Genomic DNA, 57,554 nt, shown 5'->3' on the forward strand with positions numbered 1-57,554 from the left:
CAGGGTTCGAGCGCGGGACTGTTCTTCTCAAGGAAGTAGAGCAGGTTTTCCTCAGGAAGATTGAGCGCGCTCTTCCGCTCGGCCGCGCTGTCGTCCACCCTGCCACCCTTGGCGTCCACCGACGGCGGCAGGGTACGCCACAGGTCGTTGTAGGAGCGTTCCTGATATTCGAAGCGCTCGCGCGCGCCCTGGTCCTGCCTTTCAGAGGACAGCTTCGGCGGGCGCCGATAGCGGAACACCCCTTGTTCCATCAGGGCATGGGCTGCATCGAGAATGGCTTCCACCTGGGCAAGGCCATGGCGTTCCTCACAACTGGCGATAAAGTTCTTGGCGAAATCCAGATAGCCCAGTATCGAGGCCGCGTCGGTCCATTGCCGGAACAGGTAGTTGTTCTTGAAGAAATGGTTATGGCCAAGCGCGGCATGAGCGGTCACCAGGGCCTGCAGGGCCATGGTGTTTTCCTCCATCAGGTAAACGATGCAGGGATTGGAGTTGATGACCAGTTCATAGGCGAGCCCGCGCCCGGCCTTGCGATAGAGCAATTCCTGATAGAGGAAGTGCTTGCCGAACGACCAGTGGCGATACATCAGCGGCATGCCGACGGAGGAATAGGCGTCGAGCATCTGCTCCGACGAGATGATCTCCATCTGGACAGGGTAGACGTCCAGGTGAAGGTCTTCGATCGCGACTGCCTCGATTGCGTCGTAGCACTGCGACAATGTCCGAAAATCCCAGTCGGAGCCTGAAAACAGCAAGCCGGATCTGGCGCCAGCCTTGGCCATCAGCGTTTTCCCGCCGGCCGTTCCGGGGTGCCCGGCTGCCTGGTGAAAAGCTGGCGAAACACCGGATAGATGTCCGCCGCGGTGGCGATGCGGGTCATCTGGAAATTCGGCCATCGGTCACTGACCGTATCATAGGCGTGCCAAAGGGAGGTTCCGTTTTCGGTCGAGCCGAAGATGTGGCTTTCGCGTTCGTCAATGATCTCGACATAGGCGAAATACTGACAAAGGCGCATGATCTCGCCGTCCAGCAGGGATATGCAGCGCTCGGAATCGGTGGCGAAATTGTCGCCGTCCGATGCCTGGGCCGCGTAGATGTTCCATTCGCGGCTGGGGTAGCGCTCCTCGATGATGCGGCGCATTTCCTCGAGCGCCGTGGAGACGACCGTGCCACCGCTTTGCGTGCTGTAGAAGAAGGTTTCCTCGTCCACTTCCTGTGCTTCGTGGGTATGGCGGATGAAGACGATCTCGGTGGCGTCGTAGCGCCGCTTCAGGAACAGGTGCAACAGCACGAAGAAACGTTTGGCCAAATCCTTCTCACGCTCGCCCATCGAGCCTGACACGTCCATGAGGCAGAACATGACGGCGTTGGCGTTCGGCACCGGCTGGGCGTCGAAGCGGTTGAAGCGGATGTCGACGGGGTCGACATAGGCGATGAGCTTGCGCCGGCGTTCCAGCCTCTCGAGTTCCTCGCGCAGCAGCGCAATCTGCTGGCGCGCCGCGGCGTCCGGCCTGCCTATTTCAAGCGCCGCGATCTCCTGGGCGATGGCATCGAGTTCCTCCTGCTTTGGGCGCTTGAGGGCGATACGGCGGCCCTGGCTGTTGCGCATGGTGCGGCCGACGCTGATGTTGGTCGGCGCGCCGGCCGCCGTGAAGCCGGCCCGGCGCGGCTTGAAGGCAAGGATCTCCTTGAGGTTGACCTTGACCAGATCGGGCAGTTCCAGATCCTCGAAGAAGAGATCCAGCACTTCCTTGCGCGAGAGCACGAAGCGAAAGTCGTCTTCCGACTCCTTCAATCCCGGACTGGAAGCGCCGGCACCCTGGCCGGGCTTGGGCAACCGGTCGCCGGGCACGAACTGCTTGTTGCCCGGCAGGACATGGCGGCGCTGGCCGCTGTCCCCGGCATGGCTGAAGCTTGGCTCGCTCGTGCCTGTGGCCGGCATGGAAACGACATGGTCGGCATCGACATCGGCAATCCTGCCGGCACGTATCTGGTCCCGGATGCTTCGCTTGAGTTCGTTGCGCACACGACGGAGAAAGCGCTGGCGGTTGCCGAGGCTCTTGTCCTTCGGGTTCAGGCGGCGGTCGATGAAGATTGGCATGACGAGCCCCCCGCTGGCCTCAGCCGGCCTTGTTGACCCGCATGTACCAATCCACAAGCCGGCGGACCTGCCGCTCGGTGTAGCCGCGCTCGACCATGCGCTGGACGAATTCCGTATGCCGCTTCTCGGTCACGCTGTCTTGCTTGGAGCCGAAGCTGATCACCGGAAGCAGGTCCTCGACCTGGCCGAACATCCGTTTCTCGATCACCTCGCGCAGCTTTTCGTAGCTGGTCCATGCCGGGTTGCGGCCGTTGTTCCTGGCGCGCGCGCGCAGCGTGAATTTCACCACCTCGTTGCGGAAGTCCTTCGGGTTGGCGATCCCGGCCGGCTTCTCGACCTGCGACAACTCGTTGTCGAGAACGTCCCTGTTGAGGATCTGGCCGGTATCGGGGTCCTTGTAGTCCTGATCCTCGATCCAGGCGTCGGCATAGGCGATGTAGCGGTCGAACAGGTTCTGGCCGTATTCGCTGTAGGATTCCAGATAGGCTTTCTGGATTTCGTGGCCGATGAACTCGGCATAGCGCGTCGCGAGTTCCGACTTGATGAAGTCGAGATAGGCGGCTTCCGCTTCCTTCGGAAACTGTTCGCGCTTGATCGCCTGTTCGAGGATATACATCAGATGGACCGGATCGGCCGCCACCTCCTTGGTGTCGTAGTTGAACGTCTGCGACAGGATCTTGAAGGCGAAGCGTGTGCTGACGCCGGTCATGCCCTCATCGACGCCGGCGGCATCGCGGTATTCCTGGACCGATTTTGCCTTGGGATCGATTTCCTTAAGGTTTTCACCGTCGTAGACGCGCATCTTCGTGTAGAGCGGCGAGTTGTCGTGCTCTGCCAGCCGGGTCGAAACCGTGAACCTGCTGAGAATGTCGAGCACCTCCGGCGCGCAGGGGCTGCCGGCCAGTTCGCTCTCGCGCAACAGCTTTTCATAGATCTGACGCTCTTCGGTGATGCGCAGGCAATAAGGCACCTTGACCACCAAGATGCGATCGAGGAATGCCTCGTTGTTCCTGTTGTTCTTGAACTGCAGCCATTCCGATTCATTTGAGTGGGCCACCACGATGCCCTGATACGGAAACGCGCCGAAATTCTCGGTGCCGTTGTAGCTGCCTTCCTGCGTCGCGGTCAGCAGGGGATGCAGAACCTTGATCGGGGCCTTGAACATCTCGACGAATTCGAGCAGCCCCTGCGTGGTGCGGTTCAGGCCGCCGCTGTAGGAATAGGCGTCCGGATCGGACTGGCTGAAATTCTCGAGCTGCCTTATGTCGACCTTGCCGACCAGCGCCGAAACGTCCTGGTTGTTTTCGTCGCCGGGCTCGGTCTTGGCGATGGCGATCTGGCGAAGCCGCGACGGCATCAGCTTGACCACGCTGAACTTGGAGATATCGCCGGACAGTTCGTCCAGGCGCTTGGCCGCCCATGGCGAAATCAGGCCGTTCAGCCGCCGCCGCGCGATCCCGTATTTGTCCTCCAGGAGATCGGCCATGCGCTCGGGATGGAACAGACCGAGCGGCGATTCGAAGATGGGGCTGACCGCATTGCCGACCTTCAAGGTGTAGATCGGCCGCTCCTCCATGAGCTTCTTCAGCCGCTCCGCCAGCGATGACTTGCCGCCGCCGACCGGGCCGAGCAGGTAGAGGATCTGCTTGCGTTCCTCCAGCCCCTGCGAGGCGTAGCGGAAATAGCCGGCGATGCGTTCGATGGTGTCTTCCATGCCGTAGAAATCGGCGAAGGAGGGATAGAGCTTGATCGTCCTGTTCGAGAAAATCCGGCCCAGCCGCTCATCCTTGCTGGTGTCGACCAATGTCGGTTCGCCGATCGCCTCGACCATTCGCTCCGGTGCGGAGGCATACAGGGATTTGTCTTCACGGCAGGCCAGAAGGTATTGCTGGAGGCTCATCTCCTCTTGGGCCGCATTGGCATAGATCTCCGAGAAAAGTTCGAAGACGTCGGTATTTTTCTGGGTCATGGCTGCCTCACATCAAGCCGGTCCGGAAGCCGGCCTCCCATCCTATCAACTACAGGATACCCCCAGTGGTTCCCTTCACAAAACGGAGATCGCGTCAGGTGACGGTGGAATGACGTTCAGTTGATCATGGATCGGCCAATTGTCGTAGCCGTAGTCGGATGACTGATCCGCGGACCAGAAAATTAACCGATGGGAAAGGCAGTCTTCAGATCTTCGACTTCGGTGGGGGTCAGGTAGCGAACACGCTCGTTGCGCAGGATGACGGCAAGCTTTGCGGATTCTTCCAGTTCCTCGGCCGCAAAAACCGCTGACGGCAGGTCCCGGCCAGATACAACCGGGCCATGATTGGCTAGAAGAACCGCAGCATGCTTGCCGCCGAGTCCTCTCACCAGATCGCCCGCGCATTCGTCGCCCGGCCGAAAATAGGAGAGGAGCTTCACCTGTCCGACACGCATGACCACATAGGGCGTCATTGCTGGAATGCAGTTCTCTGGATCGACATCGGCCATGCACGACAGGGCGGTGGCGAAGGTGGAATGGAGATGGACGACAGCACCCGTCTGCGGCCGTGTCTCGAAAAATGCCCTATGCAGGAAGGCTTCCTTGGAAGGCCTGTCACCCGACACATGACGCCAGCCGGCGTCGAGCTTGCTGATCCTGGCCGGGTCCAGGAAACCCAGGCAGGAATTTGTCGGCGTCATCAGGAAGCCGTCATCGAGGGCGGCGCTGATATTGCCGGCGGAGCCGACCGAAAAGCCCCTGTCGAACAGGGATTTGGCGAACCGCGCCAGGTTCTCGCGCAATCTGCTTTCAGCATTCATCGTCCGGCCAGCCTTTCGAGAGCCTTTACAAAGAAATCCGGTGCGCCGAAATTGCCGGACTTCAAGGCCAGTGCAACAGGATCTTTGCCTGTCGAAACCAGAACCGGTACGCCCGGGTCGATTTCCGGCCCGATTGCGACCGCCTTCAGATCGAGCGCCGACACCACGGCGCCGGAAGTTTCGCCGCCCGCCACGACGAGACGCCTGATGCCCGAGTCCACCAGCCGGCGCGCCGTTTCCGCAAACAGTTCGTCAAGCATGCCGGCGACGCGATCCCGGCCATATTTCTGCTGAATGGAGGTCACTTTCTCAGGTGTCGATGAGGAATAGACGAGGGGTGCCCGGCCTGTATTTTCGATCAGGAAAGCGGCCAGGTCGCCCGCCGTCACCTTGCCGGTGATGACGTCGTTCACCTCGATGGCACGGGAGGGATGCCGTGTCTTGTGTAGGGCGATCTGTTCGCGGGTCGCGGCCGAGCAACTGCCCGCAAGGATCGCCTCAGGTCCGCTGATGCCTTCGACACCTCTGTCATGCGCGCCGGCAAGTCCCTGCGCGATGAAATTTCCGGGCAGGCCGATGGCAACGCCGGAGCCGCCCGTGATCAAGGGGCTACCAGCGGCAGCTTTTCCGATGGCCACGAGATCGTCGTTGGCGATGGCGTCGACGATCACGAGGGTCTCGCCCCGCGAGGCCGCGGCCGCCAGGCGTTCGGCAATTCGCGAAGCGCCGGCACGTACCGTGTCGAGGCCGATATGCCCGACGGGTTCCTTGGTCTGGAGCGCCAGCCAGCGCCGGATGTCGGCGTCAGTCATCGGGTTGAGGGGGTGGTTCTCAAGGCCGGATTCATTGAGCAGCCGGTCGCCGACGAAGAGATGGCCCTGATAGACCCGCCGGCCCGTATCGGGAAAGGCCGGGCAGGCGACAACACCCTTTGATCCCAGCCTTTGTGCCAAGGCCTTGGCCACCGGCCCGATATTGCCCTGCGGCGTGGAATCGAAGGTCGAGCAATATTTGAACAGGATCTGCCGGCATCCCTGCCGTAGCAGCCACTCCAGCGCCTCCAGCGACTGCCGGATCGCTTCCGGAGGGGCGATGGACCGGCTCTTGAGCGCGATGACACCCGCCTCGACATCGGTGGGTGCACCGAAGGATGGCGTGTCGAGGTATTGAACGGTGCGAAGCCCTCCTTGCCCCGGAAGGCCCTTGGAAATGGTGTTGGCGACATCGCTTGCGCCGGTGAAGTCGTCCGCTATCACGCCAAGAAGCATCGGTTCGGTTCCCCTTTCCGCCCTCCGTAAGCCTGAAGCCGGAAGGGCACCTGCATCCATCCCGTCCGTTTACCTCTGGCAGGCCGGATAATTTTCGTAGAAGGACGGGCCGGCATGGCTCAGCCTGACCTCGCCCTTGACCCCCATTTTTTCGGTCCATGGCCGGCCATATTGCTGCAGGGTGTGCTGGATCTTCTCGGCGTAGGGGACGCCTTGTGCGCGTATCTGGGCCCGGAACGCATCGAGGTCGGGGAATTGCTCGGCGGCGCCCCACCATATGGCCCGGCCCGCGAGATAGCCGCTGGCGCCGGCGCGGAAGGCGTAGGTGAGCACGCGGCGGAATGGTTCCATGCCGGCTCCGGCCGAAAGCATAACCCACGGGCGGTCCAGCAGCAGATCGATCTGGTTGAACCACTCCTGGGCGGACCGGCTTTCGGGGCTGTCAGCGTCCGGATCGGCAATGGTGTTGGCCGGCAAGGGGGTTTCCAGCTTGAAGATATCGACCCCGTAACGCTCCTTGCGGAACTCCTTGACGGTGTCGATGACCATTTCCGGCCGCTTGTTGGGATCCTCGCGATACTCCGGAGAACCCGCCTCCGACAGGAAGGGATGGACCAGCGGCTCGAGAAGGAATGCAATGTCGTGGCGGCGGCATTCCGCACCCACGGCTTCCACCAGCGCCTGCTGATGCTTCAAGGTGTCGGGCGACGCATCGGGCCGATACCACAGCATGAGTTTCACCCCATCCGCGCCCATGCGCTTGATCTTCTCGACTGACCAGTTCGGATAAAGCAGCGTGCGCCGGCCCCCGGCATCTTCCTCGCAGTCCCACTGTTCTGCCGTGACCAGCAGGCCCTTAGATGGGTCGAGGCTGCGATAGCCATAGGGAAAGGCATAGCCGGGGTCGACCAGCATGGCCGAGGAATAGGGCGACAATTCCTGGATCAGCAATTCCTTGATCGCGCCGACGTCCTCATAGGCGCTTTTGCCATCCGGCCGCCGCGACGCGACCAGCGCCTCCACCCCCGGCCGCTGGTCGACCGCCGTCATCTTGAAGTACCCGTTGGCGTCGGCTAGGCGGCGCAACGACCAATACTTTCCTGCTGATAATTCCATGTGCTTCCCCGAATTTTGCGGCTGTCGATGCGTTTGTGATTTTTCTCCTATAGACAAGATTTTTCCAAAAGTGTAGTCATGACAAGAATTTTTCATTGGCCTCATTCGACCGGGAGGAAAGATGGCCGATCGCCTTTGCTTCATTCACACGGTGGCAACGCTGGTGCCGCGCTTTGCCGAACTGGCAAGCCAGCACCTGCCGGGTGTCGACGTGTTTCACACCCTCGATGAATCGCTGCTTCAGGACCTGCTTCGTCACGGTCCCGGTACCTCGATCACGTCGCGCGTCGTGGGTCATGCGGAGCTGGCGGCGGATGCCGGTGCAACCGCTATCGTCTTCACCTGTTCCTCCACCTCTCCGGCGGTCGACGTCGCCCGGCAGGTGGTCAATGTGCCGATCATCAAGATCGACGATCCGATGGCGCGCACGGCCGTGTTGAACGGAAAAATAATCGGCGTTCTGTGCACCACGTCGAGCACGGTGGAGCCGAGCCGGCAGCTTCTGGCCACGCACGCGGCAGTCGCCGGGCGCGAGGTCGAGATCGTGCCGCATCTGGTCGCCGATGCATTCGATGCGCTCCGTAGCGGCGACCGTGCAACGCATGATCGTCTGGTTTCAGACAGCGCTGCGACGCTTTCCGGGCGCTGTGACCTCCTTGTCCTTGCGCAGGCATCGCTTGCCCATCTGCGCGACGACCTCGAAGCCGCGCTCAGCCGTGCCGTCCTTTCCAGCCCCGGTCCGTTGATGGCGGAGCTTGTCAGCCGTTTCGGCAAGGGCGATGGCAAATGAGCGCCCGTGTCACCTGCGTCGGTATCGTGACGCTCGATCAGGTCTATGAGGTGCCCGCCATAGGTGCCGGAGGCGGCAAGGTGGTCGCCTCCTCCCGCTCCCTTTGCGCGGGCGGTATGGCTGCGACGGCAGCCGCCGCTGCGGCAAGGCTCGGCGCGAAGGTCGAGTTCTGGGGCAGGCTGGGCCGGGACAGCGTCGGCGATTTCCTGTCCGACGCCCTGGTCGAGGCGGGGATCGGTATAGGCGGCCTGCTTCGCTGCAAGGAAGGGTCGTCCCCCAGTTCGGCGGTGCTCAAGGACTTGGCGGGCGAACGCCTGATCGCCGCATTCCCCGGAAGCGGCTTTGCTGTCAGCGCCGAGGATTTGCCCTTGGATAGCATCGGTGCGGAAACCGTCGCGCTGGCCGATCTGAGGTGGGCGCAAGGGGGCGCAACGGCCTTTCAGCGAGCGCGCAGTCTGGCCGCACCTACGGTTCTGGATGCCGATATCGGAGATGCCGAAACCGTTGATGTCCTGGGCAGGATGGCCGACCACATCATCTTCTCCCAGCCCGGGTTGTGCGCCTTCACCGGCAAGGACAGCGTCGGATCGGCGCTGGCGGAAGCAGGGCGGCATTTCGACGGGTTGGTTTCGGTCACCCTCGGTGCCGATGGCGTGCTGTGGCTGGACGATGGCCAGGAGCACCGTCTTCCCGCGCCGCGCATCAACCCACGCGATACCACCGGCGCGGGTGACGTCTTTCACGGAGCCTTTGCGCTCGCTGTGGCCGAGCGTAGGGCTATCGAAGCTTGCTTCAAATTTGCCTCCGCGGCCGCGGCCGCGAAATGCCTCAACGGTACCGGCTGGCAGTCGCTGCCGGATCGGCGGCAGGCCGATGCCATCGAAACCACCACCTACAGGTCCATGAGCCATGCATAATCCGTTGGGAATTCACGCCTTCACCTGGTCGAGCCCCTGGAACATGGACGACGGGTACCATGCCGTCGAACGGGCCGCCGCGCTCGGCTACAACATCATCGCCGTTCCCTTGCGCGACATGTCGGCGATCGATCCGGCCGCGCTGGTCAAGATGCTTGAGGTCAACGGCATGCGCACGCGCGCCGCAATGGGCATGTCGCTCGACGCCGATATTTCGAGCGCCGACTGTGAAATCGCGCAAAAGGGCGAGGCCCGGCTTATGCAGGCGATCGCCATGGCGCGGGATATCGGCGCCACGCAAATGGGCGGCATCATCTATTCGGCCCTGACGAAATACACCGTCGCGCCGACACCGGAGGGCCGCAGGCACTGCATCGAAATCCTGGCCAGATGCGCCGAAGCTGCCAAGGCGGCGGGCATCACCATCACCCTGGAGCCAGCCAACCGCTACGAAACCAATCTGGTCAACACGGCCGCCCAGGGATTGGCTCTTATCGAGGCAATCGGCGCCGACAATGTGCTGCTGCATCTCGACACCTATCACATGAACATCGAAGAGAATGATATCGCCCAGGCTATCCGCGCCTGTGGCCACAAGCTCGGCTATTTCGAGGTCAGCGAGAGCCATCGCGGCTATCTCGGATCGGGTCAGGTCGATTTCGTCTCGACCTTCCGTGCCCTTGCAGAGATCGGCTATTCGGGGCCTATCGGCTTTGAGGCATTTACCAGCAACCGCACCAAACCGGCCCTTGCAGGGATCATGTCGCTGTGGCGGCCGCTGTGGGAGGACGCCGACGACATTGCCGCGCATGCCCGCGATTTCATCCGCACCCAGCTTGCCTCGGCCCGGCGGGCCATCGCGACGCGGCCTTGAGGCATCTCGGGAGGCGGCGTGGCTGAAAGGGCACAGGCGAAATGACCTACAATTTCGATTTCGGTCCGGTCTGGCAGAGTATGGATCAACTGCTTTGGGGGGCATGCCTCACCGTCAAGCTCACCTCCATTTCCTGTCTGTTCGGCTTTCTGATCGCGATCCTGTGCGTTTTCGTGCGTATGCGCAGCGGCCGGATCGGAACGACGCTGGTTTCCTTCTATGTCGAGATCATCCGCAACACCCCGCTGCTGGTCCAACTCTTCTTTATCTTCTTCGGACTCCCGAGCCTCGGCATCCGGCTTGATCCGACCTATGCCGCTCTGGTGGCGATGACGGCCAATGTCGGTGCGTATGCCGCCGAAATCCTGCGCGCCGGCGTGGAATCGATCCCGCGTGGCCAGAGCGAGGCCGGTTTCGCTCTCGGCCTGAGCGAGGTGCAGATCTTCCGCAAGATCGTCCTGCCACCGGCGGTCCGGGCCGTTTATCCGGCTCTTTCCAGCCAGTTCATCATGCTTCTCCTGGGGTCGAGCGTGGTGTCCGCGATCTCCGCCAATGATCTGACGGCCGTCGCCAACACAATCCAGTCGCAGAACCTGCGCAGCTTCGAAGTCTACTTCACCGTGATCGGGCTCTATCTCGCAATGTCGATCCTCTTCCGGTTGGCATTCGGGGCCATCTACTCGTCCATCTACGAGCGGAAAGGGCATTGGTGATGCGCGCATTCGGATGGTCTGAATTCCTGTTTATCCTGAGCGCGCTGCAATGGACCTTGCTGCTGACCGCAGTCGCGCTGGTTGTCGGCGGGGTGTGCGGATTGCTGGTCGCGCTGCTGCGCATTCAATCCGCCCGCTGGATGCGCCTGCTTTCGGCCGGCTATATCGAGCTGTTCCAGGGAACGCCGCTGCTTTTGCAACTCTTCGTGGTCTATTTCGGCATCGGGCTTTTCGGCGTGAACGTCGATGCCTGGACAGCCGCGGCCGTCGCGCTTTCGGCGCATACAGCGGCGTTTCTGGGGGAAATCTGGCGGGGCTCGATCCAGGCGGTGCCGCGCGGGCAATGGGAAGGCGCCCATGCGCTGGCCCTGTCCTATGGTGCCCAGCTTCGCCTCGTCATCCTGCCACAGGCGGTCAGGATCGCCATCGCGCCGACGGTCGGCTTCGTGGTGCAGCTCATCAAGGGCACCTCGGTCACGGCGCTGATCGGCTTCACCGAAATCACCAGGGCGGGGCAACTGGTCAACAATGTCACTTTGAGCCCCTTCATCGTCTATGGCGTGGTTGCCGGCCTCTACATGCTGCTGTGCTGGCCGATTTCGATACTCAGCCGGCGGCTCGAGAAGGGTCTCGACCGCACCCGGCGATCACGCCCAGGCAAAACCCGGAAGCAAACTGTTTGAGGAGGAGAAACGCATGCGCAGATTGATGTCTTTGATAATGGGCGCGACCATGGCCATCGCCGGCTGTGTAATGGCCCAGGCCCAGACGACCGACGAGATCGTCAAGAAGGGAACCTTGTCGGTCGCCATCGACATTACCAACCCGCCCTATGGCGGGCTGGACAATTCGATGGAGCCGGCTGGCATCGACGTCGACATCGCAAAGCTGATGGCCGAGCGGCTTGGCGTAAAGCTGAACATCGTGCAGGTGACGGGGCCGAACCGCATTCCCACGCTGCTGAACAATCGCGCCGATGTGGTCATCGCATCCTTTGCGCCGACGGCGGAACGCGCCCTGCAGGTTGCGTTCTCCGAACCCTATACCAACGCCCAGCAGGTGATCGTGGCCCGCAAGGACCGCACCGTCTCGAAGGCCGAGGATACTTCCGGCATGAAAGTGGCGGTCGTTCGCGGCAATGCGCAGGACGTGGCCTTCACGGCGGTAGCACCGTCGGATGCGGAGATCATGCGCTTCGACGATGATGCCGGCACGATCCAGGCCCTTTATTCGGGGCAGGCCGACGCGCTCGTCATCGGCAATGTGGCCGCAGAAGCCGCCATCCGCCAGGGGCCGCCCGACCAGTTCGAGGTGAAGCTCTCCATCCGCGACAACCCGATGGCCGTGGGCATGCGCCGGGACCAGTGGAACCTGCTCCAGTGGATCAACACCTTCATCTTCAATATGAAGTTCACCGGCGAGCTGCGGGCGATCCACGAGGCGCACGGCGTGCCGTACCCCTACTGATTTTTCGAGCAGGCCGGACGCCAGGCAGTGGCGTCCGGCCATCCCCGATGGCCGCAAGGGGCGGTCTGCAAGGAGTGGCGATGCGTATCGAGACACATGATGCAATGATCCTGATGGAAGACGTCGGCAAATGGTATGGCGACTTTCATGTCCTTCAGGACATCAATCTCAAGATCAGTGCCGGTGAGCGCATCGTCGTATGCGGGCCATCCGGCTCGGGCAAATCGACCCTTATCCGCTGCCTCAATCGCCTGGAGCATCACCAGACAGGCAGAATCGTCGTCAATGGCGTGGAACTGACCGACCGCATCAGGCAGCTCAGCGGTCCGTTGAGCGAAATCGGCATGGTCTTTCAGGGCTTCAACCTTTTCCCTCATCTTACCATCCTGGAGAACTGCACGCTGGCGCCGCTGACCGTTCGCAAGATGAAGCGCAAGGATGCGGAGGCAAAGGCCATGGCATTTCTGGAGCGCGTGAAGATTCCCGACCAGGCGTCGAAATATCCGGGCCAGCTTTCCGGCGGCCAGCAGCAGCGCGCGGCCATTGCCCGGGCGCTGTGCATGAGCCCCAAGGTCATGCTTTTCGACGAACCGACCTCGGCTCTCGATCCCGAAATGGTGAAAGAGGTTCTGGATACCATGGTCGGGCTTGCGCAAGACGGAATGACGATGATCGTGGTCACTCATGAGATGGGCTTCGCCCGCCAAGTCGCCGATCGCGTGATCTTCATGGACAAGGGCAGGATTGTCGAAGAAAACAACCCGCAGGATTTCTTCGAGAATCCGGCGAACGAACGAAGCAAGCTTTTCCTGTCGCAACTTCTGCATTGAGGGGTGCCGGTTGGGCGATCGGTCTGTACAGAAACGAAATGTAACGATAGGAACAGCGGCGAGGTGCGATGAAGGCCGGACAAGCGCGCAGAGTTGACGATGTCCTGCAATCCATTCAGCAGGAGCTTGATGGTTTGAGTGCCCGCCTTCAGCAGGCCGGCACCTATGTGCTCGAACATCCCAACGACGTCGCTCTCCAATCCATTACCGCCTTGGCGAAAAATGCGGACGTGCAACCTTCCGTCTTCATGCGTCTGGCGAAGCATTTCGGTTTCTCCGGCTTTTCCGATTTTCAGAAGGTGTTTCGAGCCGCCATTGCCGACCAGTCGCCGACTTATGGCGAGCGCATCAAGCATCTCCAGCGTGACTTTCCGGATTCGAGCGTGGCGTCGAAGCCGGTCGATTTCGTCCGGGGGTTCGCCGCCATAAACGCCGATGCCCTTAGCCACCTCGCCACAAGCATCGATGAGGAAACGGTCAACCGGTTCGCACGCCGCCTCACGGAGGCCTCGGAGATTTTCATTCTTGGCCAACGCCGCTCGCATGCGGTCGCCAACTATCTTTCCTACGCCCTGATGCGGGCCAATCTGCGCACCCGGCTCCTGGTTGGCGCCGGCGGGACGCTGCAGGACGAGATCCGTCTCATGCGCAAGGGGGATCTGCTCGTTGCGATAAGCATGCACCCATATTCGACGGAAGTGCTTGCTCTGGTCGATTCGGCAAAACAGGGCGGACACGATGTCGTCGCCCTGACGGATAGCGACTATAGCCCTCTCGCGAAACGTGCCGATACGTCGATCGTGGTCCGTGACGTCCACTATCTGGGGTTCACGTCGCTGGTCGCGCAAATGTGCCTTGTCCAGGCGATCGCCATCAGCATTGCAGCCGATCTGGCACAGACCGACGGCTAGGTTGGTTCGCCCTTAATCTGTTTCCAGCGACATCACCGAGGAGGGGCGCAGCACCAGGCTTGGGGGTGAAATAACGGCTGGTTCGGCGCTGGTCTGCCCCAGGCGGGCCAGGAGCAGGTCGACCGCTGCGGCCGCCACATGGTCCAGATGCAGATCGACCGCGGTGAGGGGAGGCGTGGCCAGCTTGGCGCGCATGCCGTCATAACGGGTGGCGAGCCGAAGGTCTTCGGGGACCCTGCGCCCCATGGCGCGCGCCGCACTCAAGACGCCGGTCGCGAAGGCGTCGACCGGCACGCATAGGGCCGAAATGGTGGGCTCTGCCCGCAGCAGGCGTTCGGCTGCCTCGGCCGCGGCCTGTTCGCCGCCCCGTTCATCGACGCGGATGGCAAGGGGTGAGGAGCCGGCTTGCGCCATGCGCTCCGCATAGGCGGCTTCCATCTCGATATAGGAATTGCGCCTTTGCAGACCTGTGATCAGGCCGACGCGGCCGCCACCTGAAAACAGGTGGTCGAGCAGAAGATGCGCCGTCGCTCCGCTCTGCAAATCCACGAAGGGAAGGTCGTCTCGCCCGGGCGCGCGTCCGATGCAGACGACATTCACACCGCGATCGGAAAAGAAATCCAGCACCGGATCATCGCGTTCCGGCTCGACAACGATGGCGCCATCCACTTCGAGCGCCTCGAGGCTGTCGCGCGGCCCGAGCGGCGGTACGAGGCAAAGGGAAATGCCACGCGAAAAGGCAGTGACGGCGGCGGCGGCCGCGATCTCCATCAAGAAACCCAGCCGCGAAGGGCCGGCAGCCACGGCGAAAGGCATGGATGAGACGAGGGCGATCGACCCTGCCCGGCCGGTTCGCAAACGCTGAGCCCGGTGATTGGGGCGGTAGCCGATCTCGTGGGCGAGCACCTCGATGCGCTTGCGTGTTTCCGGCTCGACATAGCGCCGGCCGCTGAACGCGTGCGATACGGTGGTAACGGATACGCCTGCCGCCTTGGCAAGGTCGGCGATTGTCGGTTTCCCCATGATGCCTCCAGCGAAATTTGTCCTAGCACGCCGTTGGCAGCTACGCAAAACGATTTGCACGAGGCAAAAACTGTGCTACGGAATCTGCTATGCAAAACGATTTGCATACACGGCTTGAGGAGGCCGGGAGGAGGAAACATGCATAATAAAATGAATGGAGTTGTCGATCCGGCCGACGAAAGACTGCCATTACGCAGCCTTGTGCTGTTCGGCCTGCAACATGTGCTGGTGATGGCGGCGTCGCCCATCACTGCCGTCTTTCTCGTGAGCAAGGCGCTTGGCTTTTCCGATGCCGTGACGGTTTCGCTCATCAGCGCCACTTTCTTCGTCTGCGGCGTAGGCTCCATGTTGCAGAGTTTCGGGCCGAAGGGTTTTGGTGCGCGCTTGCCTTTCATCATGGTGCCCGGCGGCGCGCCGATCGCCATCTTCCTGGCCATCGCGCAGCAGACAGACGTCCAGACGGCGGTGGGCGCCGTCATCATGACGGCACTGTTCTATTTTATCGCGCTGCCGGTGTTTCGCCGGCTCCTGCGCTATTTCCCGCCCATCGTCGTGGGAACGATGCTGCTGCTGGTCTCGGTCAACCTGGTGCGCATCTACGGCGTGACGATCACTGGCAAGCCCGGAACCGAAGGCTTTGCCGCGCCGGTTGAGGTCGGGCTGGCCCTGCTCACCATCGTTCTCACCATTGTTGCTGCGCGCGTCTTTTCCGGCACGCTCAGACGCCTTGCTGTCATGCTGGGCCTCGTGGCGGGCTCGCTCGTGGCGCTTGCCCTCGGCCATATGGATCTGTCTGGCGTGCTTGCCGGTCCGGTTATTGCCGTTCCGCAGCTTTTTCCCTTCGGCATGCCGAAATTCGATGTCATCGCCGCCATTCCGCTCATCGTGTTCTCGATCATTTCCATGGCGGAAGCGACCGGTCAGACCATCGCGACGGCCGAAATCGCCGGCCGCCGCGGCGATGCGCATGCGATCGTCCCGGCGACCATTCGTGGTGATGCGCTGATGTCGCTGGTCGGCGGACTGTTCGGCACCTCCCTGATCATCACCAGCGGCGAGAATGTCGGCATCGTGCGGGCGACCAACGTCAAGTCGCGCTACGTGACGGCGATGGCCGGCGCCATCCTGGTGCTGATCGCCCTGGTCGCGCCGATCGGACGGATGGCGACGGCCTTGCCGGAACCCGTCGTCGGCGGTACGGCGGTCATTGTCTTCTCCATCATCGGCGTCATCGGCATTGATCTTCTGCGCCGTGTCGACCTGCGCGAGCACGGGCCGATGTTCACCCTGGCTGCGGCCCTGTCGATCGGGCTTCTCCCGATCCTGGTGCCCGGCGTCTACAGCCAGTTCCCGCAATGGGTCCAGATGATCCTCGGCAACGGGCTTGCCGCCGGCACCATCACAGCCGTCATCGTCAATGCCTTCTTTTCCCATAACGGTGTCGACAAGCATCGCGCAGAGGCGGTGCCCTCCCTGCGATCCACCGCCCAAGGAGCAAACGAGTGAGCGCAATCCGCGAGAAACTGTCCGGAGCCGGTGACCTTCTCCTGCGCCCCGGCCGTGTCCTGCTGCCGGAAGGCCCCCGCGCCGGCATGGCGGTCGTCGTGCGTGCCGGAATGTTCCACCGGGTCGACACGGCGGAAGCCGTGGTCCGGGATCATCCGGAGCTTGCGCCGGTCGATCTGCCCGACCATCTGCTGATGCCCGGCTTTGTCGACACCCACACGCACCTGACCCAATCGCTCGGCAAGTCGCTGGTCTTCGGGGAGCCGTCGGAGATCTTCCGGCGGATCTGGGTGCCGCTGGAGGGCAGCCTGGACGAGCGTATGGTCTATCTCTCGGCAAAGCTCGCGGCGCTGGAATGCCTGCGCGGCGGCTTCACCGCCGCCGTCGACGCCGGCACCCGTTCGGAAGGCCATATCGGCGCGCTGGTGCGGGCTGCAAGGGAGGTCGGGCTTCGCAGCGTCGTCGGTTTCATTTGCAACGATCTTGGCGGAACCGCGCAGATTCCGGAACCGGATGTCATCCTGCGCCAGGCCGAGGACCACCTGTCGGCCTACCGGCATGACCCGCTGATCCACCCGTCGTTGGCGATCTCCATTCCGGAGGCGGCGAGCAACGGGATGCTGAAGGCGGTCTCCGACATGGCGGCGGCAAACGGCGTGGTCTTCCAGACCCATGTCAACGAGCATCTCGTCGCCGTCGAGCGCTCGCTCGTGGCGCGGGGGCGCCGGCCGATCGAGCATCTGGCACATCTCGGGGCGCTCGGCCCCCAAGTCCTGCTGGCGCATTCGACGCTCATCACGCCGCACGAACTCAATCTGCTGCGGGAGACCGATACCGCCATCGCCTACAATCCGGTGGCCAGCCTGTGGAAGGGCAACGCGGTCGCCCCGGCGCTCCAGATGGCGGCGCTCGGCATCCGCTTCGGGCTCGGCACGGACGGAACGCGCGCCGACGGCTTCCGGCTGATGGATGCCGGCGAAGGCTTGCAGCGTGCCGGCTTCGGCCTTGCCACGGGGGACTCGTCCTGCGGCGGCGGCTGGCTCTGGCTCGACCGGGTGACGACAGGCGCCGCGCATGCCGCGGGCCTGTCCGGTGTGACCGGCTCGATCGCCGAGGGCCTTGCCGCCGATTTCCTGCTCGTCGATCTCGATCGGCCGGAGTTCACGCCCTCGCACGATCTGATGTGGGAACTCGTCCGCTACGGCAACCGCGACCAGATCGACGCCGTCTTCACGGCCGGGCAGCTTCGGCTTTGGCAAGGCTGGCCTGTTGATTGGGATGCGCGGGCCTTGTTGGCGGAGGTGCGCGGCGATACGGCCGCGGCCATCGCCAAGGCGCCGATCCAGCGCATCCACCCGGTTTCGCAAGCCCATCGCGGTCTCGGACACTATCAATGAGCTTGAGCCTTATCGCCATCCTGGCGGCCGTGACCTTCGTCTCCGCCTTCATCCAGGGCACGCTTGGCATCGGCTTCGCGCTGATCGTCGCGCCGGTCGTCGGCATGCTGAAGCCTGACCTGCTGCCGGTCACCCTGCTTCTCCTGATGCTGCCGCTCAACCTGCATGTCGCGGCGCGCGAGCGCGAGCATGTCGACTGGTCGGGCGCGACATGGATCACGATCGGCCGCTTCGCGGGAACATTCGCCGGTCTCTGGCTGCTGGCCGCCCTATCGCTCGACCAGCTCGATCTTGCTGTCGGCGCCTTCACCGTAATCGCTGCCGGGGCTGCCCTGGTCGCTCCGCCTTTTTCGCCCAACAAGCCGAGCGCGCTGGGTGTGGGCCTGTTCACGGGCGTCACCGAGACCGCCACCGGCATCGGTGGCCCGCCGCTCGCCTTGCTCTACCAGCACGCCGGGGCACCGGTCTTGCGGGCAACAGTGGCGCTCTGCTTTTTCGTCGGCGAGGTCATGTCGCTGATCGTCCTGGCCATTTCCGGGCGCATCGGCTCCGAGCAGCTTCTGGCTGCGCTCTACCTGACACCGCCGGTCCTGCTTGGAAGCGCCGTCTCCCGGTTGGCACACCATCGCATCGGCGGACGCGGGCTCCGGCTTGGCGTCCTGACCTTCGCCATTGCCAGCGGATTGTTTCTCATCGTTCGATGAACCCAGAAACCGATCTCCGGGAGACGCAATCGGCGGCGTGGCGGCGACCACGAAGGTCGCGCCGGGACCGCATTTTTCGGCGTGTCAGACCTGTGGCGGGAAGGGCGGGGCCACAGGCTCAGTGAAAGTACGTTGCAATTGCCCCCAGCCTGGTTCGTGCATGTGCGCTTGCAGGCCGGCTCGCTCCATGAGGGCTTTTGCTTCCGCCTCGCCGAATGCCAGGGCTTCATGCATGTCGGCGGTTAGGACAATGCCGTCTTCCATGAGGATTTTTCCATTGACGAAAACCTTATCCACATCGCTGCCGAGAACCTGATGAACCAGCCGGTGAACCGGCATCCAGTTGGGCGTCAGATGCGGCTTGCGCATGTCGATAACGACGATGTCGGCCTTCTTGCCGATTTCGAGGGAGCCGATCTCGTCATCCATGCCGATGGCCTTGGCCGCATCGATGGTTATCATTTCGAAGATCTTGCCGGGCGGCAGAATGTAGCGGTCATGATTGTGCAGGATATGCTGGGTGGATTGTGCTGAGCGTGCGATCTGGAACATGTCGAAATGCCGGCTTGGTGCCGCCCCGTCCGAAGTGATCGCGACCGGTACGCCGCGCGCCATCATCTCCATGATCGGAGTTGAACGCCCGGGCGGCGCATGGGTGACGTGGGTGCCCGTTTCGGCCAGTATGTCTATCTCTTCATGCGAAATGCCCCAGCAGTGCTGCAAATGCACATCGGAGCCCAGCAGCGCATTCTCCTTGTCCTGCCAAGCCATGCGGATCTGGCCGGCGAAGGCATCGGAATGGATGCGTACACCCCATTTGCGCGCGGTTTCACGAATTCGCCGCGCCTGCATCCGGTCGTTTTCGGTCAGCTTGACCGCCCAGTCGGGCGTCGAAGCGTTGGAAGGTTCAACAGAAGGTACGATGGTGAACGGCGTTAGGAAGACCTTGATGCGGCCTTCCGAAGTGCCGTTCAGCGTCTCTATGACGGATTCCGCACCTTCGATCATCTCCTCGAACGAAACGGCATGCCTTTCGGGCTTGCCGCTTTCCCAGCGTGTTACGCTCTGCGGCCAGGGCAGGCCGGCAGGGCCTACACAGATGATTTCGCGCAAGCCCAGTTCCGAATAGGCGCGTGCGTGGTTGATCGCGAAGGCCGGATCGTCGCTGCGTGGCATGGATGTGATGATGCTGGCCGACGTCGTCACGCCTGCGCACAGCCTTTCCAGACCCGATACAAGCCCGTCCGCATACCAGTAGTCACGGGTGACGTAATGGTAGTACATCGGGGTGACGATGCGCATCCATAGCGCATTGGTATCGGCGGCGACGCTGCGGATGAGCGAATGTCCGGCATGGCCGTGGGCATCGATGAGGCCCGGGATGATCATCTTGCCGCGGCAGTCGAGCACCCTCTTTCCGGGATGGCGCGCGACCAGTCGATCCGATGATCCGATATCGACAATCCTGGTGCCGGATATCGCCAGCGCCCCGTCACCGATGATGCGGCGTTGGCCGTCGACCGTTACGATCGTGCCATGCAGCAGAAGATAGCCATCCATCCTGTTCTCCTCTTCCCCAACTTCCATCTGGCGTGGCAGAGCTTTGGCTGCCTCCCTGCTTGTCGATGTTTGTAACGATAATTGCCAACAATTTCGTTGACAATAAAATTTATGGCCTCGATACTTCGATCCATCCGCCCCATCAGTGAACCAGGGTTGTTATCGATATGAGGGAGAGGGCATGTCGCGCTTGAACAGGTTTGTTGCTTCCATGCTGACGGCGGCGGCCATCGCGTTGCCAGCGATCGCAACGCGGGCCGATGCGGCCACGCTGAGGTGGGGCAGTCGCGCGGATATCTATTCGCTCGATCCGGATTCGGTTCCCTCCACGTCCAATCTGGCTTTCCTCAATCACATCTACGAGGGCTTGATCCGTTACGGGCCCAATTTCGAGATCGAGCCGGCGCTGGCGACCGAGTGGAAGCTGGTCGACAACAAATATTGGCGCTTCACGTTGCGTAAGGGCGTAAAGTTTCACGATGGGGCGGACTTCAACGCAGACGATGTGGTCGCATCGATGAATCGCGTTTCCGACCCGACTTCGCCGTTGCGCGGCAACATTCCGCTCTATGTCGGCGTCAAGAAGATCGACGACTATACGGTCGATGTCGAAGTCTCGGCCCCTACGGCGCTGTTTCTCAACGACATGACCAACATCTTCATGTTCGACGCTCAGTGGCTGAAGGACAACGACGCTGAGAAGCCGACCGATATCGCGTCCAATACGGAAAACTACGCCACGCACAACACGAACGGCACCGGTCCGTTCAAGCTGGAAAGCCGCGTTCCGGATTCAAAGACCGTTCTGCTGGTCAACGACCAGTGGTGGGATGAGAAGAAACACAATCTGGAGCGTATAGAGTACATCCCGATTTCTTCGGCAGCGACACGCGTGGCCGCACTTCTTTCCAACGAGATCGACCTGGTGGATTCCGCTCCGGTTCAGGATCTGCCGCGTCTGGAGTCGTCTCAGGGCATCAAGGTGAGCAAGCGCACAGAACTGCGCACCGTCTTCATCGGATTCAACGGCAAGGAGAAGCTTGAGGACGGTCGTCCAAACCCGTTCCTGGACGTCCGGGTGCGACAGGCAGTGGAGGCATCCATCGACCGCGACCTCATCAACCAGAAGGTGATGCGAGGTCTGGCGCGGCCATCGGGCTCGCTCATTGCACCGGAAATCTCCGGTTATGCGGCGGCGCTCGATACCTACCAGCCGGTAGATGCGCAACGTGCCCAGAAGCTTCTCGAGGAAGCTGGCCAGACGGGCCTCGCCTTCACCTATCTATGCATGAACGACGAGAGCATCAACGAGGAAGATTTCTGCTCGGGCATCGCAAACATGCTCAAGCGCAGCGGTTTCCAGCCAACAATCGACATGGGACCGCGTGCCGTGCAGCAGCCGAAGCGCACCAACGGCAAGGCCGATATGTTCAATCTGAGCTGGGCAAACGAGCCGACGCTCGATGCCTATTCGCTGCTGTCGCAGGTTCTCTCGACGCGCAGCGGTTCGACCGGTGTCTCCAATTATGGCGGCTGGTCCTATCCCGAGCTTGACGAACTGGTAAAGAAGGCTGCCCAGGAGCCGGATAACGCCAAGCGCCTCGCCCTGGAGGAGCAGGCCCTCAAGATCGCCAAGGACAAGGCGATCCTGATCCCGCTTCACCAGCAGCCGATTGCCTGGGCGATGCTGGACAAGATTGAAAGCGTCGACTTCCGTGCCGATAACAAGCCGCGCCATTGGCACACGCAAATGGCTGAGTAGGCCGCGCCCTTCGCATCTCCGACAAGGAGCGCCTTGCCCCGGTAAGGCGCTCTTTTGTTATGCGGCACGACATGAAACCGGTTTTTCAGCCAGCCCCTTTTTGGACAGGGGCATGTTGTCAACATAGGAGACAATCAAATGGCATAAGATTGTCAACAATCTAGTTGACAACTTTTTGTTGGCTGCCATACTGACTGCATAAAGAAGCAGACCTCCGCAAAGGAGGCGCAGGTTTCCAGAAGCGGAGCAAATCGATGTTGAAGAAGCTGGGCCTCGCGGCCACGATACTGGCGGGGCTTACCCTGTCGAGCCACGCAGAAACGCTGAAATGGGGGGCGGCCCGCGATATTTATTCGCTCGATCCCTACTCATACGGTGACAGCTATACGCTGGCCTTTCTCAACCATGTCTACGAAGGCCTGGTGCGATACGATGCCGAGTTGAAGATCGAGCCGGCGCTGGCGGAATCCTGGGAGAACATCTCTGAAACCGTCTGGCGCTTTCATCTGCGCAAGGGCGTCAAGTTCCACGATGGCGCGGATTTCACCGCCGACGACGTGCTGGCTTCGCTGAAGCGGGTAAGCGACCCGGTTTCGCCGCTCCGCGGCAACCTGCCGGCCTACAAATCTTCGAGCAAGGTCGATGACCATACGATCGACATAGAGCTGAGCGGGCCTTATCCGCTGCTTCTCAACGACCTCACGAACATCCACATATTTGATGCCGGATGGCTGAAGGACAACAATTCCGAAAAGCCGACCGATGTGGGCGCGAAGATTGAGGGCTACGCAACCTACAACACCAACGGCACCGGCCCGTTCAAACTGGAAAGTCGCTTGCCGGATTCCAAGACCGTTCTGGTGAAGAGCGCTGACTGGTGGGACAAGTCTTCGAATTCCAACATAGATTGCATCGAGTTCACGCCGATCACCTCGGCGGCGACGCGCGTGGCGGCGCTTCTTTCCGGTGAGATCAACTTTACCGAAAGCGCGCCATCCCAGGATCTGCCGCGCTTGCAGGCGCAGCCCGATCTCAAAGTGATGGAACGCACCGATTTGCGCACGATCATGGTCGGTTTCAACCGCAAGCCCAAGCTGGCCAATGGCGCGGACAACAAGTTCAATGATCTGCGCGTGCGTCAGGCTTTCGCCCATGCGCTCGATCGTGACCTGATCCAGAAGCGCGTCATGCGTGGCAAGTCGCGCACGGCAGGGGCCATCGTCGCGCCCGAAATCCCGGGCTATGTGGCGGAGCTGGACACCACGCTGCCTTATGATCCGGATCTGTCGAAGAAGCTCCTGGCGGAAGCTGGCGCTGCCGATCTGCCGTTCACGCTGGTCTGTACGACCGACGCCTATGTGAATGAGGAAGAATTGTGCCAAGGGCTTGTAAACATGCTGAGCCGCGCCGGCTTCAAGCCACAGCTCGACATCGCGCCGACCGCCGCGCAGGCGCCCAAGCGCACCGGCGGCCTGGCCGATGTCTATCTCATCGGCTGGGCGACGGAGCCTATGCTGGACAGCTATTCGATCCTTCTTCAGATGATCCAGACCAAGTCTGCAAACGCCGGCGTCTTCAACTGGGGCGGCTGGAGCTACCCTGAAATTGACAAGCTGATCGTGCAGGCTTCAACCGAAATGGATCGCCCCAAGCGTCTGGCGCTTCAGACCGAGGCCCTGCATAAGGTGAAGGAGGAGATCATCATGCTGCCCTTGCATCAACAGCCCATGGCATGGGTCATGTCGGGCAACATCGCTCACATCGTGCAACTGCCGGACAACAAGCCGCGTCATTGGCTGACGCAGTTCGCCGACTGATCCAATCACGGAGCTCCGGGGGCAAGGAGACTTACCAAGCCCCCGTTACCCGAGGACTTCCATGCTGGTTTTCATCATCAAGCGTATGGCGAACGCCGTCATGGTCATGCTGGCCGTTGCCTTGCTCGCCTTTCTGATCTTCCGGCTGGCCGGCGACCCCGTCGAAATGATGGCCAATGAACAGATGACGCAGGAGGATCGCGACAATCTGCGCGAGCGGCTTGGTCTGAACGACGGCTTGTTGACGCAATATACGCGGTTCGTGGTCAATGCGGCGCAGGGCAATTTCGGTATTTCCTACCGCAACGGTCAGGACGTGCTTGCCCTCATCGGAGAGCGTTTTCCCGCGACGCTGGAGCTTGTTCTGGTCGCAACCGTCATTTCATTGCTGTTCGGCATGCCGCTTGGCGTGCTGACAGCGATCAAGCGCGGAAAATGGTATACGGAAAGCCTACAGTTTCTTTCCATTGTCGGCGTGTCCCTGCCGAGCTTCGTTGTCGGCATTCTGCTCATTCTGGTCTTTTCCGTGTCATTGGGCTGGTTCCCGGCCTTCGGGCGGGGTGATGTCGTCCAGTTCGGCTGGTGGTCGACGGGCCTGCTCACCCCTTCGGGCCGCGCGGCGATCCTGCTTCCGGCTATCGCGCTCTCTCTCTATCAGGTCACGCTGGTGATGCGCCTTGTGCGCGCTGAAATGCTGGAAGTGTTGCGCTCGGACTATGTGAAGTTTGCCCGCGCCCGCGGCATTCCACGCTGGCGCATCTATTTCCGCCATGCGCTGCGCAATTGCCTGATGCCGGTCGTGACCATGACCGCCATGAACGTCGGTTCATTGATCGCCTTCGCGCTCATCACTGAAACCGTGTTCCAGTGGCCAGGCATGGGCATGCTGTTCATACAAGCCGTCACCTTCCTCGATATTCCGGTGATGGCGGCCTACCTGTGCATCATTTCCTTCATCTTCGTTGTGCTCAACACGCTGGTGGACATTGCCTATGCGGTAATCGATCCCCGCTTGCGCACTGCACGTTGAAACGAACGGCGAGTCCATTTCCATGAGCAGCCAAGTTTCCCGCACCCCAGCCGCCACCCGGCCTTCGCGCCCCCCACTCCTGCAGCGTATTCGCAATAGCGACCTATGGTGGTCATTCATGCACAGCAAGACGGCAATGGCCAGCGCTGTGCTGCTTGCAATCCTGATCCTGACCGCGCTGCTGGCACCGTTGATTGCACCGCAGAATCCCTATGACGGCGCGGCGCTCGATATGTGGAAGGCGGAGCTGCCGCCGGTCTGGGAAGAGACCGGGGAATGGCCCTATCTCCTCGGCACCGACACGCAAGGGCGTGACATGCTGTCGGCCATCCTCTACGGAACGCGCATCTCCATCGTCATCGGTATCGCCTCGGTGGCCCTGTCGCTGCTGATCGGCATGAGCGCCGGCCTGATATCCGGCTATTTCGGCGGGTTCCTCGACAACCTGCTGATGCGCATCGGTGACATAACCCTGTCGATCCCCACCATTCTTGTCGCCATTCTGGTTTCGACGGTTGTACGCCAGATGCTGCCGGTCAGCCTGCGCGAGGTCGGCGCGTCGGCCGTGCTCATTCTGGCCATCGCGCTCTCTGCCTGGGTTCAGTATGCCCGCACGGTTCGCGCGCAAGCCATTGTGGAAACCGGCAAGGACTATGTGTCGGCTGCGCGGCTGATCGGTGTCCCGGCCCGCCGCATCATGGCCCGGCATATCCTGCCCAATACGTTGACCCCGATCATGGTGGCGGCGACGCTCAATTTCGGCATGGCGATCCTCACCGAGGCGACCTTGTCGTTCCTCGGCATCGGCATGCCGCCCAGCCAGCCTTCACTCGGCACGCTGATCCGTATCGGCAACCAGTTCCTGTTCTCCGGTTCCTGGTGGATCGTGCTCTTTCCCGTTGTCCAGCTCTGCCTGCTGGTGGTGGCGGTGAACATGCTCGGCGACTGGCTGCGCGATGCTCTCAACCCGAAACTGAGGTAGTTCCATGCACGATCTGTTGCTCCGCAATGTCCGGCCCATGGCGGGCGAAGTCTGCGACGTCCTGATCAAGGACGGCAAGATCGCCGGTTTCGGGCGGTTTGAAGCAGACCCGGGCATGGCGGTGGAAGATGGCGGCTATGCCATCGTCGTTCCCGGACTGATCGATGCGCATACTCACCTGGACAAGACGACATGGGGCATGCCCTGGCATGTCAATAACCGCGCCGCGGTCCTGCGCGAGCGTATCGATTTCGAACGCGAGCATCGCCTCGAGATCGGCATCGATCCACATCGCCAGTCGATGCGCCACGCCATCGGCCTGGTTGCCCATGGCAGCACGCATATCCGCAGCCATGTCGACATCGATCCAACCCACGGCCTTTCGCTGGTCGAGGGTGTGTGGGAGACACGCGAGAAACTGAAGGGCATCATCGATATCGAGATTGTCGCCTTTCCGCAGTCGGGCGTGATGGTCATGCCCGGTATGGTGGAACTGCTCGACGAGGCGTTGCGGCAGGGCTGCGAAGTGCTCGGCGGCATCGACCCCTGCGGCATCGACCGCGATCCGAAGGGCCAACTCGACATCCTGTTCGCGCTCGCCATGAAACACGGCGTGCCGATCGACATTCACCTGCATGAGACGGGTGAACTCGGCGCGTTTACGATGGAGCTGATCTTTGAGCGCATCCGTGCCAATGGGATGGAGGGCCAGGTCGCGATCAGCCACGCCTTCGCGCTGGGCATGAACGATTACCTGCGCGTCGGCCAACTGATCGAGCAGATCGCACTTCTCGATGTTGCAATCCTCACCACCGGTGCGCCTTCGGCCACGGTGCCGTCGATCAAGCGGCTGAAGGAAGTCGGCGTTCGCATCGGCGGCGGCTGCGACGGCATTCGCGACACATGGGGCCCCTGGGGGCAACCCGACATGCTGGATCGCGCCAAGGTCATCGGCATGAAGAACGGCGTGCGCTCGGACCAGGATCTGGAACATGTGCTGCGTATCGTCTCGCAGGGCGGGGCAGATGTGATGCGGCTGAAGAATTACGGCCTGGATGTCGGCTGCAACGCCGATTTGACCCTGCTGACCGGCGAGACGCTGGCCCATGCGGTGGTCGATGTCGCGCCACGCCCGCTGGTCGTGAAAGGCGGCCAGGTCACGGCCCGTCAGGGCGTTGCCGTGATGGGGATGCCGTGATGACGCAGGGTTTCGACGGTCTCGTGCCCGGCCGCAGGCCTGAAGGACGTACGCTGATTACGGCAAGCTGGGTGGTCGGCTACAAGGATGGCGGTCACCGGCTTCTGAAGAAGGGCGAGGTCGTCTTTGAAAATGGCGAGGTTCTGTTCGTCGGGCATGGTTTCCCCGGAGAGGTGGATCGTCGCATCGATTTCGGCAATGCGCTGATCAGTCCGGGCCTGATCGATCTCGATGCGCTGTCCGACCTCGACACGACGATCCTCGGCATCGACAACCATCCCGGCTGGGCCAAGGGTCGTGTCTGGCCGCGGTCCTACGTCGAGGCCGGCCCATACGAAATGTACACGCAAGCGGAACTGGCTTTTCAGAAGCGCTTCGCTTTCGGTCAGCTTCTGTTGAACGGCATCACCACCGCCGCGCCGATCGCCTCGCTGTTCTACCGCGAATGGGGTGAGACGGTCGCCGAGTTCGATGCCGCAGCAGAGGCGGCGGGCGACCTCGGCCTGCGCGTCTATCTCGGCCCCGCCTACCGCTCCGGCGGCATGGTGCTGGAGGAGCCGGGCCGGATGGTGCCGGTCTTCGACGAGGAACGCGGCTTTCAGGGCCTGAAGAATGCTATTGCCTATATCGAACGCCAGAACGGACGCCATGGCGATCTGGTGCGCGGCATGCTGGCGCCCGATCGGGTGGAAACCTCGACGCTGGCGCTGTTGCAGCGTACCGACGCGGCCGCGCGCGATCTCGGCTGCAAGTTCCGCCTGCATATGGCACAGGGCGCGATGGAGGTCGATACGGTGCGCGCGCTGCATGGATCGACCGCGCCGGTCTGGCTGGCGAAGCACGGGCTTCTCTCCGACCGCCTCATCGCACCGCATGCCACCAACGCCACTGACGAAGACCTCGGCCTCTATGCTGAGAACGGCGTTTCCATCGTGCATTGCCCACTGGTGTCCGGCCGTGGCGGCTCGATCCTGCGTTCCTTCTCCACCTGCCGCGCGCGCGGCATCAACATCGCCATGGGCACCGACACCACGCCCCCCGACATGCTGATGAACCTCCTGACTGGTCTCATCACGGGCCGGGTCGCCGATGCCGCCCCGGACCGTCTGCGATGCGCCGATCTGTTCGACGCGGCGACCGTCGGCGGTGCGAAGGCGCTGGGCCGTGCCGATCTCGGCCATCTGTCGCCGGGTGCCCGGGCCGATATCGCCGTCTTCAGCCTCGACGATACGGCGATGGCCCCTTCCATCGACCCGATCACCACCATTGTAACCGGCGGTTCGGGCAAGATCACCCGCGCCGTCTTTGTGGATGGACGCCTCTCCATGTTCGACCGCAAGCTTGCTGGTTTCGACATGGACGAGGCCCGCCGTCAGGCGCAGGCGCAATATGACGGGCTGGTCGCGAAATACCCCGAGCGTAGCTTCAACCATCCTCCGGTCGCCGAGATCTTTCCGCCCAGCTATCCGGTAGAAGGAGGCGTCAATGGGTAATTTGCAGGAACCCGTCGTCGAGGTCCGGGACCTTCGTGTGGACTTCCCCGGTCGCCACGGCACGGTCACGGCTTTGTCGGATGTGAGCCTGTCGATCCGGCCGGGCGAGATTCTTGGCGTCGTGGGCGAATCCGGTGCCGGCAAATCCATGACCGGGCTGGCCATTCAAGGGCTGCTCGAAGCGCCGGGCCATATCGCCGGCGGCGAGATTTGGCTCGGTAAGCGCCGTATCGATACACTTGACGACCGTGCCATGGAGCAAATTCGCGGCCGTGAGATTGGGGCGATATTTCAGGACCCACTCACATCGCTCAATCCACTGTTCACCGTGGGTGCGCAGTTGACCGAAACCATCCGGCAGCATCTGCGACTGGGCAAGACGGAGGCGCGTGCGCGCGCTGTGCAGTTGCTGCGCGATGTCGGCATTCCCTCGCCGGAAGAGCGGGTCAACCAATATCCGCACCAGTTCTCCGGCGGCATGCGCCAGCGCGTCGTAATCGCACTTGCGCTTGCGGCTTCACCAAAACTGGTCATCGCCGATGAGCCAACCACGGCGCTCGACGTTTCCATCCAGGCGCAGATCATCTCGCTCCTGCGCAAGCTGTGCAAGGAGAAGCAGACCGCCGTCATGCTCGTCACCCATGATATGGGCGTTATCGCGGAGGCGGCGGACCGTATCGCGGTCATGTATGCCGGCCGGCTGATCGAGATCGGACCTGTCGAGCAAGTGCTGCATCAGCCGCGCCATCCCTATACGCAGGGGCTGATGGCCTCGATTCCGTCGCTCGGCGCCCGTGTCGAAAAGCTCCACCAGATCGACGGTTCCATGCCGCGACTGGATGCCATCCCTGACGGATGCGCCTTCAACCCGCGCTGCAAGATGGCCGGCCCGCGCTGCCGGCGTGAACGGCCGGAACTCATTATCGTTGGCGACAGCACGAGTGCCTGCTGGCTGAACGCAGGAGGGACTGCATGATGAACCCGTCGCGAAAGACAGCGGCCCTGACTGTCTCCGGGCTGGTCAAGACCTTCGATGTTTCGGCCCCCTGGCTGAACCGGGTGGTGGAGCGCAAGCCAAGGCAATACCTGCAGGCCGTGAACGATATCAGCTTTACGGTGCCCGCTGGCGGCTGTCTCAGCATCGTCGGCGAAAGCGGTTGCGGAAAATCCACCGTTGCGCGTCTTGTCACCGGTCTGCACAGGCCGACAAGCGGCGAAATGCGGTTCGCTCCGGGAAAGAAGGGCGTGTCGCTGACGGCGCAGATGATCTTTCAGGATCCTTATGCCTCGCTCAATCCCCGCTGGCGGGTGAAGAACATCATTGCAGAACCGCTACGGGAACTGAAATTGCGCAAGACCGTGGCCGAGGTGACGGACCGCGTGGAGGAGCTACTGCGGACCGTGGGACTTTCGCCGTCAGATGGCCAGAAGTTCCCGCATGAGTTCTCGGGCGGCCAGCGGCAACGCATCTCGATCGCCCGCGCTTTGGCGAGCGAGCCCGAATTTCTCGTCTGCGACGAGCCGACGTCCGCTCTCGACGTGTCGGTGCAAGCACAGGTGCTGAACCTGATGCGCCGTCTGCAGGACGAACTGGGCTTGACCTATCTCTTCATTAGCCACGACATGAGCGTGGTGCGCCATATGTCGGACCGCATCGCAGTGATGTATCTGGGGCGCATCGTCGAGGAAGGGGATACGGAGGAGCTGTTCGCGCGGCCGCGCCACCCCTATACGCAGCTTCTGCTGCAGACGATCCCGAACATCGAGGCGCCGAACCGTAACCGGGAACCGGCAGTCGGGGAAGTGCCCAGCCCGCTTAAACCGCCATCCGGCTGCACTTTTCATCCACGCTGCCCCTTCGCCCTGGCTCGCTGTTCGGCGGAAGCGCCGGAAATGCAGGCCTTGCCCAATGGCACACGCGTCGCCTGCCATCTGGTCGGGGAGGGAACGGATGCGAATTGATTGAACCCGATGCCGGAAGCCGATAACCGGCCTTCCCGCATTCATGCCAAGGCGGCGCGCAGATCGTGTGAAAGATCGCGTATTTCGCTCAGATCCAGTTCGGATTCAACATGCTCCAGATGATGCGCCATGAGATGTGCTGCCTTCGCGGCCTGTTTCGCCGAGATCGCCTCGACAATGTCGGCGTGCTCGTCCGGACCGCAATTGAACCGCGTGGTGTTGCGGTAAACCGCCGTGATCAACGAGCTGCGTGCGATGAGGTCGCGCATGGTTGCGAACAGGAAATCGGAGCCCGTCAGTTCGGCCAGCAGAAGATGGAAGCCGCCGGAAAGCTTGATGATGTCCTTGGTGCTGTCCTCGGCATTGGCGATCCGTTCGCGCGCGACGTGGTCGTGGAGCCGCTTGAGGTCGGCCTTCGACACAGAGGCGCAAAGCCGCTCCACGGTGCATCTTTCGACGGCGTGGCGCACGAAGAACACATCGCGTGCTTCCTCGACGGAAGGCTTGCAGACGAAAGCACCGCGATTCGGGATGATCGTAACCAGTCCGTCCCGCTCCAGAGCGGCAAGAGCCTGGCGGATGCGGGCCCGGCTGACACCGAATATCGTGGCCATCTGCTCCTCCTTGAGCTGCACGCCGGGACGCAGCCGTCGTTCCGCGATGGATAGCCACACTTTCTCGACAATCTGTTCAACCGGGACTGCTGGTTGTTCGCTCATGCTCTGTTCTCCTTGCACGATAGCCAAGTGCGATACGCACGAAAATGTCAACTCTGGCGATTTATTCTGGTTGCAAGATTGTCGACAATATAGAAAATTATTGTAGATTATAAAATCGACATTTGAGGCCGTCATGGAATTCGATTTTGAAGTGCTTGAGCCGCAGGACCGCTACCGGCTGCTGACGAATTTCATCGGGCCGCGTCCGATAGCCCTTGTCACGACCCGGTCGGCGACTGGGCGCAGCAACGCCGCGCCCATGAGCTTCTTCAATGTTTTTTCCCACGATCCCGCCATCGTCGTGCTTGGCATCCAGCCGCGTCTCAATGGCGAGCAAAAGGACACGATGGTCAATGTCCGCCGGACCGGCGAATTCGCCATCACCATGGTGGACATGGCGTTATCGCAGCAGATGCTGGTCTGCGGGCTCGGCTTCGACAGCGAGGTCGATGAACTGGAAATGGCCGGATTGAAGTCCGCCTCGTGTTGCAAGATCGACGTCGCCTATCCATCGGAAGCGCCTTGCACGTTCGAATGCCGGGTGGAGCGTCTGATCGACTATCCCCGCCGCACGCTGGTTCTGGGTGAGGTGGTGCACATGCATGTGCGTCGTGACTGCCTCGATACGAACGGACGCTATGTCGACGCCGAGCACTATCAGCCTATCGCCCGGCTTCATGCCGACAACTACATCGCCTCAGATCGGCAGTTCGTTTTGAAGGCCCCACCAATCGCCGAAGTCGTTCAGGCGCGGAAATAGGCGTCCACGACAGGCATTCGGGAATTCATCATGCATATTCATCTCATCAATCCGAATTCGACCCCTTCGATGACCGCGCAGGCACTTGAAAGCGCGCTGTCGGTGAAACATGCCGACACCCGGCTTTCGGCCTCCAACCCCACCGATACGCCGGTCAGCATCGAGGGCGGTGCCGATGAGGCCATGGCGGTTCCCGGCATGCTGGCAGAAATCAGGAAGCGGGAAGGGCAGGGTGTAGACGCCTATATTATCGCTTGCTTCGACGATCCGGGCTTGCATGCCGCGCGCGAGGTCGCCCGGGGGCCGGTCATCGGTATCTGTCAGGCCGCGGTACAAGTGGCGATGACAATCAGCCGTCGTTTTTCCATCGTCACCACTTTGCCGCGCTCAGTCCCGATCATCGAAGATCTGGTAAGCGATTACGGCGCGGAGCGCCATTGCCGGAAGGTGCGGGCCATCAATCTGCCGGTACTCGGTCTCGAGGAAGACCCGGTGGAGGCCGAACGGCTGCTGAGACAGGAAATCGAACTCGCCAAACAGGAGGACCGCGCTGAGGCTATCATCCTCGGCTGCGCCGGCATGTCCCTGCTATGTACACGTCTGAACAAGGCGACGGGTATTCCGGTGATCGACGGCGTAACTGCGGCAATCAAGGTGGCGGAGGCGCTGGTCGGCGCGGGATATGCGACATCCAAGGTAAACACCTACGATTATCCGCGCATCAAGGTTGGTGGCTGCAAGGTCGTCGTATAGTGTTACGCACCGGTGGTGGCTGAGCAAGGCATCGGCCATTCAAAAATTCATCGTTGAGCCGTGCGGCTCTCGCCCACTTGCAGCGAAGGAACCTCGCGACCAACATCAATCAGGTCGTGAAGGCGGGGGCCGGCGTTTTCGGAAGAGCTGGTCCCATATGTCGTAGGCGGCCAGCCCGAGCCCGATCAGCAGCACGATCGTCAGGTCGGCGCGCGGCACGAAGCGCACCAATATGCCGCAGAACACGGCCAGCGCGACAAAGGCGCAGATGGCGAAGAGCCTGCTTCTCGACATCGCTATCCTCCGTAAACAGCGTTCGGCAGCCAGAACACGATGCCGGGAAACACATACATGATGACCATGCACAGGATGACGATGGCCATATAGGGCATCATGCCGAGGAAGATATCGGTCAACTTCACATACGGCGGAGAAATTCCCTTCAGATAATAGGCGGACATCGCCATTGGCGGTGACAGGAAGGCCGTCTGCAGATTGACCGCCACCAAGATGCCGAAAAACAGCGGGTCAATGCCGAAATGCGGCAGCAGCGGCATGAAGATCGGAATGAAGATGACGATGATCTCCGTCCATTCCAGCGGCCAGCCGAGGATGAAGATGATGATCTGGGCCATGATCAGGAACATCAGCGGCGACATGTCGAGCCCGGTGACGAAATCGCTGATGAGCTGCTGCCCGCCCAGATAGGCAAAGACGGAGGCGAAGGTCGCCGAGCCGACGAACAGCCAGCACACCATCGCCGATGTCCGTGCCGTGAGATAGACCGATTCCTTCAGGCGTTGCCAGGTCAGCGCACGGTAGGCCAGCGCAAGGAGGAGCCCGCCGAGCGCGCCGATGGCTGCTGCCTCTGATGGCGTGGCGAAGCCGAACAGGATGGCACCCAGCACCGCAAGGATGAGGAAGGCGAGCGGCACGAAGGAGGTGATCATCATCCAGGTGATCTGCAGCGTGGAATAGTCGCCGACATCCTCCTTGGTCGGGCGCGGCGCAAGGCGCGGCTGCAGGACGGCGCGGCTCACCACATAGACGAAGTAGAGGCCGGCCAGCAGCAGCCCGGGCAGGAGGGCGGCCGCATACATGCGCACCACCGATATGCCGGAAGTGGCCGCATAGACGATCAAAAGGATGGAGGGTGGGATCAGGATGCCCAGCGTGCCGCCCGCGCAGATCACGCCGGTCGCATAGCGGACATCGTATTTTGCCTTTAGCATGGCCGGCAGGGCCAGAAGGCCCATCAGCGTGACCACCGCGCCGACGATGCCGGTGGCGGTGGCGAACAGCGTGCAGGTCACGAGAGCCGCCACTGCCATGGATCCCGGCAGCCTGCGCGTGGCGATGTAGAGGGTCGAGAACAGCCTGTCGACGATGTTGGAGCGCTCCACGATGTAGCCCATGAACAGGAATAGCGGGATAGCGGTGAGCACATCGTTCTGGATGACCGAATAGGTCTGGTTGACGAACAGGTCGAAGATACGGTTGTTGAAGAAACCGCCGATCCAGCTTTCCAGTTGCGTGTAGGTGTCGGCACCGGATTCGACGGCGCGGTTGTAGGCGCGCCACATGCGGCCGATATCGTAATAGGCGTAGTATCCGAAGCCGACGCCCAGCGCCATCAGCGTGAAGGCGACCGGAAAGCCGAGGAAGATGGCGAGTATCAGGATGAGGAGCATCCCGACAGCGATATGTGCGTCCGTCATCGGCTGTCTCCATCCCGTTTTTCATCTGGCCGTCCCTCATGCGGCTGGACCAGGCCCGGCGGCAAATCGATAGCCTCCGAGCCGGATTTCAGCACATCGAGGCTCTTTGTCTCCAGGAGCACCTTGTCCAGTTCCTCGACATCTTCGGCCGCCTTTACCCACTCTCCGGTGCGGATGCAGACGATGCAGCGGAAGACCTGCGCGACGCCCTGCAGGAAAAGCAGGATGCCGGCCGCGACGATGACCGTCTTGAACTGGAAGATCGGCACGCCGGCCGGGCTGTTGGAGCTGACCTCCATGTAGCGCCAGCTCCGTTCGGCATATTTCCAGCCCGAGAAGATGAGCGCCGTCACCCCGGGGAAGAAGAAGATCAGATAGAGCACCAGCTCCAGCCACGCCTGGGTGCGCGGCTTCCACAGCCGGTAGATGAAGTCACCCCGCACATGCCCGTCGCGCGAAAGGGTGTAGGCGCCCGCCATCATGAACAGCGTGCCGTAGAGCATGTAGCTGAGGTCGAAGGCCCAGGAGGTCGGGGCGCGGAAGAAATAGCGCACCACCACCTCATAGCTCACGCCGAGCGTCATGATCATTACGCCCCACGCGAACACCTTGCCGAACCACGCCGACAGATCGTCGGCGAAAGAAATGTAGCGGAGCATCCGGAAATTCCTTGCGGTCGGGAAAGCGTTCCGGCGCCGGGACGCGGCGGCGGAACGCCTGAGCGGTGTCGATACCTGCCCCTAGAGCTTCAGCTTTCCGGGGAAGTAATGCTCATAGGCGAGCGCCAGATCGGCCGAGTTCATCAGCTCGTAGAACACCACGCGCTCCACCCATTCGCGCTGGCTGTCCAGCACGCGCTTCATGAACGGATCGGCCTCGAGCGTGGGGATGATCTTGTCCCATGCCTCGAGCTGGGCCGCCAGAATCTCCTCCGAGGTGCGATGGACCGTGACCCCGTGGTCGTTCTGGAGCTTGGCCAGGTCGCTCGAATAGTGATCCATTGCGAGCGCGGTGTTGGCCGTGCTGGCTGCCTCCACACTGTATTCGAGGATCGCCTGCAGGTCTTCCGGCAGGTCGTCGAACACGTCCTTGTTGAACAGGAACTCGAAGGACTCGCTCGCCTGATGGTAGGAGGACAGGATGTAGTTCTTGGCCACGTCCTGCGAGCCGAAGCGAATGTCCGACGAGGGGTTGTTGAACTCGAAAGCGTCGATGACGCCGCGCTCCATCGCCGGCACGATCTCGCCGCCCGGAAGCTGGGCGACGCTCATGCCCATGTGCTGCATGAGATCGGCCGCGAGGCCGACGGTCCGGTATTTCAGGCCGTTTATATCGCCAACTGTCCCCACCGGGTTCTTGAACCAGCCGAAGGGCTGGGCCGGCATCGGGAAGCCGTAGAAGCCATAGAGGTTGAGCCCCATGATCTCCTGGGTAAGCTCGCGGTAGAGATCCTTGCCGCCGCCCTGGTGGAACCAGGCCAGCATGGTGGTGGCGCTGCCGCCGAAGACCGGTCCCGTGCCGAACAGCGAGGCCGCCTTGTGCTTTCCATACCAGTAGACGGGAACCGTGTGGGCTGCGTCGATCACCCCGTCATTGACGGCATCGAGGACCTGGAATGCGCCGACTACGGCACCGGCGGGGAGCAGCTCGAACTTGATGCGGCCGCCGGACATCTTCTCGACGCGTTCGATATATTGCCGGGCGAAGTCCATCCAGATGTCGGATGCCGGCCACGATGTCTGCATTTTTATGGTCACTGGCGCCTGAGCCAGAACAGCCGGAGCTGCCAAGGCACTGGCGGCTGTGGCGCCCACCAGCGTGGATGCGCCCAGTAGTTCACGACGTGAAATCGCTTTCTTGGCCATAGTATTTCCTCCCAATATTATCGTATAGTTCACCTCTTGCATTTTATTATAAGCTCTGCCGGACACTCAAATAAAACTGTCGTGTCAAATGGCTTGCACAGCCATGCGGATGTGCAGCAAAGCCTTATTTTTAGACATCCTGTTCAAGGATCAACTAGTTCCGCTTGGCTGTCAATAAACAGTGCGGTGGAAAATGCCTGCAACTGAAAGGGCTTGGAACGAGAAGCCTGCTTCCGTGCCGCCGAGAGCCGCTTGCGGGATCGACCTCGGGGCGTGCTGAAAGTGATGCGCATCCGCCCAAACAGATGGTCGAACAATCGGATCGGGCAGGACTATCGGCGCATCAGGCGGCGGTGAAGCCTGACTTGCTCGGCAGAGGCAATCGATATTCAGAGTTTAGCCGTGCTCCCGGCGGTGTAGTGTTCCCGCTTGCGCTCGTACATCAGAATATCCGCCCGCTTGGCGACGGATTCGAGCTTTTCGCCCGGAAGGCTGGTGGCCGAGCCTATGGAAAGCTCCAGCTTCAGTTGCGAATAATACTGGTTGTTGATTTCCACCAGCCGCTGAATTTCCTCGACCATGTTTTCGGCGCCGCGCTCGTCCACATAAGGCAGGACCACCGCGAACTCGTCGCCGCCGATGCGCGCGGCATGGCCTGGTTGCTCCACCGCCTCGTTGAGCACTTCGCCGATGCGTCGCAGCAATCCGTCGCCGGTGGCATGTCCCCACTGATCGTTGGCCGCCTTGAGGCCGTTGAGGTCGATGATGATGATCGATACCGGTGTGTCGCCCTTGCGCTCCAGTCGGTTGAGTTCATCGACATAGTAGGCGCGGTTGTGGAGCTTGGTCAGCACATCGTGCTTGCCGAGATATTCCAGATAGGCCTCGGCCTTCTTGCGCGCGGTGATGTCCGTCAGCGCGACCTGCACCAGCGACCAGTCGTTTTCATGGCCCGGCAGAACCGAGAATTGCAGAAGCACATGGCGTTCGGATCCATCAAGCGCGTAATTCACCACTTCGCGGCGCTGGAAAAGAACACCGTTCCAAAGGTCGACAAGCTGCTCGCGGAAGCTCGCTGCCATCTCTTCCTTGAAGATGTGCGGCAGGTTCTGCAGCAGGGTCTTCTTGTCCGGCGCGAGGAAAAGGACCAGCGTTTCGTTGTTGATGTCGAGCACACGGATTTCGCTGAGGCACTGTCGGACGAATTCCGGGTGCACATCGGTGAAAACGCGAAAATCGAGGATGCCGCGCTGGCGCACGTCGTCCATCAACTGCTTTATCCGGCTGAAATCCTCCACCCATAGCGAGACGGGCGAATGCTCGAAAAGACCTTCGGCATATTGCTTGTGGCGATCCTGTTCACGTCGCGCGTCCTCACGCGCGGTCACATCTTCGATGGAGAGTAGAACCCGATCCCAGCTATCCTCGTGGCCGGGAAGAATCCGGCCCTTGAGCTGGATATCGATCCGCCTGCCGTTGAGCGAATAGTTTATCGTATCGCTATAGAATGTCAGGGACCCGTTCCAGAGCTGGACCATTTCATCGATATGCGGCTCCTGCATGTCGTCGCGGAAAATGCGTTCCAGATTGGCGACCAGGTGATTGACGTCATCGGCCTCGAACAATGAAAGCGTCCTGTGATTGACCTTCAGAACGCGGATCTGGCTTGTGCAGAGACGAAGACGGCTGGTGTCTTCCATCAGGAAGGCTTTCAGGTCCGAAATCCCCTGCGCGCGCCAGACATCGAACTGTTCGCGCAAGCCGCTATAGTCCTCGAGCCATAGGGAAATCGGCGCCAGTTCGAATATGTTGGCGCTGTCGCTCAAGGCAGTCTCGATATCCATAGGGTCTCCGCTCTTACTCTGTGCTGCCGACCGCGCCGCGATAGGGAAGGTCGCAGCACCTTATATTGCGGGACATTGAGAGAAGATAGCAGCCTTATACCAAGCTTGTCAGACTTTGATTTTGCTGGGATTTTTGATTTTCTTGGAGCCTGTAAAGACCGCTCGCGGCAGTCTGCCTGCGAGGCAAGCCGCCCGGCCGGCCCGCGAAACCTGGATGCCCAACCATCCTCTTAAAACTTGATTAATATAATCAAGTTATTTATAAGCGACGTCCGAACATCGCCGCTTTGGCTTCAACTTGTCGCAGATCAGCCTGTAAACGGCCAGCCAATGGACAATCTGATACCTGAACAGGGAATGACCCTGAACGATCTTGTCCGGCTCGGAGCGGAGCTTGCGCTGGGTGTGGAGCCGGTCGGCATCCCGCCTCAGGTTCTGGAGACGCCGATCTACAAAGGCAGGCTGCTGGCGTTCGAGGTGCAGCCCGGCCTGATGCTGAGCGCCAGCGACGTCACCTATATCTGCAATCAGAACTTCGCGGTCGAGATGGAGCCGGCTCTCGTCTGCGGCATTATGCTGACGGGTTCTCCGGTGGCTTCCGATGTGGAGGGTTACGGGCGATTCGTCCGCTATCCGCATCAGGTGTCGCTGATGGGTTTTGACTCGCCGGTTCGGTATTCCACACCGCTCCGGCAGGGCGAACGTTTCCGCTCGACGGGGTTCGTGCTGCGGCCGCCGTTCTTCGACCGGTTTGCCGATGACGTTGCCGACGACGGTTTGGCAGCGCTTCGCGAACTGGTGGAAGGTGGCTTCCGCACGGCGATCATCACCCATTCGCCCTGCATCACCGAAATCGCAAGATCGTGCCTCGAGCATCCTTATACGGGACAGTTGGAAAAGCTGTTTCTGGAAAGCAAGGCACTGGCCTTCGTCATCGAGGCGGCGCAGGCGCTGAAGGACGAGCGCCGCCTTGTCGCCCTTCTGGGTCGCCGGGAATATGATCGCGTGATGTATGCACGCGAAATCCTTGACGCGGATCTCGTCGGTACGCCCACCACCATGGAATTGTCCCGCCGCGTGGGCATCAACGTCACGACCCTGCAGGCGAATTTCAAGATTGTATTCGGCAAGACCATCTTTGCCCATGTACGCGAGCAGCGGCTGATGATGGCAAGGGTTCTGCTTCAGGAACACAGGCTGTCCGTCGCCGAGGCTGGACGCCGGGTGGGCTTCTCCCGGGCATCCGCCTTCAGTGCCGCCTACAGGAAGCATTTCGGCCACCCGCCGCGCTCGGAATTTCCGCGAACCCGCCGGACGCATCCGATCTGACGGCCGCGCCATCTATTGGGTCTCGCGAATGTTTGCCTGCGTTTCACGAAAGTTGAGCGCTGGCATCAGGAATAGGCCCGCCGGTATTCATAGCGCCTGTTCGGAAATTCGGGGCATCTGCATGAATACCACCTCGCGCGTGCGTTTGATCTCCACCACGGCGCTAGCCTTGCTGGGAGCCGGTCTGCCTGCCCAGTCGGTGTTCGCGCAATCCGCCGACGAGCCCTTGGTTCTCGCGCCGGTGGTCATCACCGCAACCAAGCGTCCGCAGGACGACGCGAAGCTTCCGGTGGCGACCACAATTCTGGATCAGGGCAATGTGCCCCCTGCGTCGCTCGATCCGATCGCCGACGTCGCGCGGCAGACGCCCGGCACCAATTTCATGGATTTCGGCCGGTTCGGCGAGAGCTACATGACCATGCGCGGTCTCAGCACGCTGGGCACGGCGATGAACTCGCTCGACAGCGTGATCGGCATTTCCGTCGACGGCGTGCCGACCACGCTGTCCGCCATCGGCGCTCCCTTCCTCGATATGGAGCGGGTCGAGGTGCTGAAAGGCCCGCAGGGCACCACTTTCGGCCGCAACGCCTTCGCCGGCGCCATCAATGTGGTGAGCCGGCCGGCCGACGGCACGCGCGAAACCATTCTCAGCAGCGAAGTGGGCTCGGATGGCCACGCCTTCATCGAAGGCACCACCGGCGGCTGGCTGCTGGAGAACGTACTGGCCGGTCGCGGCACGCTGCGGTTCCAGAATTTTGATGGGGACGTCTCCAATCCCATTTCCGGCAAGGAAGAAGGGGGCGCGAAGCTGGGTGCGGGCAAGGGGTCGCTCCGCTACACGCCGGACGATACGCTCACCATCGACATCACCGGAGGCTTCTCGAAGGAAACGCGGCACAACCCCGCCTTCCTGCTGCTGGAATCGCCCGACTTTCCGCAAAGCGGCGCGGATGTGCAGCCGGAGAACCGTCAGCAGATCGCCAACGGCTCCATCAAGGTCGCCAAGGAGTTCGATCCGTTTATCCTGACGTCGACGACCAGCTATCAGGACGTGAAGCTGCACAATTCGGGCGACTTCACGGACGCCTTCATTTTCAGCCGGGTGACCGGCCTGCCGATCTTCTTCTTCAACGATCCCGCCGCCGAGAAGGTGAATTTCAACGACCGTGAGCGCATCTTCAATCAAGAGGTTCGCCTCAACTCGCATGAGGATTCTGCGATCCAGTGGGTGGTCGGCGCAAGCTATTTCAGGTCGGATTACAAGAGCTACCGCATCCAGGATGTCGGCGCCTATGCGCCGACCATGAACGGCACCTTCGACAACCGCATCGACAGCCAGACGGTCGCGGCGTTCGCGGATGCCACCGCCCCGCTGGGGCAGGGCTTCAGCGTGTCCGGCGGGTTGCGCGTGGCCTATGACCGCCAGACGCTTGACGCACTCTATGTCACTAATGGTTTTCCCGGAACACTGCCGAGGTTCGAGCAGGACAAGAACTTCAGCGACACCTATGTGACGGGACGCCTTGCGCTTTCCTATGAGTGGAACGAGCGTGCGATGAGCTATGTCTCGGTCGCGCGCGGCTACTCTTCCGGCGGCTTTGAAAAGACCACGGCCTATGCCGCCTACGGGGTGCCTTCCGAGCCTTTCTTGCCCGCCACCTCCTGGACCTATGAGATCGGGACCAAGGCCGAGATTGCCGACGGGCTGCATGTCAGCGGCGCTATCTTCTACAACGACGTCAAGGACGGGCAGTTGGTGGGATTCGATCCGATCACCTTCCTGCCGTTCATGACCAACCAGAACTTCGAGAGCTACGGTGTCGAAGCCAATGTCGGTGCCACGCTCGCCGACGGGCTGGACCTGACCGTCGGCGGCGCGTTGATCAAGTCACGTCTCGTCGATGTGACGCTGGCGTCGCAAACGGCGGGCGCGCTCGCAGGCAACGAGGTGCCGCAGGTGCCGGCGTTCTCCGCCAATGTCGGCCTTTCTTATCGCTTTGCGGCGGATGCGGTTGGCCTGCCGGGAGAGTTCACCGTGCGCGGCAGCTACCAGTATGTCGGCACCCGCTATCCCGACATCCAGAACCTCACCAAGATGGACGCCTACCACATCGTCAACGCGGAGATCGGCTGGGAGAAGGACAACTTCCGTATCTATGCGTTCGGCCGCAATCTGCTCGACGAGCGCCCGCTGTCCTACGCCTTCAACTATTCGCCCCTCGGCCCGACTGGAGAGAGCGGAACCGCCGCCTATGTTGGGCGCGGCCGGGTGGTGGGCATCGGAACCTCGGTTCGCTGGTAGGGCCTCGTCACCGGTTTGTATGAACGCATGAAGCCCCTGTTTCGCAGCCGAACCTCAAAGTCGAGGAGCGGGCCATGAACGCGCGTTTCCAGCGAACCATGATAAAGGCCTTCGGGGCCACCGACCACATCATGACGGTGCTGTCGGTGACGGACCTGACGCCCGGCTACCGGCGCATCCGTTTTTCGGCCCCAACCATGATCGACGGTCGCGAGACGCCCACCGCCAGCTATGTGCGGCTGTGGGCGCCGGACCCGAACGATCCGGCCAAAGTCCACCAGCGCGGCTACACGCTGGTGGACCCGGATGCGGCGACCGGCGAGGTGACCTTCGATTTCGTGCTGCACCAGCCCATGGGGCCGGCTTCGGCCTGGGCGATGGCGGCTCGGCCCGGCGACACCATCGCCGCTTCCTACTACATGTTCCACAAGTTCGAGCCGCCGGAAAAGCCGCAGGGCTACCTGCTGATGGGCGACCCGGCCGCCATTCCGGCCATAAACGCCATCCTCGAGGTGTTGCCGCCGGAAGCCGACGTCGTGGTGATCCTTCAGGCGCATTCGCCGGAGGATCGCGATATTCCCGTCAGCCCGCATCCAGGCGCGGAAGTAATCTGGACCGGCCCCGGCACCGATGCGCTGGCCGAGGCGGTACCCGCGCGCGACTGGTCGAACTGGTATGCGTGGATCGCCGCGGAAAGCGCCGCGATCAAGATGTTGCGCGCGACGCTCAATCAGGCGCATGGCTTCCCGCTTGCCGATATCAAGCATGCCGCCTACTGGATCAAGGGCAAGGCCATGCGGCTGCGCAAGGAGAGCGGTGCGTCGGAGGGGGGAGATGTACCCCGTCGGCCAGCGCCAGCCGTGCCGGTGGACATGGCGGCGCGCGAAGGTGCCGCTCCGAAACCCCGCTGGCGCTCGCAGCGCGGGCAGGAGTTGCTGGAGTCCCTTCGCTGGAAATTGCGCGCCGCCGGCCTGTTGCAGGCCATCATCTCGCTGATGCAGCTTGCGCCCCTGGTGCTGCTGGCCGAACTCGGCCGCCGCCTGCTGGGCGGAGAGGCAAGGTGGGAGGCCCTCTCGCCGCTGATCGTCTGGGCCGTCATCCTCTATGGCGCGGCGGCCATGCTCTCGGCGGTGCTGATGCTGTGGCTCCATGCGGTCGATGCGCGTTTCGGCCATACGCTCAGGCAATCCATCGTCGCCAAGCTGGCGCGGCTGCCGCTCGGCTGGTTCACGGACCGCAACGCCGCAAGCGTCCAGCAGGCGGTGCAGGAGGATGCGGGACGGCTGCATTACATGGTCACCCATGCGGTGCCCGATGTCGTGGCCGGCATCGTCACGCCGGTCGCGGTCATCACCTATCTGTTCACCGTCGATGCCGCGCTTGCCGGCCTGCTGTTCCTGCCGCTCGTCGCCTTCGCCTTCCTGTTTGCGAACATGATGCGCGGCGTGGCCGACAAGCTGGTCGAATACGCGAACTGGACCAGGCGCGCCAATGCGGCGGCGGGCGCCTTCATCGACGCCTTGCCGGTGGTGCGCGTGTTCGGTGGCGATGGGCGCGCCCTGCGCTCCGTGCTGGAAGGGCAGGCCGCGTTCATCAACGGCTGGCAGAGGCCGATGGCGGGGCGCAAGATTGCCGCCCAGCTTGCCATCCAGCCGCCGGCTTTTCTGCTGCTGATCGTTACTGCCGGCTGCTGGCGCATCGTTTCCGGCCGCATGGACGCCGCCGATCTTCTGCCGTTCCTGTTTCTGGGCACGGCTTTCGGTGCGCAGATCACGTCGGTTCTCTACGGTTTCGTGCCGATGCGAGAGGCGAAGCAGGCAGCCCGGCGGATCGGCGACCTGCTGGAGGAAACCGAGCTCGACCGCAGCTGCTCGACAGGCGATGTTCCGCAACAACCGCTCGGCCTTCGCTTCGACGGCGTCAGCTTCGGCTACCGGCCCCGCAAGCCGGTACTGAAGACCATCGACCTTACGCTGGCGCCCGGTACGCTCACCGCGCTGGTCGGCCCGAGCGGCGCGGGCAAGTCAACGCTGGCCGGTCTACCGGGCCGCTTCCATGACGTGACCGAAGGCGCGATCCGCCTGATCGCCGGCGACAGGGAAATCGATATCCGAGATGTGACGCCGGAGGCGTTGCAGCGCAGCGTCGGCTTCGTCTTTCAGGACGTGCGGCTGGTGAAAGGCTCGGTGAGGGAAAACATTGCGCTCGCCAGACCGGACGCTTCGATGGCCGAGATCGAGGACGCGGCCCGGGCCGCGCAGATCCATGAGCGGATTATGGCGGCGCCGCGCGGCTATGACAGCATGGTCGGTGATGAGATGCGCCTTTCTGGCGGTGAGGCCCAGCGTCTGTCCATTGCCCGCGCGCTTCTCGCAGATCCGCCCATCCTCGTGCTCGACGAGGCGACGGCTTTCGCCGATCCCGAGTCCGAGCATCTGGTGCAGAAAGCACTTGGCGCGCTCATCGGCAGGCGCACAGTTCTGGTGGTCGCGCATCGCCTCCACACAATCGTCCATGCCGACTGCATCGCAGTCATGCAGGAAGGACGCATCGTCCAGCGCGGCCGCCATGAGGAACTTCTGGAACAGCCCGGTCTCTATCGCGATCTCTGGCAGGCCGGCGAAAGGAAGGGCTCATGACCGTCGCTTCCCTGTTCCCGCCGCAGGCACGCGCGCGCCTTCCGCTGTTCACGCTCCTTGGCCTGATCGCCGCAACGCTCAGGGCCGCATCCGCCCTGCTTCTGGTGCCTCTGCTCGGGGGATTGTTCTCGGCCGAGCCGCGCACCGCCTTGCCGTGGCTCGCCGCGCTCGCCGCATGCGTGGTGGCCGGCTGGCTGCTGGAACGGCGCATGGTCGTCAGTGCCTTCGATCTCGGCCTTGCCATGATGACGTCGATGAATGCGCGCCTCGTCGACCATCTGCTTTCCGTGCCGCTCGGCTGGTTCGGGTCCGAGGAGCAGACGAAGGCCCGGCGCGCGCTGGCAGGGGCAGTGCCGGAGCTGTTCGCCAGTTCGGTCAATCTGGGCACGCAGACCCTGATCTCGGTCGCGCTGCCGCCGGCCATCGCATTTGGCCTGCTGTTCGTCGCCTGGCCGCTTGGTGTCGCGGCGCTGGTCGCCGTGCCCTTGCTGTTCGGCGCGCTGCTGGCCGGCGGCCGTTTCCTGCGCCGCGCCGAAGCCGATTTCGCCGCCGCTTCGGGCGAGGCCGCCGCGCGCACCGATGAATTCGCGCGCGCCCAGCTCGTGCTGCGCGCCGCCGGCCGCACGGGCACAACCGGCACGCCGCTCGGGGGGGCCATCGAGGCGCAGAAAGCAACGGGCCTGCGCCTGATCTGGTTCACGATTCCCGGCACCCTGCTGTTCTCGCTGGCGATGCAGGCAACGCTGCTTGCCATGATCGCCATCCTCGCCTTCATGTATGCGCAGGGCAGCATGGACGCCGCCCGAACCGTGGCGCTGATCGTGGTGGTGCTGCGTTTCCTCGAACCGCTGAACACGCTGTCGGAGCTGTTTCCGGCGCTGGAATCCACCCATGCGGCGGCGCAGCGCACGCTTGCCATTCTTGACGTTCCGGCTCTGGCCAGGCCGCAGCAGGATGCGCAGCCGCAAGCGCCGGCCATCGAATTCCGCAATGTGCATTTCCATGCCAATGGGAACGATATTCTCGACGGCGTGTCCTTCACCGTGCCGGAAGGCCGGATGACGGCTCTGGTCGGCCCGTCCGGCTCGGGCAAAAGCACCATCCTGTCGCTGATCGCGCGCATGCACGACGTCACCACGGGCGAGGTCCGTGTCGGGGGACACGATGTCAGGGCGTATGAGCCATCGACGCTGATGGACCAGCTTTCCATCGTGTTCCAGAACGTCCAGCTGTTCGAGGGCGGCATTGCCGAGAACATCCGCCTTGCCCGCCCCGGCGCAACCGAGGCGGAGTTCGTGGAGGCGGCAAAAGCCGCCTGTGTCGACGAAATCGTCGATCGGCTGGGAAGCTGGGACGCGCCCGTCGGCGAAGGCGGCGGCAACCTTTCCGGCGGCGAGCGCCAGCGCGTCAGCATAGCGCGCGCGCTCCTGAAGAACGCGCCGATCCTGCTTCTGGACGAAGCCACCAGCGGTCTCGACACCATGAACGAGGTGGCGGTGGCGACCGCGCTCAGCCGCTTCGGCCATCACACCGTGCTGGTGGTGGCGCACCGGCTGGAGACGATCGCCCGCGCCGATCGCGTCATCTTCGTCGAAAACGGGCGCATCGTCGAGGCCGGCGAACGCGAAGCGCTGATTGCGGCCGGCGGTCGCTTCGCCGCTTACTGGAACCATCGCCGTGACGCCCGGGACTGGACGTTTAAGCCTTAGGGTTTCCCGAGGCGCTGCCTTCTTCTGTTCAACGAGACGGATGGGGCGCTATTGCACGAAAAAGTCTTCTATCCTTGCCGCAGTCTGTTTCAACAGCGGCAGGAAATCACGCTTCATTTCGGCAACGGAATGACGTGCGGACTGGGTCGAGACGTTGATGGCCGCGACGAGGGCGCCGGAGCGGTCGCGCAGCGGCACCGCAATCGAGCGCAGGCCGATTTCCAGTTCCTCGTCGACAATCGCATAGCCTTCCCGGCGCGCTGCGGCGACCATTTCGGCAACGCGTGTCGGGTCCGTTACAGTCTTGTCCGTTCTGGGCGCCAGCACAGCGCGTGCGAGCAATGCTTTGACCTCCGCGGGCTTCTGTCCCGACAGCAGTACGCGTCCCATGGCCGTACAATAGGCCGGCAGATGCGAACCAACCTGCAGTTCCAGATTGATGATGCGCGGGCCGGCAACGCGGGCGACATAGACGACATCATCGCCGGACAGGACGGTGGCGGAGCAGGATTCCTGCAAGGCTGCGGCAGTGTCGCGCATGAAGGGCTCGGCAAAGGCCCATAGCGACTTGCCCTGCAACCAGGTGCGTGCCACCGACAGGAGGCGCGGCGAGAGCGCGAACTGGCGCCCGGTCTGCGTGGCATAGCCGGTCGCGACCAGCGTCAGCAGAAACCGGCGTGCCCCGGCCCGTGTCAGCCCGGCCTTTTCGGCCGTTTCGGTGAGCGTCAGCCCTCCAGAATGTTCAGCGAGGATTTCCATGACGCCGAGCCCGCGTTCCAGCGAGTTCACATGGTCGCGTGCGGTTGCTTCATCAGACATGGGCAATGCTTCCTGAGGCGCGACCGCGGGCCGCGCCGAGGGTTGACTCTCAGGCGATATCTATGCACAAAGTATTACATATAAAACAAATGTTCGCAATACGAACTTTCTAGGTGCGGTGCAGGATTGGCGAATGGGCCAGTCGCAAGTGGTGTCCCGCTGCGGTCGGCAGGGCCACCAGTCAGAAAGGGTGAGGTCGACGATGAACAAAATCAGTCCGAACCTTGAGGATGCGGTTGCCGACATCCGGGACGGCATGGTGGTGATGATTGGCGGCTTCGGCGGTTCGGGCGCACCGATCGAGCTCATCCATGCACTGGTCGAGCGATACAGGAAGACCGGATCGCCGAACGCATTGACCGTCGTGAACAACAATGCTGGAAACGGTGCCATCGGTATCGCGGCAATGATCTATGCCGGCATGGTCGCCAGGATGATCTGCTCGTTTCCGCGCTCGAGCGATCCGAAGGCATTCACCGACAAGTATCTCGCTGGCGAGATTGGGCTGGAACTGGTGCCGCAGGGCACGCTGGCCGAGCGCATCCGGGCCGGCGGCGCGGGCATTCCCGCCTTCTACACCCCGACAAGCTACGGCACGCAGGTCGCCGAGGGCAAGCCGGTCGCCGAGTTCGACGGGAGGAAATACGTCCAGGAGCGCTGGCTCAAGGCCGATGTCGCCTTAGTCAAGGCTGAGTTGGCCGACCGCAAGGGCAACCTCACCTACCACATGGCAGCGCGGAATTTTTCGCCGCTGATGGCGACCGCGGCCGCAACCACCATCGCGCAAGCGCGGCAGATCGTGGAGCCGGGCGAAATCGATCCCGAGCATGTCATAACGCCGGGCATATTCGTCGACCGGATCGTGGAAGTGCCCGATCCGAAGCAGGAAGAGGCCCTGTTGCGCGAAGGAGCCCAAGGATGAGTGTAAAGCTGACGAATGCGCAGATCGCATGGCGCGCGGCGCAGGACATTCCTGACGGCGCCTATGTGAACCTCGGCATCGGTTTTCCCGAGATGGTCGCCAAGTTCAAGCCGGAAGGCCGCGAGGTGATCTACCACACCGAGAATGGTATCCTTGATTTCGGCGAGGCGCCGCCCGTCGGCGCGGAGGATTGGGACCTCATCAATGCCGGCAAGAAGGCCGTCACGCTCAATCCGGGTGCCTCCTTCTTCCATCACGCCGACAGCTTTGCCATGGTGCGCGGCGGCCATCTGGATGTCGCCATCCTTGGCGCCTACGAGATTGCCGAAAATGGCGACCTGGCCAATTGGAGCACCGGACCGGGTTCAGTGCCGGCTGTCGGCGGAGCCATGGACCTGGTGCACGGCGCCAGGCGGGTCTGCGTCATCACCGATCACACCACCAAGGACGGGAGACCGAAGCTGCTGAAGCGCTGCCGTCTGCCCCTGACCGGGGTCGGCTGCGTGACGACCGTCTACACCAGCCTTGCCGTCATCGACATCGTTGCGTCGCGCTTTGTTCTGCGCGAAAAGCTTGCCGGCATCAGCTTCGACGAATTGCAGGCGCTGACCGAAGCCGAACTGGTGGTCGAAGGTGCCGTCAAAGATCTGATCGTTCCGGAGGTCTGAAATGCCCGATGCCTTTATCTGCGATTATATCCGCACGCCCATCGGCCGCTTCGGCGGACAGCTCGCGGCCGTCCGCGCCGACGATCTCGGCGCGGTGCCGCTGAAGGCGCTGATGGAGCGCAACGCGAATGTCGACTGGGAAGCGGTCGACGACGTCCTCTATGGCTGCGCCAACCAGGCCGGGGAGGACAACCGCAATGTGGCGCGCATGGCGCTGCTGCTGGCCGGCCTGCCGAATGTGGTGCCCGGTGCCACCATCAACCGGTTGTGCGGATCCGGCATGGATGCAGTGATGAGTGCCGCCCGCGCCATCAAGGCCGGCGAGGCTGAACTGATGATCGCCGGCGGTGTGGAATCGATGAGCCGTGCGCCCTTCGTCATGCCCAAGGCCGAGACGGCCTTCTCGCGCCATGCCGAGATCCACGACACCACCATCGGCTGGCGCTTCGTCAACCCGCTGATGAAGAAGCAGTATGGTGTCGATTCCATGCCGGAGACGGCCGAGAACGTGGCCGAGGACTTTGCTGTCAGCCGCGCTGATCAGGACGCCTTTGCCGCCCGCAGCCAGGCGAAGGCCATTGCGGCTCAGGAGAACGGCAGGCTGGCGCAGGAAATCGTGCCGGTGACCATTGCGCAGCGCAAGGGCGATCCTGTCGTCGTGTCGAAGGATGAGCATCCGCGCGCCGGCACTACTGCCGAGACGCTGGCCAGACTGCCGACGCCGTTCAGGAAGGAGGGCGGTACGGTGACCGCCGGTAACGCCTCGGGCGTCAATGACGGCGCTGCCTCATTGATCGTGGCTTCGGAAGCGGCCGCGAAGAAATATGGTCTGATGCCGATTGCCCGCATCCTCGGCGGCGCGACCGCCGGTGTCGCCCCGCGCATCATGGGCATCGGCCCGGCGCCGGCCACGCAGAAGCTGTGCGCGCGGCTGGGTATCGCACCGTCCGCCTTCGATATCGTCGAACTCAACGAAGCTTTCGCCTCCCAGGGCATCGCCGTGCTCCGCACCCTCGGAATCTCCGAGGATGCGGAGCATGTGAACCCGAATGGCGGGGCGATTGCGCTCGGCCATCCGCTCGGCATGTCGGGCGCGCGCATTTCGGGCACCGCCGCGCTGGAGCTGAAGCTGCAGGGCGGCAAGCTGGCGCTCGCCACCATGTGCATCGGTGTCGGCCAGGGCATCGCCGTTGCGCTGGAGCGCGTCTGAGATCAATCCGGCAGGTCGACCGCGACTGTCTTGTCCGCAAGCGTGGTGAGCGGACACGCTATTTGTGTTGTCGAGAAGGCCAGTCACTGCCGGATTTTTTCTGCAGTTCCATTTGAAACTCCAGTTCGCGGCAGCGTCCCACCAGGAATTTTGCGAGACGATCCGCTGCGACCGGGCAGGGGGATGCTCTCGATCGCAGGATTCCGAGTTGCCGGTCGGGGTGTCCGATCTTCAATGGAAGTGCTGCCAGCGGTGGCCTACCGCGAGAGAGGAACACGACGGAAAAGGGCAAGACTGACAGGGAGTCCGATCCGCCGAGAACGGATTCTATCGAAGCCAGCGTGCCGCCGGAAAAGTTGACGTTGAAATTATCGCAGCCAATCGCATCGAGGATGCGCAAAAGGTCCTTGTGCAGAGGGCTGTTCGCAGGGGGCGCCACCCAGGGATAGGCTTCGGTTTCCGCCAAGCTTGGCTTTGCGGTGCGCGTCAACGGATGCCCGGCACGGCACGCGATCACATTGTGCCCGGGCAGGAGCGGCAGGAACTCCATGTCGTCCGGCACCTGGCGCGGGTTCAGCGGAAGAATTGCCAGGTCCAGCCCGCCATTGCGAATACCCTGTTCCAGCGTGTCGATATAGCCGTAGGTCTGGTCGATCTGGAAGCCGTGGAACTGCGTTTGAAAATCAGCCAGCAGTCGCGCCACCACGCCGTCCATGAAAATCGGGGATCCGGCGACGCGCAACCTTCCTGCAAGCCCCTGCCTGAAGCGGTCCACCAGAAGGCTTGCCTCTTGATTGGCGGTGCGGATCTTCTGGCCCAGCCGCGCCAGAGCGCGCCCAATCTCCGTCGGCTTCCGCGGCCTTCGCCCGGGCTCGAACAACGGCAGGCCTATCCGATCCTCCAGCAGGGCCATGGTCCGCGATACCGATGGCTGGGATTTGCCCAATTCTTCAGCGCCTTCGGTCAGGCCGCCCTTCTCGATGATGGCCGCCAGGATTTCGAGGTGTTCGCTGAGGATTTTCATAACTCAATATTATATTATCCCGCCGTCATATGATCAACATTCGCTCTCTGCGACGGTATGCTATCTTTGAAAAAGGGAGGCTCGCCGCATGTCATATTCGCGCGATGAGTTCATGGCTCGCAGTGCCGTCTGCATGCTGCGGACGGGGCTTTATGCGTGGGATCCATGCCCCTTTCTTCGCGGAAGATCTCACATAGAGGAGTGAAGATGAGAAAGTGGAGTTTGTGTTTTGCGGCCAGCGTCCTGCTAGGGCAGGCGGCCATGGCTGCGGAGCCTTTCTGCCAGGATCGCGGCGACAATTTGCGGGTGACGATCCTTGGCTCCGGCACTCCGTTCCCGACGATCGAGCGTTTCGGTCCCTCGACCCTGATCGAGGCGGGTGGACAAAAGCTGGTGGTGGATGCCGGCCGTGGCGTAACCCAGCGGCTGTGGCAGCTTGGCATTCCTATCGGCAGTATCGATGCGGTGCTGCTGACCCACCTGCATTCCGACCACACGGTGGGGCTGCCCGATGTCATGCTGATGGGCTGGCTGCCGCCGGCCTTTGGCAGGCGGACCGTGCCGCTGGCTCTTTACGGTCCGGAGATGTCCTCCGAACTGGCTCGCGGGATTGAAGCTGCCTGGGCACGCGACATCGAAATCCGCGCCGAGGACGAAGACCTCGATCCCGCCGCCGCAAAATTCCAGGTGACCGAGATTGAGCCTGGACTCGTCTATGACAAGGACGGGCTGCGCATCACTGCCTTTCCGGTTGATCACGGCGCGCTGATCACTCCCAGCTATGGCTACCGCATCGAATACAAGGATCATGTGGCGGTCATTTCGGGCGACACCCGCTATGACGAGAGAGTGGCGCAACAGGCCGCCGGAGCCGGCCTGCTGCTGCACGCGGTGATCGGTTTCAAGCCCTCGACAATTGCCGCGCACCCGCAGTTGCAGCGGATCGTCGATCACATGGCCAGCACCTCGGATGTAAATAGGATTGCTCGTGCCGCCAAGGCGGAGCTTACCGTGTTGACGCACATTACCCAGATGCCGCCTGATCCGCCATCGCTCGACGAGATGTTGGCAGAGATTCGGCAGGACTATTCCGGGCGGGTCGAAATGGGCAAGGACCTGTTCTGCATAGACATCGGAGAAGAGGTCAATTCAGGCATGCGTGAGTAGCCTGCCGCCTTTGCCTGCGACAGTGATCGGCGGGGTGCCGGGCGGTGAAATGCTTGCCCGGCAAGCTGCAGTGGATACCGCCGGCAGAAATGAAGGGTTCTATCGTGCAGGTTCGTTCTCAGGCGGACATGCCACAACCGGGTCCACGATCCTTTTCCATCTTGCCCTTCAGGACCGAGAATTCACCCAGCAGATGCATCTTCAGTTGAAGCGCGGCCGGGCTGGGGGGCATCGTCTTGGACTGAAGCACTCCGAGCGAGCGCGGTGGATGGGCCAGCGTCAGCGGCAGTTCCGCGATCTCTCCAAATCTGCGCTGCGCGAACACGACGCCGAAAGGCAGTACCGCCAAACTGTTTGACGCGCGCAGATGTTCGAGGATGCCGGCGAGGGACGCGCCGGAATAGCTGATCCGCACGCGGTCGGCGCCGAGGCCGATAAGCGCGGTTTGCAGGTCCGCGCTGAGCGGGCTGCCGGGCGGCGGTTCGATCCACGAATAATTCAGCACATCGGTCGACCGGAACTGGCCGGCCCGCAAAAGCGGGTGGGCGCCGCTGCAGGCGATGACGTTGCGTCCCGGCAGGATCTCCTCGAAGCCCAGATCGTTTTCCGCGTCGAAGACCTCGATCGGGCAGACGGCCAGGTCCAGCCGCCCGGCTCGGATCTTGGCGGCCAGATCGCCGGTATAGCCATAGGTCTGGGTGATGCGGACATTCGGCCGGCGCTTCTGGAAATCGCCGATCATCGCGGAAATCAGGGCATCCATGAAAAACGGCGTGCCACCGATGCGCACCGTCCCCCGTTCGCCGCGCGTAAAGGCTTCGACCGCGTTTTGCGCCCGCTGCATCGCGTGGCGGACCGCCGCCCCCTGCTCGGCCAGATCGCGCCCCAGCGGCGTCGGCTCCAGCGGCCGGCGGCCACGCACGAACAGTGGTTCTTTCAGCCGCTTTTCCAGATAGGCGACGGTTCGCGACAGGCCGGGCTGGGTGGCACCCACCAGTGCCGCGGCCTCGGTCATCCCGCCGGCTTCGACGATGGCCCAGATCTGAACGAGGTGATGCGGCGCTATTTGCATACCAATCCGGTATTCTAAATTTGAATCTTATCATTTGATGGTATCATGCAAGCCCTGTCATAACTACCCCTGAGTAAGCGGTACGGGAGGCCGCGTGGCGGCGAGGCCCGCCGCCAGGGAGGCAGCATGGACATTCGCAACTTCATCTATCAGGGCTCGCCGGCGCGGATCGTCTTCGGTGCGGGCGCGCTGGAGCGGGTGGCGGAGGTCGTCCAGGCTCTCGATTGCAGGCACGCGCTGGTGCTGTCGACGCCGCAGCAGGCCGAGGATGCCGGGCGCCTGTCTGGCGCGCTCGGCGCGCTGTCGGCGGGGGTCTTCGCAAAGGCGGCCATGCACACGCCCGTGGAGATCACCGAGCAGGCGCTCGAGGCAATGCAGGCAGCCGGGGCTGATTGCACGGTGGCTTTCGGTGGCGGTTCGACCGTTGGGCTGGGGAAGGCCATCGCCTATCGGCTGGACACCCCGCAGATCGCCATTCCGACCACCTATGCCGGGTCCGAGGCGACCCCTATTCTGGGCCAGACGCAGAACGGCGAAAAGACGACCGTGCGCGATGGCTCAATCCTGCCCGAGGCCATCATCTACGACCCCGAGCTTAGCCTGGGCCTGCCCTATCAAATGACGGTGACAAGCGGGCTGAACGCCATGGCCCATGCCGCCGAGGCGCTTTATGCGAAGGACCGCAATCCGATTTCCACCCTGATGGCGGTCGAGGGGCTGCGTGCCTTCACCGGGGCGTTGCCGGTGCTCAAGGGCGCGCCGCGCGACATGACGGCGCGCGGCGACGCGCTTTACGGCGCCTGGCTGTGCGGGACGGTGCTCGGCTCGGTCGGCATGTCGCTGCATCACAAGCTTTGCCATGTTCTGGGCGGGTCTTTCGATCTGCCCCATGCCGAAACCCATGCGATCATCCTGCCCCATGCCATCGGCTTCAACGAAGCCGTCGCGAGCGAGGAACTGCGCCCGATTGCCGAAATGCTGGGGCACGGCTCCGCCGGCGCGGGCCTCTACGACTTTGCCAGGAAATTGGGCGCGCCGGTCGCGCTGCGCGACATCGGCATGGCCGAAGCGGATCTGCCCCGCGCCGCCATGATCGCGACGCGCAACGCCTATTGGAACCCGCGCGAGATCGACCGCGACCAGATCCTTGCGCTGCTTGGCGCCGCATGGCGCGGGGAAAGACCGCAAGGCTGAGGCGGGCAGACCGCTTGCGCAGCCGGACAGGAAACGAATTGTAGGGAGGAAGACATGACATCTTCGGAAGGAATGGCGGATCGCAAGGACCGTCGCGATATCGCCATCATCGGTTGCGGCCCGACAGGCCTGACCGCCGCGTCGCTTCTGGGGCAGGCCGGGCACAGGGTGATCGTCATCGAAAGATGGCCTGATGCCTATGGCCTGCCGCGCCTGTCGCATATCGACGGGGAAACCGCGCGGCTGGTGCAGTCGGCCGGCGATATCGAACATGCCCTGCGCGACGCCTCGGCGCTGGAGCAGTATTTCTTTTATGACGATCGGGGCGATGTGCTGATCGATATGGACTGGCGTGGCGACAACAGCGGCTTTCCCGCCCATATCGCCATATTCCAGCCCGAGATCGAAGAGGCGATGTATCTGCGCGCGCAGGCGCTGCCTAATGTCGAATTCCTGCGTGGCTGGGAGGTCACCGGGATCGAGCAGGACGGCGAAACGGCCACCGTCTCAGCCCATCCCTGGGAAGGGGCGTGGAAAGGCGCGCCCGACCAGCCCGAGGAGATCCGCAGCTTCGAAGTGGATTTCGTGATCGGCGCCGACGGTGCGAACAGCTTCACGCGACGCAGCCTGGGGATCGAGCGGTTCAGCTACGGCAAGCATGAGCGCTGGCTGAATCTCGATTCCGAATATGTCCGCGATCTGGGCGGGCGGTTCACCAAAGGCGCGATCTATTGCGACCCGGCGCGCGCCCATATGTTCATCCCCATCGGCAAATCCCGTGTCCGCTTCGAGGTCCGACTGCTGCCCGGCGAGGAAACCGCGCATTGGGAGGACATCAAGAACGGCCTCGGCTGGCTGAAGAAGCAGCACGGCCTGACGCTGGACGACGTGAAGCCGATCCGCAACGTGGTCTATACCTTCGACCCGGCGATCGCCAAATGCTGGAAGCAGGGCAGGGTCCTTCTGGCCGGCGACGCGGCCCATACGATGATGCCTTACATGGGGCAGGGCGCCTGTTCGGGCATCCGCGACGGCGCGAACCTGGCGTGGAAGCTGGATCTGGTGCTGGCGGGCAAAGCCGATGCCGCGCTGCTGGAAACCTACGAGACGGAGCGTCGCCCCCATGTGACCGTCATCACCGAGACCTCGAACATGTTGGGCGCGGTGGCCAATGAGGACGATCTGGAAAAGGTCGCGGCGCGCAACGCAATGTTCCGTTCGGGCAATATGCCGCCGCCGCCGGCATTCCCCCGGGTCGAGACGGGGGTGGTCCACACCGAAGTCGATGGCCGACTGCACCCGGCCACGGGCGCGCCGACGCCGCAGGGGCGGGTGCGTCTGGGCGAGCGTGAGGGCCGGATGGACGATGTGGCCGGCAGCGGCTTCCTGATCGTCAGCCGCCAGGACCCCTTGGATGTACTGGATGCGACAGCGCGGGCTTTCCTGAACGACCTCGGCTGTCGCTGGATCTTGGTGGGCGAGACGGACACAGAGTCCGGGATCATGCAGGATATTGACGGTGACCAGCTCCGTTACCTTTCGCAGAACGGCTTCGCGGCCTATCTGCGGCGGCCTGATTTCCTGCTTTTTGGCGGAGTTTCCGAACTGTCGCAACTGCCGGGACTGATAGAGGATCTGCGTGCCAAGCTGTGCTGGAAAGCCGGTCGGCCCGTTGAAATGCCTGAAGTGAGCGCCGCATGACGCAGGATGACCAGACGGCCATCGCAAAAGCCAATGCCGCGCATCAGCGTGCCATGTCGATGCCCCGGCTGCTGGACTACGGCATGGATTTCGCCGACGCGACTGCCCTCTTCGCCCGCACCGGCGCGGGCGAAGCATGGCACGAGGTGGCAGCCCAGCTTGGGCGCGAGCGGCTGAGCAGGGCCGACCGGGCCGAGACGGAGGGCCTGGCGTTCACAGCGGCCGAAGAACGGCAGCGCGCCATCGCCGCCCTTGTCTTCGCGCAGATGGCCTTCAATTTCGACGTCCCGGAAAAGCGCGCGCTCTATGACGAGCTGGTCTCGGTCTGCCATGCGCTGGGCCGGGTCAGCGATCTGCCCTTCGCGCGCTGCGAAGCCTCTTTCGGCGACAGGCGCCTGATCGGCTGGCTGGTCCGCCCGCTTTCGTCGCGTGCCGCCGGAACCGTGGTTCTGTTCGGCGGCCAGAGTGGCTGGGGTATCGCCTATCTGCCGGTAGCCCGCGCGCTGGCGCGGCGCAATCTCGCGACCCTTCTGGTCGAAGGGCCTGGGCAGGGCGAGACCCGGATGGAGCAGGGGATCTACCTCGATGTCGATACCGACGCCGCCTACAGCGCCTGGATCGATGTGATCCTGGACGATCCGACGCTGGGGACGCCCGGCATCTGGGGCAACAGCTATGGCGGGTTGTGGGCGGCGCGAACCGCAGCGCACGACAAGCGGATCGCGGCCTGCTGCGTCAATGGCTCGTTCGCGACGCCGGGCATCCTGCCTTTCCGCTCGGCGTTCGAACAGTCGGCGGCGATGCTGGGCACCGAGGACCGTGACGCCCTCGAGGCCAACTTCGCGCGGCTGCGCTTCGATCCGACGGCCATGCGCATCGATTGCCCGCTGTTGGTCCTACACGGGGGCGCCGACCCACTGGTGAACCTGCCCGACCAGCAGCCGTTTCTGGAGGCCGCCACCGGCGAGGCTACCTTGAAGACCTGGCCCGATGGAGACCACACCATCTATAATCACAGTTTTGACCGGACAACGCTGGTGGCCGACTGGTTCGCCGCGCGTCTGGCCCTCCGCTGAGAACCGGGCACCAGATTCGGCTCATATCGTTCAAGGGAAGAAACCGATGGCAGAATTTTTCACCGAAGCGAATTCGGCCGAGGCCGTGAACGCCCGGATGGGTGAGGCCGCCAATCCGCGCCTGCGGCAGGTAATGGCCAGCCTTGTCCGGCATCTGCACGCCTTTGCCAATGAGATTGAGCTGACCCAGCAGGAATGGGATCTGGCCATCGAATTCCTGACAGCAACCGGAAAGATCTGCTCGGCCGAGCGGCAGGAGTTCATCCTGCTCTCCGACACTTTGGGCTTTTCGATGCTGGTCGATGCCATCAACAACCGCCGGCCACCCGGCGCGACAGAAAATACGGTGTTCGGCCCGTTCTATGTCGAGGGAGCTCCGATCCGCGAAATGGGCGACACGATCTCGCTGGACGGCAAGGGCGAGAGCTGCACCTTCGAAGGTCGGGTGATCGACCTTGACGGCAATCCAATCGCGGGCGCCTGCGTCGATGTCTGGAGCGACAATGCCGAAGGGTTCTACGATGTGCAGCAGCCGGGCATCCAGCCGAAATGGAACAATCGCGGCCGCTTCATCACCGGGGCGGACGGCGCCTATCGCTATATCGGGATCAAGCCGGTCAGCTATCCGATCCCCGACGACGGGCCGGTGGGCAAGATGCTGGGCCAGCTCGGGCGTCATCCCTATCGGCCGGCGCATATGCATTTCAAGGTCACGGCGCCGGGGCATGAGACGATCATCACCCATACATTCGTGGGCGATGACGCCTATATCGGGGACGACACCGTCTTCGGTGTCAAGGAAACGCTGGTCGCGCCGTTCGAACGCATCGGCGGCGATACCGAATGGCGCTC

At 62.4% G+C, this 57,554-nt stretch carries 50 protein-coding genes (1 of these 50 running past the window's edge); 33 read left to right on the forward strand and 17 right to left on the reverse strand.

All coding sequences use genetic code 11. The features are described 5' to 3' along the window. The 6 genes from ABID37_RS23820 to ABID37_RS23845 form a co-directional block, all read right to left on the reverse strand. On the reverse strand, window positions 1-782 hold a 782-nt coding region (locus ABID37_RS23820; protein WP_354199395.1), incomplete at its 3' end, for a SpoVR family protein. Further along, window positions 782-2,101 carry a YeaH/YhbH family protein gene (locus tag ABID37_RS23825; RefSeq protein WP_354199397.1) on the reverse strand — a complete coding sequence of 440 codons (1,320 nt, stop codon included), beginning with the start codon at window positions 2,099-2,101 and terminating at the stop codon, window positions 782-784. The genes ABID37_RS23820 and ABID37_RS23825, both read right to left, overlap by 1 nt. Window positions 2,102-2,120: 19 nt before the next feature. Next, on the reverse strand, window positions 2,121-4,070 hold the full coding sequence (locus tag ABID37_RS23830) for a PrkA family serine protein kinase (RefSeq protein WP_354199399.1): 1,950 nt from the start codon (window positions 4,068-4,070) through the stop codon (window positions 2,121-2,123). 182 nt (window positions 4,071-4,252) lie between these two features. Then, the gene (gene otnC, locus ABID37_RS23835) at window positions 4,253-4,891 is read right to left on the reverse strand and encodes a 3-oxo-tetronate 4-phosphate decarboxylase (RefSeq protein WP_354199401.1); all 639 of its coding nucleotides are present in this window, start codon (window positions 4,889-4,891) and stop codon (window positions 4,253-4,255) included. Beyond that, window positions 4,888-6,159, reverse strand: coding sequence for a 3-oxo-tetronate kinase (otnK, locus tag ABID37_RS23840; RefSeq protein WP_354199403.1), 1,272 nt, complete (start codon window positions 6,157-6,159; stop codon window positions 4,888-4,890). Before otnK ends, otnC begins: the two co-directional genes overlap by 4 nt. 69 nt (window positions 6,160-6,228) lie before the next feature. Continuing rightward, a complete protein-coding gene (locus ABID37_RS23845; protein ID WP_354199405.1) occupies window positions 6,229-7,419 on the reverse strand; it encodes a tagatose 1,6-diphosphate aldolase in 1,191 nt (396 codons plus the stop codon). Here ABID37_RS23845 and ABID37_RS23850 point away from each other — a divergent pair. From ABID37_RS23850 to ABID37_RS23885, 8 genes are all read left to right on the forward strand, one after another. After that, a complete protein-coding gene (locus ABID37_RS23850; RefSeq protein WP_354199407.1) occupies window positions 7,397-8,065 on the forward strand; it encodes an aspartate/glutamate racemase family protein in 669 nt (222 codons plus the stop codon). The genes ABID37_RS23845 and ABID37_RS23850 overlap by 23 nt on opposite strands. Further along, entirely contained in the window at window positions 8,062-8,982 is a 921-nt protein-coding gene (locus ABID37_RS23855) for a PfkB family carbohydrate kinase (protein ID WP_354199409.1), read from the forward strand. The genes ABID37_RS23850 and ABID37_RS23855 overlap by 4 nt, the downstream gene beginning before the upstream one ends. Further along, window positions 8,975-9,856: a sugar phosphate isomerase/epimerase family protein gene (locus ABID37_RS23860; protein ID WP_354199411.1), complete on the forward strand. Its 882-nt coding sequence runs from the start codon at window positions 8,975-8,977 to the stop codon at window positions 9,854-9,856. The genes ABID37_RS23855 and ABID37_RS23860 overlap by 8 nt, the downstream gene beginning before the upstream one ends. A 41-nt stretch (window positions 9,857-9,897) precedes the next feature. Further along, window positions 9,898-10,569, forward strand: a complete 672-nt coding sequence (locus tag ABID37_RS23865; protein WP_354199413.1) for an amino acid ABC transporter permease — start codon at window positions 9,898-9,900, stop codon at window positions 10,567-10,569. Beyond that, entirely contained in the window at window positions 10,566-11,252 is a 687-nt protein-coding gene (locus ABID37_RS23870) for an amino acid ABC transporter permease (protein ID WP_354199415.1), read from the forward strand. The genes ABID37_RS23865 and ABID37_RS23870 overlap by 4 nt, the downstream gene beginning before the upstream one ends. Before the next feature lie 13 nt (window positions 11,253-11,265). Next, a complete protein-coding gene (locus tag ABID37_RS23875; RefSeq protein ID WP_354199417.1) occupies window positions 11,266-12,036 on the forward strand; it encodes a transporter substrate-binding domain-containing protein in 771 nt (256 codons plus the stop codon). An 80-nt stretch (window positions 12,037-12,116) separates the two neighbouring features. Continuing rightward, on the forward strand, window positions 12,117-12,866 hold the full coding sequence (locus ABID37_RS23880; protein WP_354199521.1) for an amino acid ABC transporter ATP-binding protein: 750 nt from the start codon (window positions 12,117-12,119) through the stop codon (window positions 12,864-12,866). Between the two features lie 68 nt (window positions 12,867-12,934). Then, complete coding sequence (locus ABID37_RS23885) at window positions 12,935-13,777, forward strand: MurR/RpiR family transcriptional regulator (protein WP_354199419.1); 843 nt, start codon at window positions 12,935-12,937, stop codon at window positions 13,775-13,777. A gap of 12 nt (window positions 13,778-13,789) precedes the next feature. On the opposite strand, the gene ABID37_RS23890 is transcribed toward ABID37_RS23885, so the two are convergent. Further along, complete coding sequence (locus ABID37_RS23890; protein ID WP_354199421.1) at window positions 13,790-14,800, reverse strand: substrate-binding domain-containing protein; 1,011 nt, start codon at window positions 14,798-14,800, stop codon at window positions 13,790-13,792. A 138-nt stretch (window positions 14,801-14,938) separates the two neighbouring features. On the opposite strand from ABID37_RS23890, the gene ABID37_RS23895 reads away from it, so the two are divergent. The 3 genes from ABID37_RS23895 to ABID37_RS23905 are packed head-to-tail and all read left to right on the forward strand — an operon-like array spanning window position 14,939 to window position 18,407. Further along, entirely contained in the window at window positions 14,939-16,306 is a 1,368-nt protein-coding gene (locus tag ABID37_RS23895) for a uracil-xanthine permease family protein (protein WP_354199423.1), read from the forward strand. Next, window positions 16,303-17,703, forward strand: a complete 1,401-nt coding sequence (locus tag ABID37_RS23900) for an amidohydrolase family protein (protein ID WP_354199425.1) — start codon at window positions 16,303-16,305, stop codon at window positions 17,701-17,703. Before ABID37_RS23895 ends, ABID37_RS23900 begins: the two co-directional genes overlap by 4 nt. Then, the gene (locus ABID37_RS23905; RefSeq protein WP_354199427.1) at window positions 17,700-18,407 is read left to right on the forward strand and encodes a sulfite exporter TauE/SafE family protein; all 708 of its coding nucleotides are present in this window, start codon (window positions 17,700-17,702) and stop codon (window positions 18,405-18,407) included. The genes ABID37_RS23900 and ABID37_RS23905 overlap by 4 nt, the downstream gene beginning before the upstream one ends. Window positions 18,408-18,491: 84 nt before the next feature. Here the strand turns inward: ABID37_RS23905 and ABID37_RS23910 are convergent, their stop codons facing one another. Continuing rightward, a complete protein-coding gene (locus ABID37_RS23910; RefSeq protein ID WP_354199429.1) occupies window positions 18,492-19,967 on the reverse strand; it encodes an amidohydrolase family protein in 1,476 nt (491 codons plus the stop codon). 181 nt (window positions 19,968-20,148) lie between these two features. Here ABID37_RS23910 and ABID37_RS23915 point away from each other — a divergent pair, with 181 nt between their 5' ends. The 8 genes from ABID37_RS23915 (at window position 20,149) to ABID37_RS23950 (ending at window position 30,211) form a co-directional block, all read left to right on the forward strand. Next, window positions 20,149-21,729 carry an ABC transporter substrate-binding protein gene (locus ABID37_RS23915; protein ID WP_354199431.1) on the forward strand — a complete coding sequence of 527 codons (1,581 nt, stop codon included), beginning with the start codon at window positions 20,149-20,151 and terminating at the stop codon, window positions 21,727-21,729. Between the two features lie 254 nt (window positions 21,730-21,983). Further along, window positions 21,984-23,546 carry an ABC transporter substrate-binding protein gene (locus ABID37_RS23920; protein WP_354199433.1) on the forward strand — a complete coding sequence of 521 codons (1,563 nt, stop codon included), beginning with the start codon at window positions 21,984-21,986 and terminating at the stop codon, window positions 23,544-23,546. A 61-nt stretch (window positions 23,547-23,607) separates the two neighbouring features. Then, window positions 23,608-24,576, forward strand: a complete 969-nt coding sequence (locus ABID37_RS23925; protein ID WP_354199435.1) for an ABC transporter permease — start codon at window positions 23,608-23,610, stop codon at window positions 24,574-24,576. A gap of 22 nt (window positions 24,577-24,598) precedes the next feature. Next, a complete protein-coding gene (locus ABID37_RS23930) occupies window positions 24,599-25,558 on the forward strand; it encodes an ABC transporter permease (RefSeq protein WP_354199437.1) in 960 nt (319 codons plus the stop codon). Window positions 25,559-25,562: 4 nt separating this feature from the next. Next, a complete protein-coding gene (locus ABID37_RS23935) occupies window positions 25,563-26,756 on the forward strand; it encodes an amidohydrolase family protein (RefSeq protein WP_354199439.1) in 1,194 nt (397 codons plus the stop codon). After that, the gene (locus tag ABID37_RS23940) at window positions 26,756-28,249 is read left to right on the forward strand and encodes an amidohydrolase family protein (protein WP_354199441.1); all 1,494 of its coding nucleotides are present in this window, start codon (window positions 26,756-26,758) and stop codon (window positions 28,247-28,249) included. Before ABID37_RS23935 ends, ABID37_RS23940 begins: the two co-directional genes overlap by 1 nt. After that, window positions 28,242-29,225, forward strand: coding sequence for an ABC transporter ATP-binding protein (locus tag ABID37_RS23945; protein ID WP_354199443.1), 984 nt, complete (start codon window positions 28,242-28,244; stop codon window positions 29,223-29,225). Before ABID37_RS23940 ends, ABID37_RS23945 begins: the two co-directional genes overlap by 8 nt. After that, entirely contained in the window at window positions 29,222-30,211 is a 990-nt protein-coding gene (locus tag ABID37_RS23950) for an ABC transporter ATP-binding protein (protein ID WP_354199445.1), read from the forward strand. Before ABID37_RS23945 ends, ABID37_RS23950 begins: the two co-directional genes overlap by 4 nt. A gap of 41 nt (window positions 30,212-30,252) precedes the next feature. On the opposite strand, the gene ABID37_RS23955 is transcribed toward ABID37_RS23950, so the two are convergent. Continuing rightward, a complete protein-coding gene (locus tag ABID37_RS23955) occupies window positions 30,253-30,930 on the reverse strand; it encodes a GntR family transcriptional regulator (protein WP_354199447.1) in 678 nt (225 codons plus the stop codon). Between the two features lie 133 nt (window positions 30,931-31,063). Between ABID37_RS23955 and ABID37_RS23960 the strand changes: the two genes are divergently transcribed. Continuing rightward, window positions 31,064-31,690 carry a flavin reductase family protein gene (locus ABID37_RS23960; RefSeq protein WP_354199449.1) on the forward strand — a complete coding sequence of 209 codons (627 nt, stop codon included), beginning with the start codon at window positions 31,064-31,066 and terminating at the stop codon, window positions 31,688-31,690. Window positions 31,691-31,720: 30 nt separating this feature from the next. Further along, complete coding sequence (locus ABID37_RS23965; RefSeq protein ID WP_354199451.1) at window positions 31,721-32,443, forward strand: aspartate/glutamate racemase family protein; 723 nt, start codon at window positions 31,721-31,723, stop codon at window positions 32,441-32,443. A gap of 105 nt (window positions 32,444-32,548) precedes the next feature. Here ABID37_RS23965 and ABID37_RS23970 read toward each other — a convergent pair whose 3' ends face one another. The 5 genes from ABID37_RS23970 to ABID37_RS23990 form a co-directional block, all read right to left on the reverse strand. Beyond that, entirely contained in the window at window positions 32,549-32,737 is a 189-nt protein-coding gene (locus tag ABID37_RS23970) for a hypothetical protein (RefSeq protein WP_354199453.1), read from the reverse strand. 2 nt (window positions 32,738-32,739) lie between these two features. Continuing rightward, window positions 32,740-34,161, reverse strand: coding sequence for a TRAP transporter large permease (locus tag ABID37_RS23975; protein ID WP_354199454.1), 1,422 nt, complete (start codon window positions 34,159-34,161; stop codon window positions 32,740-32,742). After that, window positions 34,158-34,820, reverse strand: coding sequence for a TRAP transporter small permease subunit (locus ABID37_RS23980; RefSeq protein ID WP_354199456.1), 663 nt, complete (start codon window positions 34,818-34,820; stop codon window positions 34,158-34,160). Before ABID37_RS23980 ends, ABID37_RS23975 begins: the two co-directional genes overlap by 4 nt. A gap of 81 nt (window positions 34,821-34,901) precedes the next feature. Further along, window positions 34,902-36,026, reverse strand: coding sequence for a TRAP transporter substrate-binding protein (locus ABID37_RS23985; RefSeq protein ID WP_354199458.1), 1,125 nt, complete (start codon window positions 36,024-36,026; stop codon window positions 34,902-34,904). A 389-nt stretch (window positions 36,027-36,415) separates the two neighbouring features. Then, window positions 36,416-37,870 carry a sensor domain-containing diguanylate cyclase gene (locus ABID37_RS23990; RefSeq protein WP_354199460.1) on the reverse strand — a complete coding sequence of 485 codons (1,455 nt, stop codon included), beginning with the start codon at window positions 37,868-37,870 and terminating at the stop codon, window positions 36,416-36,418. A 357-nt stretch (window positions 37,871-38,227) separates the two neighbouring features. Between ABID37_RS23990 and ABID37_RS23995 the strand changes: the two genes are divergently transcribed. From ABID37_RS23995 to ABID37_RS24010, 4 genes are all read left to right on the forward strand, one after another. Beyond that, window positions 38,228-39,199, forward strand: a complete 972-nt coding sequence (locus ABID37_RS23995; RefSeq protein WP_354199462.1) for a helix-turn-helix domain-containing protein — start codon at window positions 38,228-38,230, stop codon at window positions 39,197-39,199. A 121-nt stretch (window positions 39,200-39,320) separates the two neighbouring features. Next, entirely contained in the window at window positions 39,321-41,501 is a 2,181-nt protein-coding gene (locus tag ABID37_RS24000) for a TonB-dependent receptor (protein ID WP_354199464.1), read from the forward strand. 74 nt (window positions 41,502-41,575) lie between these two features. After that, window positions 41,576-44,140 carry an ABC transporter ATP-binding protein/permease gene (locus ABID37_RS24005; RefSeq protein WP_354199466.1) on the forward strand — a complete coding sequence of 855 codons (2,565 nt, stop codon included), beginning with the start codon at window positions 41,576-41,578 and terminating at the stop codon, window positions 44,138-44,140. Further along, window positions 44,137-45,849, forward strand: a complete 1,713-nt coding sequence (locus tag ABID37_RS24010; RefSeq protein WP_354199468.1) for an ABC transporter ATP-binding protein — start codon at window positions 44,137-44,139, stop codon at window positions 45,847-45,849. Before ABID37_RS24005 ends, ABID37_RS24010 begins: the two co-directional genes overlap by 4 nt. 48 nt (window positions 45,850-45,897) lie before the next feature. On the opposite strand, the gene ABID37_RS24015 is transcribed toward ABID37_RS24010, so the two are convergent. Next, on the reverse strand, window positions 45,898-46,668 hold the full coding sequence (locus ABID37_RS24015; protein ID WP_354199470.1) for an IclR family transcriptional regulator domain-containing protein: 771 nt from the start codon (window positions 46,666-46,668) through the stop codon (window positions 45,898-45,900). 202 nt (window positions 46,669-46,870) lie between these two features. Between ABID37_RS24015 and ABID37_RS24020 the strand changes: the two genes are divergently transcribed. The 3 genes from ABID37_RS24020 to pcaF are packed head-to-tail and all read left to right on the forward strand — an operon-like array spanning window position 46,871 to window position 49,468. After that, window positions 46,871-47,590 (forward strand): 3-oxoacid CoA-transferase subunit A, encoded by a 720-nt coding sequence (locus ABID37_RS24020; RefSeq protein WP_354199472.1) that lies wholly within the window; start codon window positions 46,871-46,873, stop codon window positions 47,588-47,590. Further along, window positions 47,587-48,258: a 3-oxoacid CoA-transferase subunit B gene (locus ABID37_RS24025; RefSeq protein WP_354199474.1), complete on the forward strand. Its 672-nt coding sequence runs from the start codon at window positions 47,587-47,589 to the stop codon at window positions 48,256-48,258. The genes ABID37_RS24020 and ABID37_RS24025 overlap by 4 nt, the downstream gene beginning before the upstream one ends. Before the next feature lies 1 nt (window position 48,259). Beyond that, a complete protein-coding gene (pcaF, locus tag ABID37_RS24030) occupies window positions 48,260-49,468 on the forward strand; it encodes a 3-oxoadipyl-CoA thiolase (RefSeq protein ID WP_354199476.1) in 1,209 nt (402 codons plus the stop codon). Between the two features lie 58 nt (window positions 49,469-49,526). On the opposite strand, the gene ABID37_RS24035 is transcribed toward pcaF, so the two are convergent. Then, on the reverse strand, window positions 49,527-50,492 hold the full coding sequence (locus ABID37_RS24035; protein ID WP_354199478.1) for a LysR family transcriptional regulator: 966 nt from the start codon (window positions 50,490-50,492) through the stop codon (window positions 49,527-49,529). A 261-nt stretch (window positions 50,493-50,753) separates the two neighbouring features. Here ABID37_RS24035 and ABID37_RS24040 point away from each other — a divergent pair, with 261 nt between their 5' ends. Continuing rightward, the gene (locus ABID37_RS24040; protein ID WP_354199480.1) at window positions 50,754-51,659 is read left to right on the forward strand and encodes an MBL fold metallo-hydrolase; all 906 of its coding nucleotides are present in this window, start codon (window positions 50,754-50,756) and stop codon (window positions 51,657-51,659) included. A gap of 118 nt (window positions 51,660-51,777) precedes the next feature. On the opposite strand, the gene ABID37_RS24045 is transcribed toward ABID37_RS24040, so the two are convergent. After that, window positions 51,778-52,731, reverse strand: a complete 954-nt coding sequence (locus ABID37_RS24045) for a LysR family transcriptional regulator (RefSeq protein ID WP_354199482.1) — start codon at window positions 52,729-52,731, stop codon at window positions 51,778-51,780. 126 nt (window positions 52,732-52,857) lie between these two features. Between ABID37_RS24045 and ABID37_RS24050 the strand changes: the two genes are divergently transcribed. The 4 genes in view from ABID37_RS24050 to ABID37_RS24065 are tightly spaced (at most 54 nt apart) and all read left to right on the forward strand, a layout consistent with a single transcriptional unit that may run on beyond the window. Further along, entirely contained in the window at window positions 52,858-53,925 is a 1,068-nt protein-coding gene (locus tag ABID37_RS24050; protein WP_354199484.1) for a maleylacetate reductase, read from the forward strand. A gap of 54 nt (window positions 53,926-53,979) precedes the next feature. Beyond that, the gene (mhpA, locus tag ABID37_RS24055) at window positions 53,980-55,626 is read left to right on the forward strand and encodes a bifunctional 3-(3-hydroxy-phenyl)propionate/3-hydroxycinnamic acid hydroxylase MhpA (RefSeq protein ID WP_354199486.1); all 1,647 of its coding nucleotides are present in this window, start codon (window positions 53,980-53,982) and stop codon (window positions 55,624-55,626) included. Further along, window positions 55,623-56,702, forward strand: coding sequence for an alpha/beta hydrolase family protein (locus ABID37_RS24060; RefSeq protein ID WP_354199488.1), 1,080 nt, complete (start codon window positions 55,623-55,625; stop codon window positions 56,700-56,702). Before mhpA ends, ABID37_RS24060 begins: the two co-directional genes overlap by 4 nt. Before the next feature lie 46 nt (window positions 56,703-56,748). Continuing rightward, a protein-coding gene (locus ABID37_RS24065) for an intradiol ring-cleavage dioxygenase (RefSeq protein ID WP_354199490.1) crosses the window boundary here: on the forward strand, window positions 56,749-57,554 show its 5' portion. The gene runs 46 nt beyond the window's last position; 806 of the gene's 852 nt are visible here — the first part of the coding sequence; its start codon is at window positions 56,749-56,751; its stop codon lies beyond the right edge, outside the window.

Origin of the sequence: Aquamicrobium terrae, from assembly GCF_040545735.1 — a bacterium.
Lineage (GTDB): Bacteria > Pseudomonadota > Alphaproteobacteria > Rhizobiales > Rhizobiaceae > Mesorhizobium > Mesorhizobium terrae_A.

Coding starts and splice junctions, on each gene's coding strand:
- ABID37_RS23825 (WP_354199397.1), bottom strand. CDS start 2,101: ATGCCAATCTTCATCGACCGCCGCCTGAACCCGAAGGACAAGAGCCTC.
- ABID37_RS23830 (WP_354199399.1), bottom strand. CDS start 4,070: ATGACCCAGAAAAATACCGACGTCTTCGAACTTTTCTCGGAGATCTAT.
- otnC (WP_354199401.1), bottom strand. CDS start 4,891: ATGAATGCTGAAAGCAGATTGCGCGAGAACCTGGCGCGGTTCGCCAAA.
- otnK (WP_354199403.1), bottom strand. CDS start 6,159: ATGCTTCTTGGCGTGATAGCGGACGACTTCACCGGCGCAAGCGATGTC.
- ABID37_RS23850 (WP_354199407.1), top strand. CDS start 7,397: ATGGCCGATCGCCTTTGCTTCATTCACACGGTGGCAACGCTGGTGCCG.
- ABID37_RS23845 (WP_354199405.1), bottom strand. CDS start 7,419: ATGAAGCAAAGGCGATCGGCCATCTTTCCTCCCGGTCGAATGAGGCCA.
- ABID37_RS23855 (WP_354199409.1), top strand. CDS start 8,062: ATGAGCGCCCGTGTCACCTGCGTCGGTATCGTGACGCTCGATCAGGTC.
- ABID37_RS23860 (WP_354199411.1), top strand. CDS start 8,975: ATGCATAATCCGTTGGGAATTCACGCCTTCACCTGGTCGAGCCCCTGG.
- ABID37_RS23865 (WP_354199413.1), top strand. CDS start 9,898: ATGACCTACAATTTCGATTTCGGTCCGGTCTGGCAGAGTATGGATCAA.
- ABID37_RS23875 (WP_354199417.1), top strand. CDS start 11,266: ATGCGCAGATTGATGTCTTTGATAATGGGCGCGACCATGGCCATCGCC.
- ABID37_RS23880 (WP_354199521.1), top strand. CDS start 12,117: ATGCGTATCGAGACACATGATGCAATGATCCTGATGGAAGACGTCGGC.
- ABID37_RS23885 (WP_354199419.1), top strand. CDS start 12,935: ATGAAGGCCGGACAAGCGCGCAGAGTTGACGATGTCCTGCAATCCATT.
- ABID37_RS23890 (WP_354199421.1), bottom strand. CDS start 14,800: ATGGGGAAACCGACAATCGCCGACCTTGCCAAGGCGGCAGGCGTATCC.
- ABID37_RS23895 (WP_354199423.1), top strand. CDS start 14,939: ATGCATAATAAAATGAATGGAGTTGTCGATCCGGCCGACGAAAGACTG.
- ABID37_RS23905 (WP_354199427.1), top strand. CDS start 17,700: ATGAGCTTGAGCCTTATCGCCATCCTGGCGGCCGTGACCTTCGTCTCC.
- ABID37_RS23910 (WP_354199429.1), bottom strand. CDS start 19,967: ATGGATGGCTATCTTCTGCTGCATGGCACGATCGTAACGGTCGACGGC.
- ABID37_RS23915 (WP_354199431.1), top strand. CDS start 20,149: ATGTCGCGCTTGAACAGGTTTGTTGCTTCCATGCTGACGGCGGCGGCC.
- ABID37_RS23920 (WP_354199433.1), top strand. CDS start 21,984: ATGTTGAAGAAGCTGGGCCTCGCGGCCACGATACTGGCGGGGCTTACC.
- ABID37_RS23925 (WP_354199435.1), top strand. CDS start 23,608: ATGCTGGTTTTCATCATCAAGCGTATGGCGAACGCCGTCATGGTCATG.
- ABID37_RS23930 (WP_354199437.1), top strand. CDS start 24,599: ATGAGCAGCCAAGTTTCCCGCACCCCAGCCGCCACCCGGCCTTCGCGC.
- ABID37_RS23935 (WP_354199439.1), top strand. CDS start 25,563: ATGCACGATCTGTTGCTCCGCAATGTCCGGCCCATGGCGGGCGAAGTC.
- ABID37_RS23940 (WP_354199441.1), top strand. CDS start 26,756: ATGACGCAGGGTTTCGACGGTCTCGTGCCCGGCCGCAGGCCTGAAGGA.
- ABID37_RS23945 (WP_354199443.1), top strand. CDS start 28,242: ATGGGTAATTTGCAGGAACCCGTCGTCGAGGTCCGGGACCTTCGTGTG.
- ABID37_RS23950 (WP_354199445.1), top strand. CDS start 29,222: ATGATGAACCCGTCGCGAAAGACAGCGGCCCTGACTGTCTCCGGGCTG.
- ABID37_RS23955 (WP_354199447.1), bottom strand. CDS start 30,930: ATGAGCGAACAACCAGCAGTCCCGGTTGAACAGATTGTCGAGAAAGTG.
- ABID37_RS23960 (WP_354199449.1), top strand. CDS start 31,064: ATGGAATTCGATTTTGAAGTGCTTGAGCCGCAGGACCGCTACCGGCTG.
- ABID37_RS23965 (WP_354199451.1), top strand. CDS start 31,721: ATGCATATTCATCTCATCAATCCGAATTCGACCCCTTCGATGACCGCG.
- ABID37_RS23970 (WP_354199453.1), bottom strand. CDS start 32,737: ATGTCGAGAAGCAGGCTCTTCGCCATCTGCGCCTTTGTCGCGCTGGCC.
- ABID37_RS23975 (WP_354199454.1), bottom strand. CDS start 34,161: ATGACGGACGCACATATCGCTGTCGGGATGCTCCTCATCCTGATACTC.
- ABID37_RS23980 (WP_354199456.1), bottom strand. CDS start 34,820: ATGCTCCGCTACATTTCTTTCGCCGACGATCTGTCGGCGTGGTTCGGC.
- ABID37_RS23985 (WP_354199458.1), bottom strand. CDS start 36,026: ATGGCCAAGAAAGCGATTTCACGTCGTGAACTACTGGGCGCATCCACG.
- ABID37_RS23990 (WP_354199460.1), bottom strand. CDS start 37,870: ATGGATATCGAGACTGCCTTGAGCGACAGCGCCAACATATTCGAACTG.
- ABID37_RS23995 (WP_354199462.1), top strand. CDS start 38,228: ATGACCCTGAACGATCTTGTCCGGCTCGGAGCGGAGCTTGCGCTGGGT.
- ABID37_RS24000 (WP_354199464.1), top strand. CDS start 39,321: ATGAATACCACCTCGCGCGTGCGTTTGATCTCCACCACGGCGCTAGCC.
- ABID37_RS24005 (WP_354199466.1), top strand. CDS start 41,576: ATGAACGCGCGTTTCCAGCGAACCATGATAAAGGCCTTCGGGGCCACC.
- ABID37_RS24010 (WP_354199468.1), top strand. CDS start 44,137: ATGACCGTCGCTTCCCTGTTCCCGCCGCAGGCACGCGCGCGCCTTCCG.
- ABID37_RS24015 (WP_354199470.1), bottom strand. CDS start 46,668: ATGTCTGATGAAGCAACCGCACGCGACCATGTGAACTCGCTGGAACGC.
- ABID37_RS24020 (WP_354199472.1), top strand. CDS start 46,871: ATGAACAAAATCAGTCCGAACCTTGAGGATGCGGTTGCCGACATCCGG.
- ABID37_RS24025 (WP_354199474.1), top strand. CDS start 47,587: ATGAGTGTAAAGCTGACGAATGCGCAGATCGCATGGCGCGCGGCGCAG.
- pcaF (WP_354199476.1), top strand. CDS start 48,260: ATGCCCGATGCCTTTATCTGCGATTATATCCGCACGCCCATCGGCCGC.
- ABID37_RS24035 (WP_354199478.1), bottom strand. CDS start 50,492: ATGAAAATCCTCAGCGAACACCTCGAAATCCTGGCGGCCATCATCGAG.
- ABID37_RS24040 (WP_354199480.1), top strand. CDS start 50,754: ATGGCTGCGGAGCCTTTCTGCCAGGATCGCGGCGACAATTTGCGGGTG.
- ABID37_RS24045 (WP_354199482.1), bottom strand. CDS start 52,731: ATGCAAATAGCGCCGCATCACCTCGTTCAGATCTGGGCCATCGTCGAA.
- ABID37_RS24050 (WP_354199484.1), top strand. CDS start 52,858: ATGGACATTCGCAACTTCATCTATCAGGGCTCGCCGGCGCGGATCGTC.
- mhpA (WP_354199486.1), top strand. CDS start 53,980: ATGACATCTTCGGAAGGAATGGCGGATCGCAAGGACCGTCGCGATATC.
- ABID37_RS24060 (WP_354199488.1), top strand. CDS start 55,623: ATGACGCAGGATGACCAGACGGCCATCGCAAAAGCCAATGCCGCGCAT.